51 protein-coding genes (2 of these 51 only partly in view) are annotated in these 57,671 nt (G+C 60.9%); 28 read left to right on the plus strand and 23 right to left on the minus strand.

All coding sequences use genetic code 11. The features are described 5' to 3' along the window. On the minus strand, nt 1-256 hold the start of the coding sequence (dapA, locus tag ASG47_RS02050) for a 4-hydroxy-tetrahydrodipicolinate synthase (protein ID WP_156463946.1). Its footprint begins 620 nt before the window's first position; only the first 256 of its 876 coding nucleotides appear in the window; its start codon is at nt 254-256; its stop codon lies off the left edge, out of view. 224 nt (nt 257-480) lie between these two features. On the opposite strand from dapA, the gene ASG47_RS02055 reads away from it, so the two are divergent. Beyond that, nucleotides 481-1,422 carry an alpha/beta fold hydrolase gene (locus ASG47_RS02055; protein WP_156463947.1) on the plus strand — a complete coding sequence of 314 codons (942 nt, stop codon included), beginning with the start codon at nt 481-483 and terminating at the stop codon, nt 1,420-1,422. Here ASG47_RS02055 and ASG47_RS02060 read toward each other — a convergent pair whose 3' ends face one another. Next, entirely contained in the window at nt 1,423-3,123 is a 1,701-nt protein-coding gene (locus ASG47_RS02060; protein ID WP_061907060.1) for an OmpA family protein, read from the minus strand. Between the two features lie 145 nt (nt 3,124-3,268). Continuing rightward, complete coding sequence (locus ASG47_RS02065) at nt 3,269-4,717, minus strand: hypothetical protein (protein ID WP_061907061.1); 1,449 nt, start codon at nt 4,715-4,717, stop codon at nt 3,269-3,271. 403 nt (nt 4,718-5,120) lie between these two features. Between ASG47_RS02065 and ASG47_RS02070 the strand changes: the two genes are divergently transcribed. Then, nucleotides 5,121-5,861: an SDR family oxidoreductase gene (locus tag ASG47_RS02070; protein ID WP_061907062.1), complete on the plus strand. Its 741-nt coding sequence runs from the start codon at nt 5,121-5,123 to the stop codon at nt 5,859-5,861. On the opposite strand, the gene nagA is transcribed toward ASG47_RS02070, so the two are convergent. Genes nagA through ASG47_RS02085 form a run of 3 tightly spaced genes read right to left on the minus strand, consistent with a single transcriptional unit; the run spans nt 5,862 to nt 8,832 of the window. After that, a complete protein-coding gene (gene nagA, locus ASG47_RS02075) occupies nt 5,862-7,022 on the minus strand; it encodes an N-acetylglucosamine-6-phosphate deacetylase (RefSeq protein WP_061907063.1) in 1,161 nt (386 codons plus the stop codon). Continuing rightward, entirely contained in the window at nt 7,019-8,047 is a 1,029-nt protein-coding gene (locus ASG47_RS02080; protein WP_061907064.1) for an SIS domain-containing protein, read from the minus strand. The genes nagA and ASG47_RS02080 overlap by 4 nt, the downstream gene beginning before the upstream one ends. Next, the gene (locus ASG47_RS02085) at nt 8,044-8,832 is read right to left on the minus strand and encodes a GntR family transcriptional regulator (RefSeq protein ID WP_061907065.1); all 789 of its coding nucleotides are present in this window, start codon (nt 8,830-8,832) and stop codon (nt 8,044-8,046) included. Before ASG47_RS02085 ends, ASG47_RS02080 begins: the two co-directional genes overlap by 4 nt. A gap of 191 nt (nt 8,833-9,023) precedes the next feature. Here ASG47_RS02085 and ASG47_RS02090 point away from each other — a divergent pair, with 191 nt between their 5' ends. After that, complete coding sequence (locus ASG47_RS02090) at nt 9,024-9,920, plus strand: N-acetylmuramic acid 6-phosphate etherase (protein ID WP_061907066.1); 897 nt, start codon at nt 9,024-9,026, stop codon at nt 9,918-9,920. Nucleotides 9,921-10,079: 159 nt separating this feature from the next. Here ASG47_RS02090 and ASG47_RS02095 read toward each other — a convergent pair whose 3' ends face one another. Further along, complete coding sequence (locus ASG47_RS02095; protein WP_061907067.1) at nt 10,080-12,500, minus strand: glycoside hydrolase family 2 protein; 2,421 nt, start codon at nt 12,498-12,500, stop codon at nt 10,080-10,082. A gap of 139 nt (nt 12,501-12,639) precedes the next feature. Between ASG47_RS02095 and ASG47_RS02100 the strand changes: the two genes are divergently transcribed. Next, a complete protein-coding gene (locus ASG47_RS02100; protein ID WP_061907068.1) occupies nt 12,640-13,113 on the plus strand; it encodes an SRPBCC family protein in 474 nt (157 codons plus the stop codon). Between the two features lie 126 nt (nt 13,114-13,239). On the opposite strand, the gene ASG47_RS02105 is transcribed toward ASG47_RS02100, so the two are convergent. The 3 genes from ASG47_RS02105 to ASG47_RS02115 form a co-directional block, all read right to left on the minus strand. After that, on the minus strand, nt 13,240-14,340 hold the full coding sequence (locus tag ASG47_RS02105) for a M24 family metallopeptidase (protein WP_061907278.1): 1,101 nt from the start codon (nt 14,338-14,340) through the stop codon (nt 13,240-13,242). A 134-nt stretch (nt 14,341-14,474) separates the two neighbouring features. Next, on the minus strand, nt 14,475-16,058 hold the full coding sequence (locus tag ASG47_RS02110) for an ABC transporter substrate-binding protein (protein WP_061907069.1): 1,584 nt from the start codon (nt 16,056-16,058) through the stop codon (nt 14,475-14,477). Then, nucleotides 16,055-16,726 carry a helix-turn-helix domain-containing protein gene (locus ASG47_RS02115; RefSeq protein WP_061907070.1) on the minus strand — a complete coding sequence of 224 codons (672 nt, stop codon included), beginning with the start codon at nt 16,724-16,726 and terminating at the stop codon, nt 16,055-16,057. The genes ASG47_RS02110 and ASG47_RS02115 overlap by 4 nt, the downstream gene beginning before the upstream one ends. Nucleotides 16,727-16,855: 129 nt before the next feature. Here ASG47_RS02115 and ASG47_RS02120 point away from each other — a divergent pair, with 129 nt between their 5' ends. Genes ASG47_RS02120 through ASG47_RS02140 form a run of 5 tightly spaced genes read left to right on the plus strand, consistent with a single transcriptional unit; the run spans nt 16,856 to nt 20,907 of the window. Further along, entirely contained in the window at nt 16,856-17,929 is a 1,074-nt protein-coding gene (locus ASG47_RS02120; protein ID WP_061907071.1) for an ABC transporter permease, read from the plus strand. Further along, entirely contained in the window at nt 17,929-18,831 is a 903-nt protein-coding gene (locus ASG47_RS02125; RefSeq protein WP_061907072.1) for an ABC transporter permease, read from the plus strand. The genes ASG47_RS02120 and ASG47_RS02125 overlap by 1 nt, the downstream gene beginning before the upstream one ends. Continuing rightward, a complete protein-coding gene (locus tag ASG47_RS02130) occupies nt 18,828-19,664 on the plus strand; it encodes an ABC transporter ATP-binding protein (protein WP_061907073.1) in 837 nt (278 codons plus the stop codon). Before ASG47_RS02125 ends, ASG47_RS02130 begins: the two co-directional genes overlap by 4 nt. Continuing rightward, entirely contained in the window at nt 19,661-20,392 is a 732-nt protein-coding gene (locus tag ASG47_RS02135) for an ABC transporter ATP-binding protein (protein WP_061907279.1), read from the plus strand. The genes ASG47_RS02130 and ASG47_RS02135 overlap by 4 nt, the downstream gene beginning before the upstream one ends. Before the next feature lie 23 nt (nt 20,393-20,415). Further along, a complete protein-coding gene (locus tag ASG47_RS02140; RefSeq protein WP_061907074.1) occupies nt 20,416-20,907 on the plus strand; it encodes a GAF domain-containing protein in 492 nt (163 codons plus the stop codon). 95 nt (nt 20,908-21,002) lie between these two features. Here the strand turns inward: ASG47_RS02140 and putA are convergent, their stop codons facing one another. Next, nucleotides 21,003-24,374, minus strand: coding sequence for a bifunctional proline dehydrogenase/L-glutamate gamma-semialdehyde dehydrogenase PutA (putA, locus tag ASG47_RS02145; RefSeq protein WP_061907075.1), 3,372 nt, complete (start codon nt 24,372-24,374; stop codon nt 21,003-21,005). Nucleotides 24,375-24,494: 120 nt separating this feature from the next. Between putA and ASG47_RS02150 the strand changes: the two genes are divergently transcribed. The 7 genes from ASG47_RS02150 to ASG47_RS02180 all read left to right on the plus strand — a co-directional run bounded on the left by ASG47_RS02150 (nt 24,495) and on the right by ASG47_RS02180 (nt 31,199). Next, entirely contained in the window at nt 24,495-24,962 is a 468-nt protein-coding gene (locus tag ASG47_RS02150) for an Lrp/AsnC family transcriptional regulator (protein ID WP_061907076.1), read from the plus strand. Nucleotides 24,963-25,079: 117 nt separating this feature from the next. After that, entirely contained in the window at nt 25,080-26,114 is a 1,035-nt protein-coding gene (locus ASG47_RS02155) for an ABC transporter substrate-binding protein (protein ID WP_061907077.1), read from the plus strand. Nucleotides 26,115-26,266: 152 nt separating this feature from the next. Then, entirely contained in the window at nt 26,267-27,091 is an 825-nt protein-coding gene (locus tag ASG47_RS02160; protein WP_061907078.1) for an ABC transporter permease, read from the plus strand. Next, nucleotides 27,088-27,879 (plus strand): ABC transporter permease, encoded by a 792-nt coding sequence (locus tag ASG47_RS02165; protein WP_061907079.1) that lies wholly within the window; start codon nt 27,088-27,090, stop codon nt 27,877-27,879. Before ASG47_RS02160 ends, ASG47_RS02165 begins: the two co-directional genes overlap by 4 nt. 9 nt (nt 27,880-27,888) lie before the next feature. Continuing rightward, the gene (locus tag ASG47_RS02170) at nt 27,889-28,950 is read left to right on the plus strand and encodes an ABC transporter ATP-binding protein (protein WP_061907080.1); all 1,062 of its coding nucleotides are present in this window, start codon (nt 27,889-27,891) and stop codon (nt 28,948-28,950) included. Continuing rightward, nucleotides 28,947-30,269, plus strand: coding sequence for an amidohydrolase family protein (locus tag ASG47_RS02175; protein ID WP_061907081.1), 1,323 nt, complete (start codon nt 28,947-28,949; stop codon nt 30,267-30,269). Before ASG47_RS02170 ends, ASG47_RS02175 begins: the two co-directional genes overlap by 4 nt. A gap of 36 nt (nt 30,270-30,305) precedes the next feature. After that, a complete protein-coding gene (locus ASG47_RS02180) occupies nt 30,306-31,199 on the plus strand; it encodes a nucleoside hydrolase (protein WP_061907082.1) in 894 nt (297 codons plus the stop codon). Here ASG47_RS02180 and ASG47_RS02185 read toward each other — a convergent pair whose 3' ends face one another. Further along, entirely contained in the window at nt 31,200-32,369 is a 1,170-nt protein-coding gene (locus ASG47_RS02185) for a M20 aminoacylase family protein (protein WP_061907083.1), read from the minus strand. Nucleotides 32,370-32,424: 55 nt separating this feature from the next. On the opposite strand from ASG47_RS02185, the gene ASG47_RS02190 reads away from it, so the two are divergent. Next, a complete protein-coding gene (locus ASG47_RS02190) occupies nt 32,425-33,129 on the plus strand; it encodes a phosphoribosyltransferase (RefSeq protein WP_061907084.1) in 705 nt (234 codons plus the stop codon). A gap of 2 nt (nt 33,130-33,131) precedes the next feature. Here the strand turns inward: ASG47_RS02190 and ASG47_RS02195 are convergent, their stop codons facing one another. Continuing rightward, nucleotides 33,132-33,923: a creatininase family protein gene (locus ASG47_RS02195; RefSeq protein WP_061907085.1), complete on the minus strand. Its 792-nt coding sequence runs from the start codon at nt 33,921-33,923 to the stop codon at nt 33,132-33,134. 8 nt (nt 33,924-33,931) lie between these two features. Then, nucleotides 33,932-34,321, minus strand: coding sequence for a RidA family protein (locus ASG47_RS02200; protein ID WP_061907086.1), 390 nt, complete (start codon nt 34,319-34,321; stop codon nt 33,932-33,934). Between the two features lie 212 nt (nt 34,322-34,533). Between ASG47_RS02200 and ASG47_RS02205 the strand changes: the two genes are divergently transcribed. The 11 genes from ASG47_RS02205 to ASG47_RS02260 all read left to right on the plus strand — a co-directional run bounded on the left by ASG47_RS02205 (nt 34,534) and on the right by ASG47_RS02260 (nt 47,216). Beyond that, nucleotides 34,534-35,535, plus strand: a complete 1,002-nt coding sequence (locus ASG47_RS02205; protein ID WP_061907280.1) for an ABC transporter substrate-binding protein — start codon at nt 34,534-34,536, stop codon at nt 35,533-35,535. Nucleotides 35,536-35,668: 133 nt separating this feature from the next. After that, complete coding sequence (locus ASG47_RS02210) at nt 35,669-36,433, plus strand: ABC transporter ATP-binding protein (RefSeq protein ID WP_061907087.1); 765 nt, start codon at nt 35,669-35,671, stop codon at nt 36,431-36,433. After that, nucleotides 36,430-37,299: an ABC transporter permease gene (locus tag ASG47_RS02215; RefSeq protein ID WP_082511511.1), complete on the plus strand. Its 870-nt coding sequence runs from the start codon at nt 36,430-36,432 to the stop codon at nt 37,297-37,299. Before ASG47_RS02210 ends, ASG47_RS02215 begins: the two co-directional genes overlap by 4 nt. Nucleotides 37,300-37,662: 363 nt before the next feature. Next, on the plus strand, nt 37,663-38,976 hold the full coding sequence (locus ASG47_RS02225; protein WP_061907089.1) for a cytosine deaminase: 1,314 nt from the start codon (nt 37,663-37,665) through the stop codon (nt 38,974-38,976). Beyond that, nucleotides 38,973-40,373 carry an FAD-binding oxidoreductase gene (locus ASG47_RS02230; RefSeq protein WP_061907090.1) on the plus strand — a complete coding sequence of 467 codons (1,401 nt, stop codon included), beginning with the start codon at nt 38,973-38,975 and terminating at the stop codon, nt 40,371-40,373. The genes ASG47_RS02225 and ASG47_RS02230 overlap by 4 nt, the downstream gene beginning before the upstream one ends. Continuing rightward, on the plus strand, nt 40,373-40,963 hold the full coding sequence (locus ASG47_RS02235; RefSeq protein ID WP_061907091.1) for an NAD(P)H-dependent oxidoreductase: 591 nt from the start codon (nt 40,373-40,375) through the stop codon (nt 40,961-40,963). Before ASG47_RS02230 ends, ASG47_RS02235 begins: the two co-directional genes overlap by 1 nt. Nucleotides 40,964-41,074: 111 nt before the next feature. Next, nucleotides 41,075-42,070, plus strand: a complete 996-nt coding sequence (locus ASG47_RS02240) for a BMP family protein (protein WP_061907092.1) — start codon at nt 41,075-41,077, stop codon at nt 42,068-42,070. Nucleotides 42,071-42,192: 122 nt separating this feature from the next. Next, nucleotides 42,193-43,734, plus strand: a complete 1,542-nt coding sequence (locus ASG47_RS02245) for an ABC transporter ATP-binding protein (protein ID WP_061907093.1) — start codon at nt 42,193-42,195, stop codon at nt 43,732-43,734. Further along, nucleotides 43,731-44,804, plus strand: a complete 1,074-nt coding sequence (locus ASG47_RS02250; RefSeq protein WP_061907094.1) for an ABC transporter permease — start codon at nt 43,731-43,733, stop codon at nt 44,802-44,804. The genes ASG47_RS02245 and ASG47_RS02250 overlap by 4 nt, the downstream gene beginning before the upstream one ends. Nucleotide 44,805: 1 nt before the next feature. Then, on the plus strand, nt 44,806-45,753 hold the full coding sequence (locus ASG47_RS02255) for an ABC transporter permease (RefSeq protein ID WP_061907095.1): 948 nt from the start codon (nt 44,806-44,808) through the stop codon (nt 45,751-45,753). Nucleotides 45,754-45,926: 173 nt separating this feature from the next. After that, nucleotides 45,927-47,216, plus strand: a complete 1,290-nt coding sequence (locus tag ASG47_RS02260; RefSeq protein WP_061907096.1) for an amidohydrolase family protein — start codon at nt 45,927-45,929, stop codon at nt 47,214-47,216. A gap of 167 nt (nt 47,217-47,383) precedes the next feature. On the opposite strand, the gene ASG47_RS02265 is transcribed toward ASG47_RS02260, so the two are convergent. From ASG47_RS02265 to ASG47_RS02305, 9 genes are all read right to left on the minus strand, one after another. Continuing rightward, entirely contained in the window at nt 47,384-47,602 is a 219-nt protein-coding gene (locus tag ASG47_RS02265) for a hypothetical protein (protein ID WP_061907097.1), read from the minus strand. Nucleotides 47,603-47,673: 71 nt separating this feature from the next. Further along, nucleotides 47,674-48,696 carry a sulfate ABC transporter substrate-binding protein gene (locus tag ASG47_RS02270; protein ID WP_061907098.1) on the minus strand — a complete coding sequence of 341 codons (1,023 nt, stop codon included), beginning with the start codon at nt 48,694-48,696 and terminating at the stop codon, nt 47,674-47,676. A gap of 148 nt (nt 48,697-48,844) precedes the next feature. Next, nucleotides 48,845-51,037: a putative bifunctional diguanylate cyclase/phosphodiesterase gene (locus ASG47_RS02275; protein ID WP_061907099.1), complete on the minus strand. Its 2,193-nt coding sequence runs from the start codon at nt 51,035-51,037 to the stop codon at nt 48,845-48,847. A 159-nt stretch (nt 51,038-51,196) separates the two neighbouring features. Further along, nucleotides 51,197-52,213, minus strand: a complete 1,017-nt coding sequence (locus ASG47_RS02280) for an ABC transporter ATP-binding protein (protein WP_061907100.1) — start codon at nt 52,211-52,213, stop codon at nt 51,197-51,199. Continuing rightward, entirely contained in the window at nt 52,195-53,166 is a 972-nt protein-coding gene (locus ASG47_RS02285) for an ABC transporter ATP-binding protein (RefSeq protein ID WP_061907101.1), read from the minus strand. Before ASG47_RS02285 ends, ASG47_RS02280 begins: the two co-directional genes overlap by 19 nt. Continuing rightward, on the minus strand, nt 53,156-54,193 hold the full coding sequence (locus tag ASG47_RS02290) for an ABC transporter permease (RefSeq protein WP_082511512.1): 1,038 nt from the start codon (nt 54,191-54,193) through the stop codon (nt 53,156-53,158). The genes ASG47_RS02285 and ASG47_RS02290 overlap by 11 nt, the downstream gene beginning before the upstream one ends. 3 nt (nt 54,194-54,196) lie before the next feature. Continuing rightward, complete coding sequence (locus ASG47_RS02295; RefSeq protein WP_061907102.1) at nt 54,197-55,171, minus strand: ABC transporter permease; 975 nt, start codon at nt 55,169-55,171, stop codon at nt 54,197-54,199. Nucleotides 55,172-55,312: 141 nt separating this feature from the next. Further along, a complete protein-coding gene (locus ASG47_RS02300; RefSeq protein ID WP_061907103.1) occupies nt 55,313-57,007 on the minus strand; it encodes an ABC transporter substrate-binding protein in 1,695 nt (564 codons plus the stop codon). 93 nt (nt 57,008-57,100) lie between these two features. Further along, nucleotides 57,101-57,671, minus strand: partial view of a LacI family DNA-binding transcriptional regulator gene (locus ASG47_RS02305; protein WP_061907104.1) — the 3' portion only. The gene runs 452 nt beyond the window's last position; only the last 571 of its 1,023 coding nucleotides appear in the window; the start codon falls outside the window, past its right edge; the stop codon is at nt 57,101-57,103.

The following is a 57,671-nucleotide window of genomic DNA, read 5'->3' on the forward strand; positions in this document are numbered from 1 at the left end:
CGACCGCTTCCGCGGTCGAATTGGAGCCGGCGCCGGCAACGACCGGCACGCGCTTGTTAGCGACTTCGACGCAGATTTCGACGACACGACGATGTTCTTCATGGCTTACGGTCGGGCTTTCGCCCGTCGTGCCGACGGGAACGAGGCCATGCGTGCCTTCGGCAATCTGCCACTCGACAAAGCTGGCGAAGGCTTTCTCATCCACAACCCCATCACGGAGTGGAGTGATGAGCGCCGTAATCGAACCTCGCAGCATTTTGTCGGTATTCCTCAAATTGCCCGGCCAATCCGGGTCTTTCGCAGAAAGAGGCGTGCAGTTACCTCTCAGGACGCGCACCATACTTTCTGTTTCGCTGTGTCACAAGGCGCATGGCGGCGGTGTTTTAGCCATCCTAAAAAGCTGCTGCGCAAATGCATCAGCGACTTGCACGAGCGGTGTGAGCGGGCGCAAATGCGCCAGGTGTCGAAGAGGAGGTTGCATTGGCAAGGAAACGAGTGATCCCGGCAGAACACAAGCCTTTTGCGGCATTTCCGGTTCGACTTATCGAAACTCGCGCGGCGGGCATCCATGCGGCTGTGCATGTCAGTGGTTCGCTTTCAAACACCGCCATGCCGCTTGTCTGTCTGCCTGGCCTCCAGCGCAACATGAGCGACTTCACAGACTTCACCAGCTACTTCAATCGCGCCGCTGACAACGCGCGTGCGCTCGTTTTGATCGACCTTCCAGGCCGCGGTCGGGCAGACGACAGGGCAAAAGCCGACGATTACAGCACTTTGGCCGATGCCAGAGACGTGGCCGATATTCTCGCCGCGCTTGGAATTCCGCGGGCGATTTTTCTGGGTCAGGGGCAAGGCGGGCATGTCGTTCTATCGCTGGCCGCTCAGCATCCCCTGCTGATCGGCGGCGTGGTGCTGCTCGATTCTGGGCCTATGGTCGATTCTCGCGGAATCGTGCGACTTCGAAACAATCTCGCGCATCTTTCTGCGCTGAAGGGTAGCGGGCGCGTGGCATCTGGATTTCGGCGGATGCTCGCGGGCGATTATCCCGAGCTTGCCGAGGATGCCCTCGACGCGCTCGCCCTGCGTAGCCATTTCATCGACAAGCGTGGGCGCGCTCGACCACTGTTCGACGAAAAGCTCATGTCGCCGCTTGATACCATCGGCGTCGACGACGTTCTGACGCCGCACTGGCCTCTGTTCGACGCACTGGCTTCAGTGCCGCTGATGCTTCTCCGGACGCAACTCACCGACCAGTTGCGGCGCGAAACCTATGACGAAATGGTTCGACGCCGCCCCGATGCGCTGGCATTGACGATCGCCGGCCAAGGGTCCCCTGCCCTGTTCGATCAGCACGAAGAAATCGAGGCAGTGCTGCGCTTCATCACTGATGTGACGGCCATCAAAAAGAAGCGCGCCGCCTGATCACTGCGGCTGGCGTACGGATACCACGATGCGCCGGTTTTGAGCTTTGCCGGCCTGAGTATCGTTATCGGCAACAGGCTGCGCGTCACCGTAGCCGATGGCGTAAAGCCGGCTCGCATCGACACCCAAAGCAATCAGGGCATTAATGACGGCTTCAGCGCGCGAGACGGACAGCGCCAAATTAGCGGACGCCACACCGTCGGAGTCCGTATGGCCGGCTACGTCGAGCGCTGCGCTGGGACACTGGTTGGCGGCAGTGGCCATCGCTTGAAGGATGACGTCAGTTCCTTCAGCGAGCACAGCCGCACCGGATTTGAACAGGATGCCGTTTTGCGCGGACAATTGGCTGAGCGACGCGCTGCAAGCCGCTATGTCGTCTGCATTCGAGACGGGCGGCGTCGTTGGAGCGACTGAGGTTGCGACCTCAACTTCCGGGATCGCGGGGATTGCTTCAGCAATTGCGGTTGGCGTACTCGCTTCGGCATCAGCGGGTACAGGCTGTTCTGCCGGGGCATCCAAAACTTGCGTTGCCACGCTGGATTCTGCTGGAGCACTCACTTCTATGGTCCAGCCATCAAAGGCGGCCAACGATTGTGTGATTTGCTGACCCGCTTCCGAGCTATCGCCGTCACCGACGATCGACCACTTGCCGATTTCGTAAGAAACCGTGCCCGCATTCAGCAATGTCAGTGCGTCAGCAGCCGCGAGCGCCTCGGTGATGAAACCCTGGGGTGCATTATTGGCGATGGAGGCTTCGTCCTGAAGTTGATTTCCAAGACGGAGCGCGACGACGCGCTTGAAGGCTTCTGTTGGGACCGCACCTGTCATTATGATCGCGCCGGTGTCGCTTTTCTTAAGCCGCCAGTTGAATGCAGCCGCTTCAGGCGCAGGGTCACTTAGGGCAAGGCTCCAGCCGCCTTCTGCCATTCGATCATCGGAGAAGCTGATTCGTATGGCGTTCGCATCGGCGGCGCTTTTGGGCGTGCCAGAAATAAGCCACGAGCCGCCTTCGAGCTTCACCTCACCCGTTTGAAGCCGATCAAGGAGGGAGAGCGCCTCATCGACAGCGCGTTCGAAATTGACAGGTTCACCCGAGGCGAAGCGGAGCGTTGAACTGGATCGCGGTCCGACGGCAGCAAGAACGCGCTGTTCGAAACTAGGCTGCGGCACGAATCCGGAGGCGACAAATGACCCATTTCCTTGCTTGCGCAAGCTGAAGGTATAGTTTTTTTCGAGAGGAGCGGTGACTTCGGACTTCGCAAGGATCAAGCCTGACGGCGGCTTTGGCGCCTGCGGTTCTGTCAGACCCCAAAAGTCCGCTTGAGTGGCAGCAGTGCCGCTGATGGTTATGACATCGCCGCGGAGGGCAAAACGCCCCTCGCTCATACGCTCGAGTGCCGAGAGACCAAAAGCAACTGCGGCGTCGTAGCTGGCTGGTGCACCGCTACCAAGTTTCAAGAATGATACATCGGCCGACGGAGTTTCAGCAAAATTGGTGCGGGCAGCGTCGCTTGGAGCATATCCATCGAAAACAAGTATTCCGTTTGGCTGTCGAGAAATGCTGACCCAATAGTCCTGAACGACCGGCGGAGGAACAGTCACCACCGAAGACTGCGCGACAACAGGCGCCGCAGCCACAGCAAGAGCAAAACCGAGCGTAAGGAAGCTAGGCGCCGCGAGGTGACGGATTTTGCTCTTCATGACGATTCCAATGAGTGACGCAACTGCCTGACGCTAAATCAATTACCCGCCCGGAAAAAGGCAGCGATCGGCAAAAACGCAGACTTTCAAAAGCAGAAAGGCCCGGCTTGCGCCGGGCCTTTCCAATTGGAAACCGAGACTTCGATTATTCGAAGGACTTGGCAGCCTTGAAGGTGACCTTGTAGGCCGATTCCGAGTTGAGTTCGCCCTTGACGGACGAGGTGAAACCGCCGCCTGGAGCCCAAGCGAGTTCAGCCGAACCGTAGAACACGTTGTCGTTCTGGAAAGCAGCGCTGTCTGCGATGGCGTTACCGAAGTAACCGCCAACTTCACCCGTGACCTTGATGGTCTGCGTGACAGCAGCAACGATCTGAGCAGCAACCTGCCAAGTCGAAGCGTCGTTCACTGCGCCACCAACGTCGTCGAAGAAGTAACGAGCGCCGAGGTTGATATCAACGCCTTCAGAAACGTTCACACCGATCGAGCCACCAACACCGTAGTCGGTGTAGTTGCCAGCAGCTGAGTTGTTGACGTTGGCGATTTCACCCGAGAGAGCGATCTTAAACAGGTCGAAGGTGCCTTCGGCGCTGACGAGTGCGTTCAGGACGTCAGCAGTCGAGAACTTGAAGTTATCCCAGTATGAAACCGCACCACGAACCTTGAAGGCGTCGAAGGTGCCGGTTGCGCCAGCGTGGATAGCCCACGATTCGACGTTGCCGTCGAGGATACCAAAAGCAGCGCCAGTAACGTGAGCGGTGAGGCCTTCACCAGCGTACGAAACAACACCAACCAGAGTACCAGCAGCGGACGACGAATTGGTACCGGCAACTGCATTGTCACCGACAGCACCCGGACGGCTGCCGAGGTTTTCGAGACCAACACCAACGTTCACGCCGTTGCCGAGATCGGAAACGACCTGGATTACGTGGCCGCCGAGACCATCGTAGTCACCGTCGATACCGACGCCGTCGCCGTCAATGGCGTCGGAGTTGAACAGCTTGAGGTAGTTGAATGGAGCGTCGTCGCCGAGGTTCGCGATCGAACCCTTCTTACCAGCCATGATTACAGTGGTGTCACCGACGGAAACATAAGCTTCGTCGATCGAGAACGGCTGGGTATCGCCGTTAACAACGCGACCTGGGGTGAAACCAGCAGGAACGGCATTTGCGCGGTTCGACTGACCTTCGTTCCAGTTCTGGTAACGCTCAACAGCCTTGAGCTTGATAACGGCCTTAGCAGGACCGAAATCGGAGTCGGCGGTACCAACGGCCTTGAGCCAGGTCTCAACCTTCGATTCCCAGTCGTTGTCATAGGTCACGCCACCAACGGTAACGCTACCAGCGTCGGCAATATTGCGAGCACCGTCAAAGGTACCGGCAACGCGGGATTCCGTATTCCAGTCGCCCCACATGAATTCATAGGTCACGCCGCCGGAGAGCTGCAGGCAGTTGGTGTCGGACGAGATGGTCAGGCCCGAAAGACCGAGAGCGTCGCAGACGTCCAGCGAGGTGAGGACGCCCAGATCGGCGGCAAAGCCAGCGGTCGAGAGACCAGCGGCGGCAACAGAACCGAGGATAAGGCTCTTGAGTTTCATTAGTTGACCTCCAAAGTCAGTCATTTTGGTGCCGGTTACCCAGCGGTTTGTCGTAACGCGACCACACTATTCGTGGTGCAGTGTGTTGCCGTCGCGTTGCGACCGACAAACGATCCCATGCATGGATTCGCAAGACCCACTCTACGCATGCCGGAATTGGACGCAATCGAACAAAACGCCATTTTAGCCGCCACAATATGGTTGCGTTTCGGATGTTGCAGATTCAGCACACAGATCGAAACCTTCTGTTAAGATTTGTGAACCTGTCGTTAAAAACCCCGGTCTCTCGGGGGTTTGCAGCAAGAAACCCGAAACTTCTCGTATCCCGGACCCATGATTTGACAGAGCGGCGTTCGTACATGAGACATGGCATAACCATGGCCGCTATGTGGAGAAGAGCGCGATGAGCACGACAGGAATTGCATTGGTTACCGGGGGCACATCGGGAATCGGGCGGGCGGTCGCCGCAGGCTTGGTCACTGCAGGATGGCAGGTCATCATCTGCGGGCGGCGCACCGAGCTCGTCGAAAAAGCGATGCCGGAAATGGGCGTTGACGGTTTTGTCTGCGACGTAACGGACCCGGACGCGGTCGCAGACATGTTGGTGGAAATTCGTCAGCGGCACGGGCGGCTTGATCTGGTCTTTAACAATGCCGGCCGCTTCGCTCCAGCCAAGATTTTCGGGGATCTCGACGTCGCAACCTGGCGCGAGATGATCGACACCAATCTCAACGGCGCCTTTTACGTTGCGCGCGAGGCGTTCCGACTGATGCGGGAGCAAACACCGCAAGGGGGGCGTATCATCAATAACGGATCAATCTCCGCACATGCGCCGCGCCCACAGGCCGCGTCATATACTGCATCCAAGCATGCCATCACGGGGCTCACCAAGGCGATATCGCTCGATGGTCGGACATTCGACATTGCCTGCGGGCAAATCGATATCGGTAACGCGGCAACCGACATGACGAGCCAGATGAATTCCGGCTCCTTGCAGCCAAACGGCGAAATGATGCCGGAGCCCACATTCGACCTCCAGCATGTGGTCGACGCCATTACCTATATGGCAAGCCTGCCGCTTTCCGCGAACGTTCAGTTCATGACGGTGATGGCGACCAAGATGCCCTATATCGGGCGCGGCTGATCAAGCTTGAAACGCTTTTACGCCATTGATCCAGGTCGAGCGGACTGAGCGCCCCTTAGAAAGGTGAACGAAACTGCCGACGGCGCCCTTTAGAAGAGTGCCGTGGGTATCTGCAATATTCATAGCTTCTGCGGGATAGAGCGAGGCCATTCGGAGCGCTTCGCTTGGATCCAGGCCGATTGTGTCGATCATGAAATTGACGGCATCGATCATGTCGAGGTCTGCGCCCGCCAGGGTGCCGTCGGCCAAGCGAAGCGCACCATCCGAGCGGGTGATGGTTCGTCCGTTGAGTGTCAGTGTTTGTATGTCGGTCCCGGTTTGCGACATGGCGTCGGTGACGAGAAAAATGCGCCCGTCTCCTCGCTTCCCGCGCAGGGCAATACCGATGCTGCCGGCGTGAACATGGATGCCGTCAGCGATCAATCCAGCGAAGATGTCGGGACGATCAAGCACGGCACCGACAAGACCCGGCTCGCGGTTGCCGATCTGGCTCATGGCATTGAAGAGATGCGTGGCCATGGTTGCGCCCGCGTCGAACGCGGCGATGGCCTCATTGTAGCTTGCGTCCGAATGGCCAAGACTAACGACGGCGCCGGCCTGGACCAGTTCATTGATTTGTTCGGCAGGAACGGTTTCAGCGGCAACAGTACACAGAAGGTTGGGCAAATCTGCTGCCGCAGACTTGAGCCGAGCGAGGTCGGCATCCGTCATTGCCCGGATAAGCGCGGGGTCATGGGTCCCTTTACGCGAAATCGCGAGGTGTGGCCCCTCTAGATGAAGCCCCAGAAATCCAGGCACATGTGCTTGAGCCGCCGCCTTGCCCGCCGCTATAGCGGCCTCGTTGACCTCGACGGTATCCGTAATCAAGGTCGGCAAAAGGCCAGTCGTGCCAAATTGCGCGTGCGCGGCACATATCGTGCGGATGCCGTCAAGTGATGGATCGTTGTTGAGCAGGACGCCGCCACCGCCATTGACCTGCAGGTCAATGAAGCCTGGGACGATCATGCCCCCATCAAGCCGAACACGCTCAGCATTGGCGGGAATATCGCTTTCACGCACGATGCCAGAGACGTAGCCAAACTCGATCAGCAGCGCAGCATCGTCATGCCAATCGCGGCTATCAAAGATGCGGGCGCCAGAAATGGCGAGAAGATCGCTCATACCGTTTCGGTCACCTTTTTCAGCGCCGGTGGCACGTCAGGGTTGAGACCGCGGTGTCGGGACAAGGCCTCGACGAAGCCATAGAACGATACGATCAGCGACAGCGGATCAGTGATCGGATGTCCTGTCGCTGCAAAGGGCAGACCCTTGGCCGCGCCGGGTCTATCACTGGTGAGGAAGGACAAGGCGCCCTGCCCGGCCAGTTTGTGAGCCATGTCAGCCACCGACACTTCGGCCGCATCACGGGCGGCAAGGCCAAGAACGGGATAGCCGGGGGTAACGATGGCAACCGGACCATGCATGACTTCGGCAGCGCTATAGGATTCTGCCTGAATGTTGCAGGTTTCCTTGAACTTGAGCGCAGCTTCATTGGCGATGGCAAAGCCTGGCCCGCGCCCGAGCACGTAGAGCGCATTGTGCCCGTCGAGGGCGCCGATGAGCTCGGACCAGTCGCAGGCGACGGCCTTGGCGAGACTTTCCGGCAATGCATCGATCGCCCGAGACAGTTCGGCATCGCCGCTCCAGCGCGACACGAGCGCAAGCCCGGCTACCACCGACGTCACGAAAGTCTTGGTGGCCGCCACGCTCTGCTCGAGCCCGGCATGGAGATCAACGGTAAAATCGCTCGCTTCGGCGAGAGGCGAACCGGCCGTGTTGGTGATGGCGATTGCCGTTGCACCGCTGCGACGCGCCGACTGCGCCATGCCGACAATATCGGGGCTCTTGCCGGATTGGGAAATTGCGATAGCGGCCGCGCTTGGAAGGTGCAGATCCTTGCCATAGATCGAGGCAATGGATGGACCGATGGAGGCGACCGGCAAGCCGAGGGTCAATTCGATGGCGTATTTCAAATAAGAGCACGCGTGATCGGAGGAGCCACGGGCGACGGTGACGACCACTGCCGGGTTCTCTTCGCGAAGGCGCTTTGCTGCGGCGTCGAGCGTGCCGGACGACTGGCTGAGGAAGTTCGAAACGACCTGTGGAATCTCGTTCACTTCACGGCGCATGTGGGTCTGGATGGTCATGGCTTGCTTGCTCCGTTCGGTGTGCCATCGCCGAGCCGAAGTTCGGCGACAAAGTCATAGGTGTCGCCCCGGTAAATGGAGCGGGTAAATTCGATAACGCGGCCCGATGGCAGATAGGACGTGCGCTCGATATTGAGCCCGGCCGATCCGACCGGCACCTGCAAGAGGTGTGCATCATCTTCGCCAAGATTGGCGGCGCGGATGCGTTGGATGGCGCGAGTGGGCCGATTTCCAGAGAGATCGAGGTGCTTATAAAGAGAGTCCCCGATTGCGACCGGCTCAGGAAGTATCGTTCCGGAGAGGCTGGCGCGTTCGATGGCGAGGGGCGTATCTCCGGTCAGGCGCAAACGCGCGATCCGCGCCACCTTTTCGCCGGAGGACAGGCCAAGAATTACCGTTTCTTCGGGGGACGGCACGTAGAGACCGCGATCGAGCCACTCGGCGTGCACTTCCATGCCCCGACGCGCCATATCCTCGGTGAATGAGGTGAGCTGAGACAGGGACTGTTCCACACGCTGCGTGGGCGGGGCGACAAACGTGCCGGAGCCGTGGCGCTGAACCAGAACGCCTTCTTGGACCAATTGCGTCACGGCCTTCCGGACTGTGACCCGGGACACATCGACTTTTAGCGCTAGGTCGCGTTCAGACGGTAGAGCGTCGCCGGGGTTGATGGCGCCATTGTTTATTGCATCCTCTATCCAACGCTTGAGCTGGAGATAGAGTGGACCGGTCTGCGAAAGCGCAATGGGGCGATCAGAGAAGAAGGCTTCATAGGCTTCAGTCATGCTCCCCCCGGAAAATAAATACCAATGAAATACCATTGGCAGAAGCTAGGCGCCGATCAGGTCGCCCCAAAGGTCGGACGCTCCATGATTTTGCTACACAAGTTAAGCTAACGAGCCTTTGGCGTTATGCCAAGTGGACCACAACTGGACAAGTGGTATTTTTTTGGCATTATCCGGGCATGGAGCAATCAATGTCATCACGCCGCACCGAAAATCGTCACGCCGCTGCAACGGGGCTCGACACTCGACCGCCCGAAGAGGTGCTGGATGTCTTGGCAGAAGGGCAAGCCGAGGCTGCGCTGAGCGTGCGTTCGGCTGTAGCAGATCTGGCGCGCGCCGCCACACTCGCAGCGGAAACGATCGAGGCAGGTGGGAGGCTCGTCTACGCGGCGGCAGGCAGTTCGGGCCTGATGGCTTTGGCCGATGCACTGGAACTGCCTGGCACGTATGGAATCAGGCGAGAGCAGATCGTTGTCTTATTGGCTGGTGGGGCCGATGCGCTTGTGAACATGACAGGCGGCCCGGAGGACGACGGCGACGCAGCGCGACAGGCCATTGAGACATTGCAGCTCGATAGCCGGGACTGCGTGATCGGCGTTACTGCTAGTGGCCAGACACCCTACCCAATCGAGGCGTTGCGTAGGGCGAAGGAACGTGGGGCGAAGACGATCGGCTTTGCCAATAATGCCGGGACGCGCATTCTCGAAATAGCCGATGTGGGTATCTGCCTGCCAACGCCGCCGGAGGTGATTGCCGGATCGACCCGCATGGGCGCGGGCACTGCGCAGAAGATCGCGCTCAATATGCTGTCGACGATGATGGCCATCCACCTCGGCCACGTGCATGACGGCTACATGGTCAATGTGGTGGCCGACAATATCAAGCTGCGGGAAAGAGCGAAGGGTATTGTTGCGGCTATTTCGGGGGCCAGTGCTGAACGCGCTGCGGCGGTGCTGGAGACGAGCGAGGGAGCGGTAAAACCGGCGGTGTTGCTGGCCGCTGGCGCGGCAGACCTCCGCACGGCCGAAGCGATATTAGCTGAGCACAAGGGACATTTGCGGCCGGCTCTGGCTGCACTGCAAGGCTGAGCCACTGCGTCTATTCAAATGGTCAAGTAGCCCTCATCTTGAGGTGCTCGCCACAGGCGAGCCTCGAAGGACGAGGGCGTGCACCGATATTTAAGTGCCACGCCCTCGTGGTTCGAGGCTTCGCTACGCTGCGCACCTCACCATGAGGACTGCTGAGGGCTACCTCAATTGATTGGCACACCGGAAGACGGGCGCGCTCGACAGCGTCTTTGCGTCCAGCTCTATGAGCGATCGAACCATAAAGACATGCCCCTGCCCCGGCAGTAGTGTGACCAGCATATCGTCGATTTCTGCGTCCGGATGAAGGCGATCCACAAAGAGGCAGATGTCCTTGACGAAGCTCTCGGCCGCCACTGTCACTTTCCAGCTTTCGTCCACGCGTTCGACCGTTAGGCTGAACTTCGGTTCGGGCAGCGCGAGGTCGATGTCCTCGGCAAAATAGTAGAAGGCCGTGCTGTCGTGCATTGTGGCGACGAGCAGTTCGTTGGATTTGTCGCTGGGCGTCGCAACGTCGGCGGGGATTGGGAGTTCGGCGGCCGAGAGACGATCTGCGCATAGGCGCCAGTGGGTCCATTCGGCGAGGACCGTACCGTCGAAGCGGAGGCGCTTGATGGTAACGGGACCGCGCCAGAAGAGCGTGCGTTCGTTGACGGCAATGACGCTGAAGCCCTCGCCGCGTGTTTGGATGGTCAGCAGGTGCGGATGATAGACCGCGCGGAGCGCATACCAGAGTGGTTTCAGGCGCCCATAGCCGTCAATCGCGGCCCAGGAGTTGACTGGCCAGCAATCGTTCAATTGCCAGACGATGGCGCCCATATTGCGGCCGCGATGGCTGCGCATGTGTTCGATGCCGAACGTGATGGCGCGAGCCTGATTGAGCTGCGTGGCGAAGTGCCAATCGTCCATATTTTGCGGATCGGGCAAGTGGCCCTTGAGACCACGCAAAAGCTTGTCGTTGCCGATGGTCGCCTTTTGGTGATGCCAAACGCCGGGCGAGGTCGGAGTCAGCGGATTGTCGTGGACCGATTGGGTCAGCGTTGCCCATGTCGGCGGCGCTTGCCAGCCAAATTCGGAGCAAAAGCGCGGGACAGAGTCGGCGTAATGCTCGTAGCCGATCTCGTTCCAGACATCCCAAAGGTGGGTGCAGCCGTGGGCGGGATCATTGGGGTGGATGTCCATCGAGCCCGAATAGGGGCTGCCAGCCCAATAGGGTCGCGTCGGGTCGAGTTCGGCGACGAGGCGCGGCAAGAGGTCGAGATAGTAGCCGAGGCCCCACGTTCGGCCATCAAGCGCTTCCTGCCAGCCCCAATCGAACCAGCCCCAGATATTCTCATTGTTGCCGTTCCAAAGCACCAGCGAGGGATGCGGCATGAGGCGGACTATGTTGTCGCGCGCTTCGGCTTCGACTTCGGCGGGGAGATCGCCTTCTTCCGGATAGGCGGCGCAGGCGAACAGAAAGTCTTGCCAGACAAGCATGCCCTGACGGTCGCATTCCTCGTAGAAGGCGTCAGTTTCATAGATGCCGCCACCCCAGACACGGAGCATGTTGATGTTGGCAGCCTTCGCCTGGGCGATCCGGGCGGCGTAGCGCTCAGGCGTGACGCGCGGCAAGAAGCAATCGTCGGGGATCCAGTTAGCGCCGCAGATATAGACGGGCACATCGTTGATGACGAAGGTGAATGGAGCGCCTTCGGCATCAGGCGTAGTGTCGAGGCGGAGGGAGCGGAAACCGATCTTTCGCTGCCAGGTGTCCAAGACGGTATCACCAGCGAGCAGCTCAATCGCCAGGTCATAGAGCGGTTGATTGCCGAGACCGGTGGGCCACCAAAGTTGAGGGCTGAGAACGGTCAGTTCCGCAAAGCCGGCCGGCAACGTAACCGTTTCGCCAGCGACTGAGACGCGCAGCATCAGGTCGGAAGTTTCGCCTTCGATCTCGGCGTCGATGCCAACGTGGCCGTCGGCGCCTTTGAGGGTGATTTCCGGACGGATCGCGCCGAGACGCGCTGTTGACCAGGACTGTAGCGTAACGCCCTGCCAAAGACCGGTCGTAACCAGAGTCGGGCCCCAGTCCCAACCGAAATTGCAGGCCATCTTTCGCATCAGGTTCGCTGGGCCGGGATAGTTGTTCGGCCGCGGCTCATAAATCTTATCGAGCGCTTCGCCGCGCTTCCAGGCGGATTCGAAGGTAACCGCGAGGTGGTTTTCGCCGGCACGCAGATGATCGCGAACAGCGAAACGGTAGGTCCGGTTCATGTTGGCGGTTTCGCCGAGTGTGACGCCGTTGAGCACGACGGTCGCGAAGGTGTCGAGGCCTGCGAAGACGAGGTCGACGATTTCGGAGCCGTCATCTGTCCAATTGAATGTCGTCTCGTAGCGCCAGTCGCATTTGCCGACCCAGTCGACGGCGATTTCGTTGAGATCGAGATAGGGATCAGGAATGAGGCGAGCGGCGAGCAGATCGGTGTGGACCGTGCCCGGCACGGTCGCGGGGATCGTGCTCGGGAGGCCCGGTCTGGCACCTAGACCGCCAAGGCAGGATAGGGTCCAGCCGCTGTCTAGCACCTGTTCGTTTCGTGCCATGTCCTACTCCTCACCCACTCGACGGCGCTTCCATACAACAGAAGTTTGGTGGTCCGGACGAAATTTTCAGTTGGAAATGTCGAAGCGCCTGTGGCCCTTTCGTCGCCAGGGCAGATCCAACCCAATAGAGGGCATTCAAATGAGCAATGACACTATCGATGCCGACCGCGACCTGCTTCTGACCCGCCTGATCGACGCGCCGCCGGAAGCTGTCTATCGCTGCTGGACGGAGCCAGCGCTGATGACACAGTGGTTTGCCCCAAAGCCCTGGTCGACCCCTCGCGCGACCGTCGACCTCCGCGTCGGCGGCGGCAATGTTGTGGTGATGGCCGATGAGGCGGGCAACGAGTTTCCCAATCCCGGCCAGTATTTCGAAATCGTGCCGAACAAGAAGCTGGTTTTCACTGACGCCTATGTCGGGGACTGGAAGCCTTCGGCCAAGCCGTTCTTTACTTGCACGCTGACCTTCGAGAACGAAGGTGGCAAGACGCGGTATACGGCAGTCGCGCGGCACTGGAATAAGGAAGACAAGGAGGCCCACGAGAAGATGGGATTCCACGAGGGCTGGGGCATGGTTGCCGCGCAGCTTGAGGAAGTCGCTAAGGGGCTTTGAGAAGCCCCCTTATCCGGCCCTGCGGGCCACCTTCTCCCCGAGAGGGAGAAGAACAACTGGTGCGCACCATTCCTCTCCCACTTGGGGAGAGGGTGGATCGCGCATAGCGCGAGACGGGTGAGGGTTTTACCCAGCCGCCACCGCTGTGCGCGGCATTTCCGAGAAAATCTCCGCCTTCCCGTCACGAATGATGACGATCTCTTCGAGCCGCAGGCCGAACTGGCCTTGTAGATAGATGCCGGGTTCGATGGAAAAGACCATGCCTTCGTCGAGCACGGTTTCGCTGGTGCCGGTGATGTAGGGCGCTTCATGCACGTCGATGCCGAGGCCGTGGCCGGTGCGGTGGAGGAAATTGGGGCCGTAGCCGGCATTGGTGATGACGTCGCGGGCCGCCTTATCGACTTCGCTGGCTTTGGCGCCGGGAACGGCGGCTGCGATGGCAGCTTCGACGGCGCGGTCTATGATCGAGTGGATCTGACCGTAGCCTTCCGGCGCCGATTGGAAATAGCCCATGCGGGTCATGTCCGAGGGGTAGCCATCGAGACGGCAGCCGGTATCGATCAGCACGGCATCGCCGGATTTAAGTTGGGTCGCGCCGGTGTGATGGTGCGGGAACGCGCCGTTGGGGCCGAAGCAGACAGAGCAGAATTCGGTTGTAGCGCCATTGGCCTTGTAGAAGTCGCCGATGAAGGCGGCGACGTCGAGTTCGGTCATGCCGGGCTTTAGGGCGGCAAAGGCGGCAGCGACGGCGCGATCGTTGAGGAGATGCGCGGCCTTGAGGCGCTTATATTCGTCCTCGTCCTTGCGCGAACGGAGATAGCCGACCGTATCCTGGGTGAAGCGGCGCTCTGAGTCCGGTAGGGCATCGAGCAGCAGCAGCGAAAAATCGGTGCGCATGGTTTCGTCGAGAACGATCGACGGGTTTTCGCGGGAAATGCCCGTGGCGTCGATCAGTTGTTCGAGTGCGGCGCTTGGGCCATCGGCATCGGCCCAAGGGAAGAAGGGCAGATCGGTGTACTGGCGGGAGCTATCGACGTTCAGCGCTGGCATCAGGAAGCCGGCATAGGTCTGGCTCACGAGCAGCATGACCGGACGCTCATCGCCATGGGGCGAGAGATCAGCAAGCCAACGCATGTGGCTCGAGGGGCCGATGGCAACGAGATCGGTCGAGGTCTCGGCCATGCGGCGGCGGAGATTGGCCATGCGGGTGGTGAGCGTGGGATTCATGACGGGCTCGCGAAGTTGGAAAAGATGGGCGGAGCCGAGCGGGAGGAGGATGCCCGGCTCCGCAGGCGGCGGCACGAGGGACTTGTCGCCGCCAAGGATGGTCGCGGAGTTTGGGCTCCGCGACGCCGTTCGGATTAGTTCTTGGTCACGAGGCGATAGTAGACGAAGTCCGAGGTCGCGCCGTTGACATAGCCTTCCACATTGTTCGCCATGGCAATCGTGAGGGCGGCCTGGAACATGATGACGATCGGGCTTTCGGCCTGAACCTTCTTCTGCAGATCGACATAGAGCTCGTTGCGCTTGGCCTGATCGGGCTCGGCGAGAGCAGCATTGACCTCGTCGTTCATTTCCTGGGGCACGGCCCAGGCGTTACGCCAGGTCGTGGTTGCAGTGTAGTTGTCGTCCGCATTGTTCGAATTATAGGCGAAAGCCTTGGCGTTCGAATGGGGGTCCATGAAGTCCGGGCCCCAATAGAGCAGCATGGCCTGGTGGGTACGCTCACGATACTTCGTGATCACCTGAGCGCCGGTGCCGGGCAGGATTTCGAAGTTGATGCCAGCCTCCGAGAAACCAGCCTGCAGCGACTGGGCAATGTCGGTGAACGGGGTCGAATTGATCACGTCGAGGGTGACGTTGATCGGAGTTTCGACACCAGCGTCAGCCAGGATCTGCTTGGCCTTTTCGACATCATAGGTGAACGGGGTCTCGTCATAGGAACCCGGGAAACCCTTGGGCCAGAAAGCCTGGTGCTTTTCCATCTGGCCCTTGAGGAAAGTCTCGGTCATCCCGTCATAGTCGACGAGGTAACGCGCGGCTTCCCAGATGGCCGGATTGGTCAGCGAGTCGGTCTTCTGGTTGAACGACAGGAAGTGGACGGCGGCCTGCGGATAGGTCTCGACCTTGACGTTCTCGCCGAGACCCGAGATCTGGTCCGGGGTCAGGTTCTTGGCGATATCGACGTCGCCCGAGGTCAGCAGAAGCTGCTGGGTGGCAGCTTCGGCGACGTGACGGATGAGGATCTGCTTCATGGCGGGGACGCCACGGAAGTAGTTCTCGTTGGCCGTGAGACGCACGAGTTCAGCCGGGCGGTAGTCGGTCATCACGAACGGACCAGAACCAGCCGAGTTGGTGTTGAGCCAGGCATTGCCCCAGTCTTCGCCTTCGACATGCTGGGAGACCAGAGCTTCGTCGACGATCGAGGCCGGGCGGGCAGCAAGGACGTTGAGCACGAAGGCGGAGGCGAAATCGCCGTCCCACTTCACGGTGACGGTGTTGCCGTCGACGGTGACCATGTCGTCGATATTGTCGACAGTCCAGCCAAGCTGGGTCAGGATGAAAGCAGGCGTCAGGTTGAGCGTGACGACGCGCTTGAAGGAATAGAGCACGTCTTCGGCGCGAACCGGATTGCCCGAGGCAAACTTGGCGTCGCGGATGGTGAAGGTGATCGACTTGTTAGCGTCGTCAGCTTCCCAGCTTTCGGCAATGCCGCCGACGAGGGTAGAGGTGTCTTCGGCTTCGTACTGAACGAGGCGATCGTAGACATTGGTGTTGATCTCGCCGGCCGAGAATTCATAGGCTTGGGCGGGGTCGAGCGCGACGATATCGTCGATGTTCTGGGCGATGACGAGAGCATCGGCGGGGGTGGCGGCATAGACGGCGCCCGCTGCCAGCGGCAGGCTGAGCGCAGTCGCCAACAGGGCGGCGCGGAAAATCTTCATGTGCGTTTCTCCTTTGGAATGACTTTTTTGCGGACCGGCTTGTTCGCGCCGGTTTTGGGTTTCGCTGCCTGGCGCGCGGGACGCGCGGTAGAGCGGAAAAGGGCGAGCGTGCCGGTCCATAAAAGCTTGGCCGGCTGATCGGTGTGGTTGGACCAGGAATGGGGCCGGTTGCCACGGAAATGAAGGCTATCGCCGGCGTTCATCACCATTTCCTCCCCATCGAGGCGCTGGGTGATCGCGCCTTCGAGCACGTAGAGGATTTCTTCCCCTTCATGCGCGACGGTTTCGGATCGGTAGCCGGGCGGCACGCTCATGACGAAGCTTGAAAGCTGATTGCCGGGAAATTCGGCGCCAAGGCGCTCATAGACGATGGAAGAGCCATCGATCGAAAAGCGATTGCGCTCCCCTGCCCGCGTCAGCGCATTGTGCGGCGCCGGAGTTGCGACAAAGTAGTCGATGGAAACACCGAGCGCCCTCGAAATCTGGGCGAGCGTGCCGAGCGAGGGCGTGGCATGGTCGCGCTCCACCTGGCTGAGATAGCCGACCGAAACTTCGGCGGCGGCGCCAAGATCCATCAGCGTCATTTGCTGCTGGCGGCGACGGGCACGAATGAGCGCGCCCACTTTGGGGTGCCCCTCATCCTCTTTTGCCAAAGCGTTTTGCGCCATGCGTCCCACCAAAATTTTTTTGATATAAGCAAAGTTTCTTGTATGGTGGAAGTGAAATGTGAAGGTTTTGCAATCTGCAGGAGAGTCAACCTGCGGCGATAAAACCTTGTTATTGCGAGAGGATTTCGCATGGCAACTGACCAGTCGGCGTTACCCTCGCCTACGCCTCGAAATTTTGCCAGCAAGCGTACAAAGCGACGCGCGCTGGCCATCGGCGGCTTCATCGTTACGCTTTTCCTCACCTTTTTGGGGCTGCTCGCCATCACCTTTTTCATCGGCCGGGTGATCCCGATCGATCCGGTGCTCGCAGTGGTGGGCGATCGGGCGACACAGGCGCAGTATGATGCCGCCAAGATCGCCATGGGGCTGGATCGGCCGCTTTACGAGCAGTTTTTCACCTATGTGGTGAACGTCTTTTCGGGTGATCTCGGGCGGTCAGTTTCGACGGGCCGGGCAGTTGCGGACGATCTAAGCCGGTTCTTTCCAGCCACCTTTGAAATGGCGACGCTCGGCATTCTGATCGGTGTTGCTCTCGGCGTGCCACTCGGTGTCACTGCCGCCTCGCGTCAGGGCTCCTGGCTCGATCAGGCCATTCGTGTCGTGGGTCTTCTCGGCTATTCGGTGCCCGCCTTCTGGCTCGGGCTCGTAGGCCTTGCCCTCTTCTATGCTCGCCTACGCTGGGTCGGCGGACCGGGCCGTCTCGACATTTTCTTCGATGGGCTGGTCACGCCAATCACCGGCATGATCCTGATCGACAGCCTCATCCAGGGCGAGTTCGAGATATTCATGAACGCGCTCTGGCACATCATCCTGCCGGCCTCCGTGCTGGGCTTTTTCAGCCTCGCCTATATCGCCCGCATGACGCGCAGTTTCATGCTCGATCAGTTGAGCCAGGAATTCGTCACCACGGCTCGGGTGAAGGGCGTGCCGGAACGGATTGTCATCTGGCGCCACGCTTTCAATCCCATTCGCGTGCCGTTGATCACGGTGATCGGCCTCTCCTATGCCGGCCTTTTGGAAGGCTCGGTGATGATCGAGACGGTCTTTTCCTGGCCCGGCATCGGCAATTATCTGACGACAGCCCTGCTCAATGCCGACATGAATGCCGTGCTCGGCTCGACGCTGGTTATCGGCGCCGTCTTCATCGTCATCAACAAAGTTTCGGACGTGCTCTATCGCGTCCTCGATCCGAGGGCTCGCTAATGACCACCCGCGCCTGGCTTCTCGCCGACTCCCCCACTTCGCGCTGGCAGGCCAATGCCGGCCGCGCCTATCGGGTGTTCACCGCCCTCCTCCGCAATCCACTTTCGGTGCTCGGCGGGGTCATTATTTTGGTCCTCCTGCTGACCGCCCTGTTCGCGCCTTGGATCGCGCCGTTTTCGCCCACGGGCCAGAACCTCAGCCAGCGCCTCCTGCCGCCGTCCGGCGTCAACTGGATGGGCACGGATGAACTGGGCCGCGACATTTTCTCGCGCGTGGTCTGGGGTTCGCAGATCACGCTGACCATCGTGCTGATGGTGGCGCTGATCTCGGCGCCCCTGGGCCTCCTCATCGGTGCCATCTCCGGCTATTTCGGTGGCTGGGTCGACAAGATCCTGATGGGCTTTACCGACATATTCCTGTCCCTGCCCAAGCTGATCCTGGCGCTAGCTTTCGTCGCGGCGCTCGGGCCGGGCATCAACAATGCCATCATCGCCATCGCCATCACCTCGTGGCCGGCCTATGCGCGTATCGCGCGCGCTGAAACGCTGACTATTCGCAATGCCGAATATATCTCGGCCGTGCAACTGGCCGGTGGCGGGCCGATCCGCGTGATCGTGCAGCACATCCTGCCGCTCTGTACCTCTTCGATGATCGTGCGCGTGACGCTCGACATGGCTGGGGTCATCCTGACCGCAGCAGGCCTTGGTTTTATCGGCCTTGGCGCACAACCGCCGCTGCCCGAATGGGGTGCGATGATTTCGCGTGGCCGTACCTTCATTCTCGATCAGTGGTGGGTCGCGACCATGCCCGGCTTTGCCATCATCATCGTCTCGCTCGGTTTTTGTTTTCTTGGCGATGGGTTGAGGGATGTGCTCGACCCAAAGAGCGAGGGCAAGTCATGAGTGCTCCCTTGCTAGAAGTCGAAAATCTCCGGGTTTCGTTTCCGACCCATTCGGGCCGCGTCGAAGTGGTGAAGGGGCTTTCCTTCACCCTCGGCCGCGAGCGGCTGGGTATTGTGGGCGAGAGCGGTTCGGGCAAGTCGATGACGGGTCGTTCGATCCTCAAACTCATCCGCAAGCCGGGTGAAGTGACTGCCGACAAGCTGCGTTTTGAGGGGATCGATATCCTCGACCAGAACGAAAAGCAGATGCGCGCCATTCGCGGCGCCCGCATTTCGATGGTCATGCAAGACCCAAAGTTCTCGCTCAATCCGGTGATGACCGTGGGCGAGCAGATCGCCGAGGCGCTGGTGACGCACCAGAAACTCGGGCGCAAGGAAGTGCAGCAGCGCATTCTCGACATGCTTGTTGCCGTGCGCATCAACGATCCCGAGCGCGTGGCAAAACTCTATCCGCATGAAGTTTCAGGCGGCATGGGCCAGCGCATCATGATCGCCATGATGTTGATCCCTGAGCCGGAACTGCTCATCGCCGACGAGCCGACTTCGGCGCTCGACGTTTCGGTGCAGGCGCAGGTGCTCGACATCATCGACGATCTCGTGACCCGCAAGGGCATGGGGCTGATCCTGATCAGCCACGATCTGGCGCTGGTGAGCCGCTATTGCGACCGGATTCTGGTGATGAATTCGGGCCAGGTGGTTGAGGAATGCGCGGCGGGGCAGTTGGACCAGGCGCAGCACCCTTATACGCGAGGCCTGCTGGCGGCCATGCCAGTGATTGACGAAACACGCGACGAATTGCCGGTGCTCGACCGGACACAATGGGCGGGCACATGAGCGCACTTACCCTCAAGAACCTCGACATTTCCTATGGCGACACCAAGGTCGTGCATGGGGTGAACCTCGAAGTGCCGGAAGGCGAAAGTTTTGCCTTCGTGGGCGAAAGCGGCTCGGGCAAGTCGACGATCCTCCGCGCCATTGCCGGGCTCGCCCCGGAATGGACCGGCGAGATCTCGGTGCTGGGCAAGCCTCGCACCCATGGCGTTGACCGCAATGTGTCGCGCCAGGTGCAGATGGTGTTCCAGGACCCCTATGGGTCGCTGCATCCACGAAAAACCATCGACTCCGCTCTCGCAGAGCCGCTCGCCATTCACGGCATTGGCAATCGCGGCGAGCGGGTGGAAGCCGTGCTCAAGCAGGTTGGCCTCGACCAGCGTTTCCGCTTCCGTTTCCCGCACCAGCTTTCCGGCGGCCAGCGCCAACGCGTGGCCATTGCCCGGGCGCTGATGCTTGAACCAAAAGTGCTGCTGCTCGACGAGCCGACTTCGGCGCTCGACGTTTCGGTGCAGGCTGAGATTCTCAATCTCCTCAAGCGCCTGCGCCGGGAACAGAACCTCACCTTCCTGATGGTGACGCACAACCTGCCCGTCGTGAGCTTCCTCTGCGACCGCCTCGCCGTGATGCGGCATGGCCGGATCGTCGAGATTGCCGACGTCGCCCAGCTCAAGCAGGGCGACCTCAAGGAGCCCTATTCGCGCGAATTGCTCGCCGCGACGGCCGCCTGATTTTTAGACCAAGGACTATTGAAATGACTGACCATTCCGCCGCCCTCGCCGCATTTGATGCAGCTATTGCCGAGGCCAAGGGTGTCGAGGCGGCGTTTGCCGCGCTGCAGACGCTGACCGAAGCGACCGTGGGCGTGAAGCTTTTCACCTATATGACCGTCGACATGGAAAACGAACTAGCTCGCCGCGCCTATACGAGCGATGCCGTCAGCTACCCGACTTCGGGCACCAAGCCGATCCACTACGATGCCTGGTTCGACATCGTGCACAAGCAGCACGCTTACTTCGTCGCCAACACCATCGAAGACATCGCCAAGGTGTTTCCGGACTATGAGCTGATCAATTCGCTCGGCTGCCAATCGGTGGTGAACATGCCCGTCATCCTTGGCGGCGAACTGGTCGGCACGGTCAACATGCTGCACGAGACAGATTTTTATACGCCGGAGCGTGTGGCGGAGATCAAGGCTGTGCTGTCGATCCCGGCGAAGTTGGCAGCGGCGGTTGCTGCGCGCTGAAGCTGAAGTTCAGCCAGAGAATCGAAAGGCCCGCGGTGATGACCGCGGGCCTCTTTGTTTTCGGTGGTGCAACGGTACCATCCCAGGGAAAACCCTTAGCTCGCCGTGGCGATCAGGGTGGCGTTGCCGCCGGCTGCCGTGGTGTCGATACACACATGCCGCTCATGTTGCAGACGGGCGACGTCTTCGGTTGAGGTCAGCAACGGCAGGATCGCCCCATCGCGGCCGGCGAGCGTCCGACGGATCCTGCTCAGCGTCGCGTCATCGCCAAACCAGGCGACGGCATCGAAGGTGGTCGCGTGGGCCAGTTGAAAGTTATCCAAGGCAGCGACCAGCGGCACGCAGCCGGCCTGGCCGGCCATGACCTTCTGGGCCGAGATATCGGCTTCGGTCGGGCCAAGGCACAACAGGGTACCGCGCGGCGAGACGTGCAGCACATTGCTTTCGCCCGTCGGGCCCGGCAGCGTTTCGGCGGCAGCCTGCGGACCGGAATGACCCTTCGTAAAACGCGGAAGATAGTGCGGGCCGCCGGCCTTGGGGCCGGTGCCTGAGAGACCTTCGCCGCCAAAGGGCTGGGAGCCGACGACGGCACCGATCTGGTTGCGGTTGACGTAGATATTGCCGGCGTGAACAGCGGCCGAAACCTTCTTCACGCGGCTCGAAATGCGGGTGTGCATGCCGAAGGTGAGACCATAGCCGGAGGCGTTGATTGCGTCGATGACGCTATCGAGTTCGTCGGCCTTGAAGGTTGCGACGTGGAGGACCGGCCCGAAGATTTCTTCCGGAATTTCCCCGATGCCACCGACCTTTACGACGGTGGGCGCAACGAAGGTGCCAGCGGCGGGCGCCTTCATCGCATGAATCACCTTCTTCGCGTTAACATCCACATAGGACTGGATTTTCTTGCGCGCCGGCTCGTCGATGATCGGGCCGATGTCGGTGGCGAGATCCCAGGGATTGCCGAGGGTCAGTTCGTCCATCGCACCCTTGAGCATTTCAATGGTCCGCTCGGCCGCATCTTCCTGCACATAGAGCACGCGCAGCGCCGAGCAGCGCTGACCGGCAGACTGGAAGGCCGAGGCGAGAATGTCGCGTACGGCCTGTTCGGGCAGTGCTGTCGAGTCGACGATCATGGCGTTGAGGCCGCCGGTTTCGGCGATCAACGGCGCCTTGGCGTCGACATGTTCGGCCATGGCGCGATCGATGCGATGGGCAGTTGGCAGCGAGCCGGTGAAGGCAACGCCGGCAATACGCGCATCCGAAGTCAACGCCGTGCCAACATCGGGGCCGCCCGGCATAAGCTGGATGGCGTCGGTCGGGATACCGGCTTCGTGCATCAGCTGCACGGCGCGGAAGGCAATGAGCGGGGTCTGCGGCGCCGGCTTTGCCACGACCGGATTGCCGGCGACGAGCGCCGCGGCGATCTGGCCGGAGAAGATGGCGAGCGGAAAATTCCACGGCGAGATGGCGACGAAGGGACCGCAGGCCGCGGCCAGCGGCTTGGTCTCGGCTTCGGCTGCGTAATAGCGCAGGAAGTCGACGGCCTCGCGGACTTCGGCAATGGCATCCGCCCACGACTTGCCGGCTTCACGGGCCAGCAGCGCAAAGAGTTCGGCGCGGTTGGCTTCGTAGAGGTCGGCCGTCTTGCGCAGCAATTCGGCGCGGGTGCCGACGGCGGTCTGCGACCACGTGCTGGCGACGGCGGCGGAGATGGCTGCGGTGACACCCTTGGCCGAAGCCGAGACAACCTGACCGACGATGTCGGTGGGGTCGGCCGGGTTGATGACCGGCGTGGTCTCGTTCGAAGCCTCGGCGACCGGCAGCGGCGTTGCCAGCCACTGGGTCTTGCAGAAGGTTTCGCGGGCGGCTTTTACCGCGCCAAAGGCAACTGGGTCGGTCAAGTCGAGACCGGCCGAATTGCGGCGCGCGCCGAAGACGGCGTCGGGCAGCGGGATGTTCGGGTTGGCAAAGCCATCGAGCGCCAGGAGCTTGGTGATCGGGTCTTCGGCGACCTTGGCGGCAGGGATGTCTTCGTCGGCAATCTGGTAGACGAAAGAGCCATTGGCGCCATTTTCGAGCAGGCGGCGCACGAGATAGGCCAAGAGGTCCTTGTGCGGACCGACCGGCGCGTAGATGCGCGTGGTGGTGCCATGATTGCTGCGCAGAACTTCGTGCAGGCGCTCGCCCATGCCGTGGAGGCGCTGGAACTCATAGGTGTCGTTGAGGCGACCGGCTTCAGCGGCGAGATGCAGCACGGCAGCGGCCGTGTGGGCATTGTGAGAGGCGAACTGGGGGTAGATGCGCTTCTTGGAAAAGAGCTTCCGCGCGGCAGCGATATAGCTGACGTCGGTGATGGCCTTGCGGGTGTAGACCGGGAAACCCGGCAAGCCAAGCACCTGGGCGCGCTTGATTTCGGCGTCCCAATAGGCGCCCTTGACGAGCCGCACCATGATCGTGCGGTTGAGTTTTTCGGCCGTGGCTTCGAGCCAGTCGATGAGCGGCAGCACGCGCTTGCCATAGGCCTGGACGACGACACCAAAGCCTTCCCAACCGGCGAGTTCCGGCGTTCCCAACACGGCTTCGATGATTTCGAGCGAGAGATCGAGCCGGTCGGCTTCTTCGGCGTCGATGTTGAAGCCCATATTGGCTTGCCGGGCTGCGAGAGCCAGCTTGCGGGTGGCATCAACCAGTTCGGTCAGCACGCGCTCGCGCTGGGCATATTCGTAGCGCGGGTGCAGGGCCGAGAGTTTTACCGAAATGCCGGGATTGTCGCGCACGGCGGGAGAGGTGCAATGCGGGGCGAGCGTCGCGATCGCATCGGCATAAGCCTTGAAATAGCGCTGGGCATCTTCCAAGGTGCGAGCGGCTTCGCCGAGCATGTCATAGGAGTAGCGATAGCCGAGGGCTTCGGGCTTTTTCGCATTGGTGACGGCTTCATCGATGGTGCGGCCGAAGACGAACTGACTACCGAGGAGGCGCATGGCCTGACCGACGGCGGTGCGGATGACCGGCTCGCCAAGACGGGCGATGGCACGATGGAGGGCGTTCTTGGGGCCGACTTCTGGATCACCGAGCACGTCTGCGGTGAGGTTGAGGGCCCAGGACGAGAAATTGACCAACGTGCTGGACGAGCCGCCGAAATGGCTGGCCCAATCGGAGCCGCCGACCTTATCGTGGATCAGCGCATCGACGGTTTCGGCGTCGGGCACGCGCAGCAGTGCTTCGGCGAGTGACATCAGCGCCACGCCTTCGTCGGACGCGAGGCCATATTCGGCGAGGAAACTTTCCATGAGGCCGAGCTTGTTGCCCGAGCGCACCGATGTCACCAGCTTTTCGGCATGCGCTGAGATCGTTTTGCGCGTGGCATCGTCGAGGCCGGTGGCTTCAATCAGTTGAGGGACGAGGGTGTTTTCATCCGCATAGATGCGGGCGCGCATGGCATCGCGAAAGGCAGTGGTATCGGTCATGGAGGTGCACTCAAAAGCGTTGCCTCAAAATGCCAGAACCGCGAAAGGCGTTTCGCCTATTTTTCTGGCCGCCTCGTGACTGCCATGATAATTCGTGAGCGTTGGACAGGCGAATGAACCATGAAGACGGTTAGTCTCGAAACTTTGGACCAGATTGACCGCCGAATACTCGATGAGCTGGCGCGCGATGGACGCCTGAGCGTTGCAGAGCTCAGTCGAAGGGTCAATCTGTCGAAGACGCCGTGCCAAGCTCGCATCAAGCGCCTGGAAGCCGAAGGGTATATTTTGGGGTATCGGGCTGTCATCGATCCTGAGCGCTTGGGTCTGCCGCATGTCGCCTTCGTGGAAGTCAAACTTTCGGACACGCGAAAGGCCGCATTGGCTGCATTCAACAAGGCTGTGCGTGCGCTGCCCGAGGTTGAGCAGGCGCATATGATCGCCTCTAGCTTCGATTACCTGCTCAAGGTGCGCACCAAGGATATCGCCGCTTATCGCGAGGTATTGGGCGAGAAGATTTCCGCCCTGCCGCATGTCGCCCATACGAGCACGCACGTGTCCATGGAAGCCGTGAAGGACGATGCCGACTAAAGTTGTGTACGAAGCGAACCCTAGCCTAAAAATTGGACTTGTGCGGACTGCGCCGCAAAAATAGGCTCGCATTGCAATCACTAGAAGCCAGGAGCCCCGCCTGGCAAGGAACAAGACATGTCACGCACGATCAAAGCCGCCCTGCTCCTGGGCCTCGCTTCAGCCAGCCTTGCTACGCCAGCCCTCGCTCAGGGCAAGACGCTCACTATTTCCTGGTGGGGTTTTAATGGCGAAAAGCTCGAAGAATTCGTTCTCGCGCCCTTCCGCGAGCAGTGCGGCTGCGAAATCCAGTTCGAAACCGGCAACAACGGCGAGCGCCTCAACAAGCTGCAGATCCGGAATGGTGCCGGCGTCGACGTCGCCTATTTCTCCGACAGCTTTTCGCAGCAGGGCATCGAGCTCGGCCTGTTCCAGCAGCTCGATCGCAGCAAGCTGACGAACCTCGATGGTCTTTACGACCTCGCCAAGGATCCGCAGGGCGGCTATGGCCCGGCCTATACGATCGGCCGCGTTGGCATCGTTTATGACTCGGCCAAGGTAACGACGCCGATCACCTCATGGAACGACCTGTGGCGCGAAGATCTCGCCTCGTCGCTGTCGCTGCCGGGCATCACGACCACGGCCGGTCCGATGGTTGTGGTCAAGGCCGGTGAGCACCAGGGCGTCGATGCCTTCGCCGATGCCGATGGCGCCTTTGCCGGCATTGAAGCACTGAAGCCGAACGTGGTGAAGAACTACAACACCGGCTCCGAGATGATCAACCTCTTCTCGACCGGCGAAGTGACCGCCGCCGTGGCGCAGGACTTCACACTCGGCCAGATCCAGGCTGCCGTGCCGTCCGTCGTCTGGGCCGATCTCTCGGAAGGCTCGATCGCGACGCTCAACACCGTCAATATTCCGAAGGGCGCTGCCGAGCCGGAACTGGCCTACCAGTTCATCAACTTCATCCTCTCCCCGGAAATCCAGCAGAAGCTGGCCGAGGAGGGCGTTGACGCGCCGGTGGTGAAGTCGGTCGAACTGACGCCAGAACAGGCTTCGCTGTGGACCTATGGCGCGGACGTGATCGCCGGCCTCCAGAGCATCGACTCCGCCAAGCTCAATGCTGCAAAGGGCGGCTGGGTGGATCGCTGGAACGAAATCTTCGGCATGTAAGATTTTGGGGTGTCAGGGTGTGCAAAACGCCCCGACGCCCACTCTTTCATTCCCGCCGCGTCGGGAATCCCATATGCACGCCCAAATAGAGATTCCCGTTCTTTGGGAATGAGCCAGTGGTTGAGGGACCACCGCAGCAAAGGCCAAGGCCAATGAAACGCTTAGCAGGTTGGACGCTCGCGTCGCCCGCCACTCTCCTCGTGCTGCTCGGGCTGGTCGCCCCGGTAGCGGCGACAATTTATACGACGTTCGGTACGCCCGGCGGTCCCCTCGCCACCTATCAGGCATTCTTTGCCAGTGGTTTCCGCCGCACTGTTTTACTGCGCACAATCAATGTGTCGCTGATTGTCACCGTCATCGCGCTGGTGATCGGGTTCATCACCGCCTATGTCGTGTCGCGCGCGCCAGGCTGGCTCAAATCCATCCTGATCGTCGCGGCGGTGTTTCCGCTGTTGACCGGTGTGGTCGTGCGCTCGTTCGCCTGGCTGATTATTTTGGGCAAGAACGGCATTCTCAATTCGTCGCTGATCAATCTCGGGATCATCAGCGAGCCGCTGCAGATGCTTTACACGCAGGGCTCCGTGATCGTCGCGATGGTCTATCTCTTCGTGCCGCTGATGGTTCTTACCCTCGTTGGCGTGCTCGAAGCCATTCCCGATGACCTGATCCAGGCGTCGGCTTCGCTTGGCGCCAATTCCTGGGCGACATTCACCCAGGTCATCCTGCCGCTCGCCGTGCCGGGCCTGATCGTCGGCGCCGTGCTTGTCTTTACCGGTAGCTTTACCTCTTACGCCACACCGCAATTGCTGGGCGGTGAGCAGGTGATGATGATGGGCACGCTGATGTATCAGCAGGCCATGGTGACCTTTGATTGGGTCAGCGCCTCGACCATCGCCGCCATCATGGTGGTGATCACCATCGCCATCGTGGCCGCCATGAATGCCGCAGCGCGGCGCCTCAACCCGATGACTGTATGATGCCGACAAAACTCCACCCTGCCCTGATCGGCTTCACCGTCCTCGTCTTCATTTTCCTTGTGGGGCCGCTGGTCATCGTCGTTGGCTCGGCGCTGAGCGACACGACCTATCTCACCTTCCCGCCGCAGGGCCTGAGCCTGCGCTGGTTTCAGAATATCTTTGAAATCGACGCGTTTCGGCGCACCATCCTGACGAGTCTGCAAGTTGCAGTGATTTCGACCTTCGTCGCTCTAATCATCGGCATTCCGGCATCCTATGCGATGAGCCGCTATCGCATCCAACTGCCGCGCTGGCTGTCGACGCTGTTCATTTTGCCGGTGCTGGTGCCCGAACTGGTTCTGGGCTTCTCGCTGCTCAAAAACCTGGCCTTCCAGTTCAATGCGCCGATCTACCTATCGCTGATCATTGGGCACACGATCCTGATCCTGCCCTATGTGATCCGGGTGATTTCGGCCTCGCTGGCCTCGTTCGATTTCTCCATCGAGGAAGCTGCGATCAGCCTAGGTTCGCCGCCGCTGAAGACTTTCTTCACGGTGCTCTTGCCCAATGTGCGGTCTGGGGTCATCGCGGCGTTCATTCTGGCCTTCATCACTTCGGTCAACGATGTGTCGATCTCGATCTTCCTGACCGGACCGGGCATTTCCACCCTGCCTATCCAGCTCCTTGCGCATATGGAGCAGTTTTTCGATCCTACCGTCGCTTCGGTTTCGGTCATGCTCATGGTGCTCACCGTGGCCGTGATGGCCATTGTCGAGCGCACGCTGGGCCTCACCTTCCTTGCCAAATAGAGGTCTGCCGTGACCAAGCCACTGTCCATTCGCAATATCACCGCCCACTACGGCCAGACCAAGGTGCTTGAGGACCTATCGCTCGATATCGGCGAGGGTGAGCTCGTTTCGCTTCTCGGTGCTTCCGGTTGCGGCAAGACGACGACGCTGCGTCTTGTTGCAGGCTTTCTGCAACCGACCTCGGGCACGATTACGCTTGGCGGCAAGGACCTGACGCGACTTCCCGCGCATCAGCGCGATATCGGCCTCGTGTTCCAGAACTACGCCTTATTCCCGCATCTCAGTGTCGCCGACAATGTCGGCTTTGGCCTCAAGCAGCGCGGCGTTTCCGGTGCGGACAAGACCAAGCGGGTCAACGCCATGCTCGAGCGCGTCGGTCTTGCCCATCTCGCCGAGCGCCTGCCCGGTGCATTGTCCGGTGGGCAGAAGCAGCGCGTAGCGCTGGCGCGTGCCCTCGTCATCGAACCGCAATTGCTGATGTTCGACGAGCCGCTTTCAAACCTCGACGCCAAGCTGCGCGTCGACATGCGCGTCGAAATTCGCCAGCTGCAGCGCGCCAATGGCACGACGTCGGTCTATGTGACCCACGACCAGGAAGAGGCGTTTTCGATCTCGGACCGCGTGGCGATCATGCATGCGGGCAAGATTATGCAGCTCGATACGCCTGAAAACCTCTACCAGCGCCCGGCCAATGCTTTCGTGGCGCGGTTTGTCGGCTTTGAAAACCTTGTCTCGATGAAGGTCGTGGCGCGCGATGGGGCGCAGGTGACAGCCGAAGCGGCGGGTGGGGTGAAACTGACGCTGGGGCTCGAGCATTTTGGCGAGATCCCCGATGCGTTCGTGCTCGCCTGCCGTGCCGATGGGCTTTCAGTCACCGACAACATGGCCGTCGAAGGCATTCCAACGACGCTGGGGCTGCGGACTTATCTCGGCCGCGCCTATCAGTATCAGAGCGAAACGGCGGCTGGCACCTTGGTCGCAAATGGTCCGCTGTCGCGGCCGCTGGAACCGGGCTCGGCGGCTAAACTTGTGCCGGTGCCGGATCAGTGCACAATTCTGGCCATGGAATGACTATCCTTCTGACCAATGCCTTGGTCGTCACCATGGACGATGACCTGACCGTTCACGAGAACGGCTGGGTCGAGATCGAAGGAACAACGATCAAGGCGCTGGGCTCAGGAACGCCACGGGATTTTCCGGGCGCTGAGATCGTCGATTGCGGCGGCGATATCGTCATGCCGGGCATGGTAAATGCGCACTGCCATATGGCAATGTCGGTGTTTCGCGGCTTGGGCGAGGATGTTGACGACCGGCTCTATCGCTACATCCTGCCGCTTGAGCGCAAATTCGTTTCGCCGGAAATGGTGCGCGCCGGATCGGCGCTGTCGGCTCTGGAAATGATCCAAGGCGGCGTGACGACGGTCGCAGATATGTATTACTTCGAAACCGAAGTGGGCGATGTTTGCGCCGAGGCGGGATTGCGCGCCATTGTCGGGCAGACGCTCGCGGACTTCGATCCGCCGGATCATAAGAATTTCGATGAGGGTTTTGCGCGCGTCGAAGAACTGGTTGATCGGTACAAGGATCATCCACTTGTGACGCCGTCGATCGCGCCGCATGCGCCCTATTCGACCGGGCTCAAGACTATGGCGCGGGTGGCCGAATGGTCGGCGGCCCATCCCGAGGTGCCGGTGCAGATGCACCTCGCCGAAAGTACGCTCGAGGTGAAATGGGCGCTCGACAATCATGGCAAGTCTAGTGTTGCGGTGACCGCGGAATCTGGCCTTCTCAAGCCAAACCTGATTTGCGCGCACTGTCTGCAACTCGATGATGCGGATATCCTGCAGATGTCGATCGAACAGGTCTGCGTCGTCACCAATCCGCGTTCGAATGGCAAGGCGGGACGCGGGATCGCGCCAGTCGAGATGATGCGCAATGCGGGCCTGCCTGCCGGGATCGGCAGCGATGGCGCGATGAGCGGCAATACGCTCGATCTCTTCAGCCAGTTTGCGCCGGTCTCGATGTTTGCCAAGCTCCTGGCCGGATCGCGCAAGCCGCTTCCGGCTGTCGAAGTCATTCGGATGGCAACGATCGACGGGGCGCGGGCGCTGAGCCTCAACCTCAAGACCGGATCCCTCGAAGTCGGCAAGCAGGCGGACCTGATCCGCATTAGCCTTGCGGCGCCGCGTCTGCATCCGATGTACGATCCCTATTCGGCGCTGGTCTTTGCGGCCATGCCATCGGACGTGACCGACACGATGGTCGCGGGCCGTTGGTTGATGCGTGACCGGCAGATCCAAACTATGGATAAGAATAAGGTCGTTGCCGATGCAAATCAGATTGCGCGGCAATTCAAAGCCGAAATGGAAAGGATCGATCGCCTGAACTAGCGTTCAATCGCGGTGCGGTGGTCAAATGGTGCGATCATGAAGAAGCGCGTTGTCATCGACACCGATCCAGGCCTTGACGATGCCCTGGCAATTCTTTTTGCGCTCGGGTGCGGACGCTTCGAGGTGCTTGGGCTAACCACGGTCGGCGGCAATATCGGACTTGATCGGACGACGCTCAATGCCGGCGGGCTGCTGGCCGTAATGGAGCGTGGTGATATCCCTGTTATACGCGGTTCCGACGTGCCGCTTACGCGCGAGCAGCAGGACATCATCGCCATTGTTCATGGGGCGGATGGGCTCAAGGGTATCACCCTGCCCGAGCCTCTGGCTCCCGCGTCTGATGGTGCTTCGGCCTGGATCGCTGCGACCTTGGCGGCCGCAGAGCCCGGCAGCATCGACATTCTGGCGCTGGGACCGCTGACCAATATTGCGCATTTCGTCACCGAACATCCCGAGGCCGTTGGCCTGATTGGCGAGATCATCGTCATGGGCGGGACGCTCAATGAGCCAGGCAATTCGGGACCAAATTCCGAGTTTAATTTTGCGACCGATCCGGAGGCGGTTTCGGTGGTGCTCGGCAGCGGCGCTAAGGTGACGGTCGTGCCGCTCGACGTGACCCGAAAGGTTCGGGCGCAATTGGACTATGTCGAGGCGCTGCCGGACACGCCGCATGGTCGATTGGCACGCGAAGTTCTAGGGCAATATATGCAGGACGGCCGGCAAAGCCGCGCCCTGCACGACCCTTGCGTGATGCTCCTGGCGCTTGAGCCCGACATTTTCAGGCTGGAAAAGCTGGCGCTCGATGTCGATCTCGGCGAGCCACCGGATGCCGGCCGACTGCTTGTGGACAAGCGCGGATCGCTGGTCAACGTCGCGCTGGGCGTGGATGCAGAGCGTGCCCTGGCGCTGTTGCGGACCGGTTTCGCCTGATCAAGCCGGCAGTTCCTGCTCGACGAGCGTCGTCCAGAAGCGCGCTCCTGTTGGGATCGCTTCATCGTTGAAATCATAGCGTGAATTATGATGCAGCGCGCCATCGACGGCGGGGCCATTGCCGAGCCAGACATAGGCGCCGGGGACTTCGGCGCTGAAAAAAGCAAAATCATCGCCAGCCGTGGACGGTGGAAAGTCGGTGACGACGGAGCGGCCTGTTGCGGCGGCGGCGGCGTGTAGAGCGCGCTGTGTCGCGTCGGGGTGATTGACCACAGGCGGGATGCGGCGGAGAAAGTTGTAGTCGGCTTCAACGCCGAAGGTCGCTGCAATGCCCTGGGCTACAATGCCAATTTCCTTCTCGAGCTGGTCGCGCACCTCTGGCGTATAGGCGCGCGCGGTGCCGCCGATGCGCACGGTGTCGGGGATGACGTTGAGCGCCTTGAAGTCGCCGGCGTCGAGCGCGCAGGCGCTGATCACCGCAGGCTGGAGCGGATCCACGACACGAGCGACGATGGTGTGGATGGCGGCGAGAAAATGGCCGGCGGCGGTTATGGCATCGCGGCCGAGATGGGGTTTGGCGCCGTGGGTTCCGATACCTTTGAAGGTCACGGTCCAACTGTCCGATGACGCCAATTGCGGGCCCACTACCACGGCCATTTCATTGGTCGCGAGGCCGGGCATATTGTGGAGGCCGTAGACAGCGTCAACGGGGAACAGTTGCAAAAAGCCTTGCTCCAGCATGGCCTTGGCGCCGCCCCTGCCCTCTTCGGCGGGCTGGAAGATGAATTGAACGGTGCCAGAAAAGTTGCGCGTGCGGGCGAGATGGCGGGCGGCGGCGAGGAGCATGACGGTGTGACCATCATGACCGCAGGCGTGCATGGTGTTGGGCGTTTCCGACTTATAGAGACGGTCGGCAAGCTCGGGCATGGCAAGCGCATCCATGTCCGCGCGCAGGGCAATGCGGCGGGTGCCGGTGCCAATCTTGAGCGTGCCGACAATACCGGTTTTGCCGAGGCCGCGATGGACTTCGATGCCCGCTTCACTGAGCTTTTCCGCGACGATGGCGCTGGTGCGGACCTCTTCGAAGCCGAGTTCGGGGTGAGCGTGGAGATCGCGGCGGAGTGCGGTCATAGCTTCGAGTTCGAAGGGATCGTTGCTGCCCGATTGCATTGGCCTTACCGTCTTGCGATAGAATTCTGGGACATAGCTTGCGGGTTACACACCGATGAATCAAGGACTTGGCGCGAGTTTTGAGCCGCATGAATTCTGGCAGGCCTTTTCGGCGCCAGGCAGTTTCGAACCGGAGCCGGTGGATGGTCATCTCGGCTTTTATCCCGCGGAGCTGGCGGACGGGCGGCAGCTCTGCTTGCCGCTACGGGTGCTGCCGGGTGATGGCAAATCGGCCGTCTCTTCGCTGATCTTGAACCAGGCGAGTTTTACCGTTGAGGACGGTTTGGCAGCGGCCCTTGTCATGCTGCTGCGGGCGATGGCGCCGGAAATTATCATTGGTGTGCCGACACTTGGCTTGCCACTGGCGTCCAATGTGGCGCGGCGGCTGGGGCATACGCGGATGGTGCCGCTCGGGACGTCGCGGAAATTTTGGTACCGCGATGACCTCTCGGAGCCAATGAAATCGATCACCAGCCCGACCGCGGCAAAGACGCTCTATATCGATCCCCGTATGCTGCCGCTTTTGCGGGGTAAACGGGTGGCGGTGGTGGATGATGTGATCAGCTCGGGCCAGTCGATGGGCGCGGTTTTGCGGCTTTTGGCGAAGGCGGAGATCGAGCCGGTGGCGATCGGCTGCGCGATGTTGCAGGGGCGGCATTGGGAGGAGCCGCTGGCGGCGTGGCGCGACAGGATTGTTGCGCCGTTGCGGTCGCCGCGGTTTGTGCTCAATGAAAAAGAGCGTTGGTTGCCAGAGGTTTAGCTCTATCGCGTGCCGGGGAGAGGCATGGCTTCGATCTCTCTGAGGACTTCGATCATGCCGGCGACATTTGCTTCGGCGATAATTTTCCCCTTCTCGGCGGTGGCGAGGGAAGCGTCGCCGACGGCGCCGGATGGGTTGATGTCGGAGGCGATCCAGGCATAGGTGTGGCCGAAGGCGCCTGTTGGCCTAAGATATTGAAATTGCTGCTCGTCTCGCGCTGCGATGGAGACGAAATTCTCCGCTTTGGGCATATCCACAAGGTGCGGTTTGAAGTGGAGGATGAGCGAGGTTTCGGCGTCGCCGCCGTGAATGCCGTGGCGTCGCTCAAGGTCGCTCAAAACGCCCGGTGGGGTGAAACGCCAGCCGCTTTTGACGGCGAGCATGCCGGCGCGGACGCGGAGTTCGCGGGCGACGATGCCCATGATTTCTTCGTTGCCGCCGTGAGAGTTGATGAAAATCAACTTCTTAACCCCGGCGCGGGCGACTTCGAGACCGATCTGGGTCCAGGCGTCGATGAGGTTGGTGGCCGTGTGGGTGATGGTGCCCTTGGCCCAAATGTGCTCGTTGGATTTGCCGATCTGCTGCACTGGCAGGATGCGGATATCGAGGTCGTTCGGGCAACATTCCGTTAACATCGAAAGCATGGAAGCGTTGATTATGCTGTCCGTGCCGACCGGCAGGTGCGGACCATGCTGCTCGACCGCCGCGATGGGCAGGATGGCGATGGTCTTCATAGGGTCGAGCCCTTCGAATTCGCTCGCCGAGAAATCGGTCCACCAGATTTTGCGCATCATAGAATTCCTCAGGCTGGGCCGGCGGCGATGACTTCGATCTCGACGACGAATTCTGGCCGGGCGAAGCCGGAGACGATCATCAGCGTCGAAGCGGGATAGGGCGCAGCAAAGAGCGCATTGCGGACGCCCATATAGTCGGGGAGATGCTCGCGCCCGGTGACATAGGCATTGATGCGGATGATGTGTTCGAGACCGAGGCCGGCTTCGCGGAGGATGGCCGCGATATTGTCGAAGCAGAGCTTGGTCTGGCCTGCACAATCGGGCGGGACGGCCTTATCAGCGGCGATGCCCAATTGGCCGGAGCAGAAGACGAGACGCTGGCTGGGTGGGACGACGATGCCATGGCTATAGGGCGCGAAAGGCGGATGGATATCGGTCGGGTCTAGGACGGTGGTCATGGTTATCCAAAGCTTGCGAGGCGAATGCTAAGCCAAAGGTAAAGCGCTTGACCAGCCCTTTCAGACATAAATTGCACGCATAGCAGGCATTCACTTAAGCTGCCTATTTTTTGGGTTTTCATCTGCAGCCAAGTGCGGAAGGGTGGGCGCAGGGTGAAGGAGATCGCCCAATCAATCAGCTCCGCAACGATCGGAGCAAGGGAACGCAGCAGATGCACGCAACACTCAAGACGACCATTCTGGCCGCCATGGCCTTTGCCGCCACGCAGGTTTCGGCCCAGGAATTGGACAAGGTCACCTTCGCGACTAATTGGCTGGCCCAAGCGGAACATGGTGGCTACTACCAAGCGATCGCCGACGGCACTTATGAGAAATACGGTCTCGACGTGACCATCATGCAGGGCGGGCCGCAATCGCCGGGCCGGCCGATGCTGGTATCGGGCCAGGTGCAATTCTACATGGGCGGCGCGACAGGCGCGATCAACGCGGTCAAGGAAGGCATTCCGACGATTACGCTCGCGGCGATCTTCCAGAAAGATCCGCAGATCCTGATGTCGCATCCGGGCAAGTTCGGGAGCTTTCCGGAACTGGCTGGTGCCTCAAAATACATCCTCAGCGCCGATGGCTTTAGCGGCTACTTCACCTGGATGAAGTCGCAATGGCCCGAATTCGTCGACGAAAAATATGAGCCCTACCAGTTCAATCCGGCTTCGTTTCTGGCCGATGATATGGCGATCCAGCAGGGTTACCTGACCTCGGAGCCGCTCGCCATCGAGCGCGAAGCCGGTTTTGCGCCCGATGTGTGGCTGCTCGCCGACAGTGGCTATGCGCCTTATTCGACCACGATCGAAGCGATGAAGCCATGGGTCGACGAGCATCCCGATATTGCCAAGCGCTTTGTGGAAGCGACGATCATCGGCTGGTCCAACTATCTTTATGGCGACAACAAAGCCGCCAACGACCTGATCAAGTCCGACAATCCGGAAATGACGGATGACCAGATCGCCTATGGCATCGAGAAGATGAAGGAATATGGGATTGCCGTCTCCGGCGATGCAGAAACCAAGGGGATCGGCTGCATGACCGATGCCGGCTGGAAGACCTTCTACGACTCGATGGTCACCGCAGGCGTCTTCGAAGCCGGGATCGACATTACCCAGGCCTATACGACCGAATATGTCTGCCAGGGCCTTGGCGTCGACCTCTTCAAGTAATTGTTCCGACACCGGCGCGGACACGACGTCCGCGCCGCTCCGACCCTAGAGTGGGCGATTTACTTTGACTGATTTGACGATTTCCGCGCCGGCGACAGCGGCGCCACCGAGTACTTCCAAACTTGTCGTGTCGATGCGGCATGTCAGCAAGCTCTTTTCCAACGGCACTTTGGCGCTCAAGGACATGTCGCTCGATGTGCAGCGCGGCGAGTTTTTGAGCCTGCTCGGGCCTTCGGGTTGCGGCAAATCCACCGCCTTGCGCATTATTGCCGGGCTGGGTGCGCCAAGCTCGGGCACGATCGACTGGCCCTCCTCGCAGATCAGCAAGAAGGGATTGCCCGAAGGCGATGTCGGCTTCGTCTTCCAGGAGCCGACGCTGATGCCCTGGCAGACGGTTTGGGGCAATGTCTATTTGCCGCTGCGGCTGCGCGGCGTCTCCAAGGCCGATGCCAATCCGGCTATCATGGAGGTTTTGGCCTCGGTTGGCCTTGCCGATTTCACCAAGTCCTATCCGCGCGAGCTTTCGGGCGGGATGAAGATGCGCGTCTCGATCGCGCGGGCCCTGGTGACCAAGCCAAAGCTTTTGTTGATGGATGAGCCCTTTGCGGCGCTCGACGAGATCACGCGGCAAAAACTCAATGATGATGTGCTCCGCCTCTGGCGCGAGACGGGGATCACCGTGATCTTCGTCACCCACTCGGTGTTCGAGAGCGCCTTTTTGAGCAATCGCATCGTCGTCATGCGCGCCCGGCCGGGACAGGTCTATGCCGATCTGCCGCTCGAGACCTCGGCGGTGCGCGACGAGAATTATCGCACTTCGGAAGAATATCGCGTGACGACCGACACGGTTTCGCGCGCGCTTCAGGAAGCCATCATGCGTGGAGCCCAGACGAAATGAGCGACGCCGTTTCTTTTGACAAGGCTTCGACCGAAGCCGGCACCGACAGCCAGGTCGTCATACCGATCAGCCGGTCGAGCACTGCCGAGCGCGTGCTTTCGATCGTCGTACCGGTGTTCATGGTGCTGTTGGCGATTGCCGCCTGGCAGGCGCATATCATGATCAACCAAGTGCCGCGCTATATCATGCCGGCGCCGCTCGATGTGGTGAATGCGCTTTTCACCGATTGGGGGACGCTGGCGCCATCGCTGCTGGTAACCCTGCGCATTACCGTCATGGCACTCGGGATTGCGCTGGTCGGTGGGGTTGGGCTTGCGATCATTCTGGTGCAGAGCCGCTGGATCGAGCTGGCGCTGTTTCCGTTTGCGGTGATCCTGCAGGTGACGCCGATGATCGCCATCGCGCCGCTGCTCATCATCTACATGCCCGACACGCAATCGGCGCTTTTGACCTGCGCCTTTGTCGTGGCGTTCTTTCCGATCCTTTCCAACATGGTCGCGGGGCTGAAAAGCGTCGACCATAACCTCCTCAATCTCTTCGAGCTTTATGGCGCGAGCCGCTGGCAGACGCTGATCCATCTCAAGCTGCCCTCGTCCCTGCCCTATTTTGCGGCGGGGCTGCGGATTGGCGGGGGCCTGTCGCTGATCGCGGCGGTGGTGGCGGAATTTGCGGCGGGGTCGGCGGGCAAGGGTTCGGGGCTGGCGTTCCGACTGCTCGAATCCGGCTATCGGCTGAATTATCCGCGGCTTTATGCGGCGCTGGTGCTGCTGATGATGACCGGTGTCGCGATCTTTGCGCTGACCTCGCTGATCTCCTGGGCGATGCTGCATCGCTGGCACGAAAGTGCACTGAAGCGGGAGAATTGAGATGGGGGTGCAGGCGATTTTCATGGGCTGGGGTGCGGCACTGCCGATCCCGCCGGGCATGGATTTGCCATTTGGCATGGCGGGCGCGGCACCTCTCCCTGGGGGGAGAGGTCGACGCGAAGCGGCGGGTGAGGGGGCCTTTGGCAAAAACCTCGCCCGAGAAAGGCCCCCTCACCCGGCCCTGCGGGCCGACCTCTCCCCCAGAGGGAGAGGTGAAGCGTGGCTCACTATCGCCGGAGCGCTCAAGGCTATCGCGATGTCATTCCCGCGAAAGGGTGGGAACGGACACTGCGGGTTCGATGAAGGCTTTGAGCAGACAAGGCGGTTGAGGGAATACTGCCTGCTGCGTGGGAGGGTTGGGTTGTGAGTGTTTCGGTTCCGGCAGATGGCCATTATGCCGTGGTCAATGCCAATGTGCCGGCTTCGGTGCTGGGTGAGCCTGCCTCGGGTGCATTGAAGACCGTCGATATCACGATTGCCGATGGGGCGATTGCGTCGATCGGGCCGGCGGGGTCGGCGACTTTGCCGCAGAAGATCGATATGCGCGGCGATATCGTGTTGCCGGCTTTTGTCGATCTGCACACGCATCTCGACAAGGGGCATATCTGGGCGCGAAAGCAGAATCCGGACGGCACTTGGATGGGGGCGCTGAAGGCAGTGCTGACCGATCGCGAGGCCAATTGGGCCGCAAGCGATGTCGAGCGGCGCATGGATTTTTCGCTGCGCTGTGCCTTTGCGCATGGCACGGCGGCAATCCGCACCCATCTCGACATGGCGCCACCGCAGCATGAAATCACCTGGGACGTTTTCTCGGCCATGCGCGAGCGCTGGGCCGGGCGGATCGAACTGCAAGGCGCCGGGCTGATGGGGCCGGACACGATCCTTGACGGGGAAAAGCTTCGGGGAGTTGCGACCTCGACCAAGGCGGCCGGTGGGATTTTGGGTGGATCCACCGCGGTGCATCCGGACAATCCGCTGATCATGCGGAAACTGGTGGAGATTGCGGGCGAGCTTGGGCTCGATATCGATCTTCATACCGATGAAAGCCCGGATCCTGCAGCCAATGCGCTGGAGTGTCTGGCGGATGCGGTGATCGAAAGTGGATTTAACGGGTCGGTGACGGCGGGGCATTGCTGCTCGCTGGCGGTGCAGGACAGTGAAACCGCCAAGCGCGTGATCGATAAGGTGGCGCAGGCGGGGATTGCCGTCGTGTCGCTGCCGATGTGCAATATGTATCTGCAGGACCGGGACAATAGCGACGGCGTGCGGACACCGCGCTGGCGTGGGGTGACGCTGCTCAATGAATTGAAGGCGGCGGGCGTAAAAGTCGCCATTGCCTCGGACAATACGCGCGACCCCTTTTATGCCTATGGCGATCTCGACGGGTTCGAGGTGTTTCGCGAAGGCGCGCGGATTTTGCACTTCGATCATCCGCAGGCCGAGGCTTTTGCCTGGGCGCGAGTAGTTTCGGCGGATCCCGCTGCGATTGCCGGATTTGGTTACACCGGTGAGCTGGCGGCAGGGGCGCCGGCTGATCTCGTGCTCTTCAAGGGGCGCAGCTGGACCGAACTGATGTCGCGGCCGCAGGCCGACCGGACCGTGATCCGCGCCGGACAGGCGATCGACACCACCCTCCCCGATTACCGTGAACTCGACGACTTGATGGGCCAAGCATGAGCATTGCAGCATTCCGCGCCGAACTGGGCGACATTCCGCAAGAAGACAATCCGCGCATCGTGCAGCAGCGCAGCCGTGACCATTATTGGTATTCGCCGGTGCTCAAGGCCAAGCTCGACCATGTGACGGCCGAGGTGGTGGTTTCGCCACGGAGCAATGACGAGGTCAAAACCGTGTTGCGCGCTGCGTTCAAGCATGGCGTGGCGATCACGCCACGCGGGGCGGGTACGGGGAATTATGGGCAGGCCATGCCGCTATCGGGCGGGGCGATGCTCAACCTGATGAACATGGACAAAGTGCTCGAGATCAAGAAGGACCGGGTGCGGGCGCAAGCGGGTGCGGTACTCGAAAAGCTCGATCATGAGACCAAGGCCGCTGTGGGTAGCGAATTGCGGTTTCATCCATCGACCTATCGCATGGCCTCGCTCGGCGGGTTTATCGCTGGTGGCTCGGGCGGGGTCGGCTCGATTCGCTGGGGCGGGTTGCGGGCGCTGGGGTCTATTCTTGGGCTAAAAATCATCACCTGCGAGGCGGAGCCGCGGGAGCTCGATCTTGTGGGCGAGGATATCCTCAAGGTCGCGCATGCCTATGGGACCAATGGCATTATCGTCGAAGCCGAAATGCCGCTTACGGAGGCGCATGACTGGATCGATGTCATGGTCGGGTTCGACGATTTCATCGAAGCGGCGGCGTTTTCGGAAAAGCTAGCGAAGCAAGATGGGATATTGCTCAAGGAGCTTTCGCCCTGCGCGGCGCCTATTCCGCAGGCCTATTTCAACCGGCACAAGCCCTATATCAAGGACGGGCAATCGGTCGTGTTGATCATGGTGGCGCCGGTTTCGGTCGAGGCGCTGGCGCTGTTCGTATCGCACCATGGGGGCGAGATGCTTTATCGCTCGGACAAGGCGAGCGAGGAGGAACTGAAGCGCCTGCCGCCGATCTATGAACTGGCCTGGAACCACACGACGCTGCGGGCGCTCAAGGTCGATCCGACGATCACCTATTTGCAGACGCGGTATCCGACGATCGAGCATGTGAAGAAGATCGTCGGGCTGCTCGGCGATGAATTGCCGATGCATATCGAGATAACGCGGCAGGATGGGCTGGTGACGTATGCCGGGCTGCCGATGGTGCGGTATACGAGTGAGGAGCGGCTTGAGGAGATCATCCGCATTCACGAGGAGAATGGCTGCGACGTGTTCAATCCGCACCGGTTTACGCTTGAAGAGGGCGGGATGAAGCGGACGGACCAGAAGCAATTGGCGTTCAAGCGCGAGGCTGATCCCAAGGGCATTCTCAACCCGGGCAAGATGATCGCCTGGGAGAACCCGGATTTCGACTTTTCCTCGGGCAAGGCCTGGCTCTTTGATGGGCTCAACCCGGTGCATGCGGCCTGATGCGCGTTCATGTCATTCACGCGCATCCGGTCGAGACGAGTTTCAACCGGGCGCTCTATGGGGCGGCGATCGAGGGGCTGAAGAGCGCGGGGCATGAGGTCGATGCGCTCAATCTCTATGATGAGGGTTTTTCGCCGGTTCTGACGCGGGAAGAACGGCTGAACTATCATGATGTGCCGGGGAATCTGACGCCGGCGATAAAGCCTTATGCGGAGCGGTTGCAGGCGGCGGAGGCGCTGGTCGTCGTGCATCCGGTTTGGAATTATGGGTATCCGGCGATCCTGAAAGGGTATTTCGACCGGGTGTTCGTGCCGGGCGTGTCCTTCATCATGGAGGGTGGCGGGGATCGCGGGCGGCTCGTGCCGTGCCTCACCAATATCAAGAAGGTTGCTTTCGTCACCACTTATGGTGGCAACCGGTGGCGGACGTTCGTGATGGGCGATCCGCCGCGGCGAATTGCTATGCGCTGGGGCTGGGCGACGTTCCGGACGCGGCCGAAATATCTGGCGCTTTATGACATGAACAATGTTTCGCCAGCCGGGCTCGAAGGGTTTCTGGGCACGGTGCGGAGCGAGCTTGCGCGGTTTTGAGCCACTAAAGTTGAGTGCACAACGAATGCTGTGCGCTTGCATTGAAACCGGTTCTTGCTCAGAGAATGAGCAGCAGGGAAGCCGGATGAAGTTTTCGACACGAGGGATGATATGACAGAGAAATTCGTTGCCGGACGGCGCGTGTTCGTTTCGGTGCTAGCAGCCAGCATGGCGCTGGCGATGAGCGGCGTGAGCTTTGCGCAGGACCTGACCAAGGTTGCCGCGATCTGGACGGTGCCGGTGGAGCAGCAGTGGGCGAGCCGCCTGCACAATGCGCTGACGGCGGCCGACGAGCGCGGCGAGATCGAATATGTCTATTCGGAAAATATCTCCAACACCGACTATGAGCGCGTGATGCGCGAATATGCCGAGCAGGGCGTGAGCCTGATCGTCGGCGAGGCCTTCGGTGTCGAGCAGCCGGCGCGCGCCGTGGCTTCGGAATATCCCGAGATTTCGTTCCTCATGGGGTCGAGCCTGCCACCGGCAGAGCCGAACTTTGCGACCTTCGACAACTTCATCCACGAGCCGAGCTACCTGACCGGTATCGTTGCGGGCATGAAGACCGAGAGCAACAAGATCGGCATGGTCGGTGGCTATGCCATTCCCGAAGTGAACCGGTTGATGAACGCCTTCAAGGCGGGCGCGCTGTCGGTCAATCCGGACGTGACCTTCTCGGTGAGCTTCATCAACTCCTGGTATGATCCGCCGAAGGCCAAGGAAGCTGCTTTCGCCATGGTCGATGCGGGTGCGGACATTCTTTATGCCGAACGTTTTGGCGTGTCGGATGCAGCCAAGGAACGTGGCATTCTGGCGATCGGCAATGTGATCGATACATCGGCGGATTATCCGGGCACGATCCTTGCGAGCGCGCTTTGGCATGGTGAACCGATGATCGATAAGGCCATCGCCGATGTGAAGGCCGGTTCGTTCACCGCGTCGGATTACGGCATCTATGCCTTCATGGAATATGGCGGTTCGAGCGTCGTGATCGACGAGGCGCTGGCTGGGCCGGAAGCTGTTGCGGCGACCAAGGCCAAGGAAGAAGAGATTTTGGCCAAGACGTTTACGGTCGAGATCGACGATAGCGAGCCGACGTCGTCGCAGTGAGGTTTTGGGGTTTTACCCCCCACCTAGCCTCCCCCAGGCAGGGGGAGGAATAGCATCGAGTTTTGGGGCGGGCTTGGGCTCGCCTCAGGCTTATCAGGACGCCAATGCGGAGCACCCCGACTATGACTGATGCCCCTGTGCTCCTGTCGCTGCAAAATATCACCAAGCGCTTTGGCGCCTTGACGGCGAATGATGGGATCTCGCTCGATCTGCATCGCGGAAAAATCCTGGCGCTGCTCGGGGAGAATGGGGCGGGCAAGACGACGCTGATGAATATTCTCTTCGGGCACTATGTGCAGGACGAGGGGGATGTGCAGGTTTTGAGCAAGGGTGGGCTGACCGCCCTGCCCCCGGGTTCGCCCGGCGCGGCGCTGAAGGCCGGGATCGGCATGGTGCACCAGCATTTTACCCTGGCGGAAAACCTCTCGGGGCTGGCCAATATTCGGCTTGGCACCGAGCCGCTTTTGTCTTTCGGGCGCGAGGGTGCGGCACGGGCAAAAGTGCAAAAAATCATTGCCGAGAGTGGGCTGGACGTCGATCTCGATCGGCGCGTGGCCGATCTGACGGTGGGCGAGAAGCAGCGGATCGAGATTTTGAAGGCGCTTTATCGCGATGCGAAAGTGCTCATTCTCGATGAACCGACTGCCGTGTTGACGCCGCAGGAGGCCGATGGGCTGTTTGTGGTCTTGCGGCGGTTGGCGGCGAATGGGCTTGGGGTCATCTTCATTTCGCACAAGCTCGGTGAGGTCCTGGCCGTGTCACATCGCATTCTGGTGCTGCGCGGCGGCAAGAAGGCGGGTGAGCTGGTGACGGCCAATGCCGATCGGCGGGCGATTGCCGATCTGATGGTGGGCAAGGCCGTGGCGGCGGTGGTGCGGACGCCGGCGAGCCCAGGCGAGGTTTTGTTTGCGCTCGAAAATGTCTCGCTGCATGGGGCCGGTGGCCGATCGCTGAGCGGGGTCGATCTCAAATTACGCGCGGGTGAGGTCGTTGGACTTGCGGGCGTTTCGGGCAATGGGCAATCGGGGATTGCGGCGCTGATTTCGGGGCTGGCGGTGCCGACGGGTGGGACGATGCGCCTCTATGGTGAGACGGTGACGCGGGCCGATCCGCGGGCGCTGGTGGCCAATGGTGTGGCGCGCATGCCGGAGGATCGTCAGCATGATGGCGTGGTGGGCACGATGAGCGTGGCCGACAATATCGCCATCGAAGAGGTGCGCAGCGCTGCTTTTTCCAAAATGGGTTTTCTTGATCGCAAGGCGATGCGCGATCGGGCGACGGCGGCGATTGCGGGCTATGACGTGCGCTGCCAGGGGCCGGATGCGGAAGCGCGGTTGCTATCGGGCGGCAATGTGCAGAAGCTGATCCTGGCGCGTGTGCTTGAACGTGGGCCGCGGGTGATCCTTGCCAATCAGCCGACACGCGGGCTCGATGTCGGCGCGCAGGCGGAGGTGCATCGGCGCATTCTCGCGGCGCGGGATCGTGGTGCGGCGGTGCTGGTGATTTCGGAAGATCTGGACGAGCTTTTTGCGCTCGCCGACCGGTTCGTCGTGGTGCGTGCGGGCGAGCTGCACGATGCGGGGCCGAGCGAAGGGCTCGATCGCGGCACGATCGGGTTGATGATGGCGGGGCAGAGCCACGCGCGTGCGGAGATGGCGTCATGACTATTCGGCTTGAACCGCGCGAGGATGCTGGGCTGGGTCTCAAGATTGGGGTGTCGCTGGCGGCAGGCCTCGCAGCACTGCTGCTGGTCGCCATTCCGGTGCTGTTTGCCGGCGGATCGCCGCTCATGGCCTATGGCCTGATGATCCAGGGGGCGTTCGGCTCGATGTTCGCGTTCAGCGAGACGCTGAACCGGGCAACGCCGCTGATCCTGACGGGGCTTGCCTGTGCCGTCGCGTTCCGCGCCAAGCTTTGGAATATCGGGGCAGAGGGGCAGCTTTATATCGGGGCGCTGGCAGCGGTGTGCGTCGGTAGTGGGCTCCTGCAATTGCCCCCTGCCCTGATGATCCCGACGGTGATGATTGCCGGATTTTTGGCCGGCGGGCTGATGATGGTCATTCCGACCGTGATCAAGCAGCGATTTGGGGCTGATGAAGTGGTCATCACGCTGCTGCTCAACTTCGTCGTCATTCTCTTCATCCAGATGCTGGTCGAGGGGCCGCTCAAGGACCCGCTCTCGATGGGCTGGCCGCAATCGGTGCCGCTGATTGCCGAGGCTAAGCTGCCCAAGCTTCTGCCGCGGCTGCGCATGCATTGGGGGCTGATTGTCGGGCTCGTAGCGGCGCTGGTGCTCTGGCTGATGGTGCGCAAGACCGTGCTTGGCTTTGAAATCCGCGCGGTCGGCGAGAACAAGGCGGCGGCGCGGTTTGCCGGCATTCCGGTCGACGCGACCATGCTGAAGGTGGCGCTGATTTCGGGCGGGCTGGCGGGGCTGGCGGGCGTCGGTGAAGTGGCCGGGGTGAAGGGCTATCTCTCGTCGGACCTGTCGCCGGGCTTTGGCTATTCGGGGATTGTGGTCGCCATGCTCGCGGGGCTTTCACCCATCGGGACGGTGATTGCGGCGCTGTTTGTGGCGGCCGTTTTCGTGGGGGCGGATTCGATGAGCCGGGCGACGGGGATTTCGAGCTATATCGCCGATCTCGTCGTGGCGCTGTCGCTGCTCTGCGTGCTGGTTGGCAGCTTTTTCCTGCGGTTCCGCGTCAAGTGGGAACGCCAGAGCGTGGTGGCCTGAGATGGACGTTTTGTTCGACATTCTGGGCTCGGCCAATTTCTGGGCTGCGGCCATCCGCATCGCGACGCCGCTGATCTTCGGCGTGTTGGGCGCACTGATCTGCGAGCGCGCCGGGGTGCTCAATCTCGGGATCGAGGGGATTTTCGTAGCAGGGGCCATGGCGGGCTGGCTCGCGGTTTATCTCGGCGCAGGGCTATGGGGCGGCGTGCTGATTGCTGCGCTTGCCGGAGCGCTGTTTGGGCTGCTGCATGCGCTTCTTACTGTCATTTTGGGGCTGTCGCAGCATGTGTCGGGGATCGGGATTACGCTCTTGGCGACAAGCGTGAGCTATTTCACCTATCGCACCGCCCTGCCCGATGTGAGTTCGCCGCCGCGGATCGCTGCGTTTCAGCCGGTGTCGATACCGGGGCTTTCGGACCTTCCGTTTATCGGGCCGGCGCTGTTTCAGCAGACGCCACTGACTTTCTTGGCGCTGGTGTTTGTCGCGCTGGTAGCACTGGTGCTTTATCGGACGCCGCTGGGCCTCGCTATTCGGGCGGTTGGAGACAATCCGGCTTCGGTTGAGGCGCAAGGGCTATCGGTGATGGGGCTGCGCGTTGGTGCCGTGGTTGTCGGATCGGCGCTGATGGCACTGGGTGGGGCTTTTCTCACCATGTCGGCGTTCGATGCCTTCTTCTTTGGCATGGTCAATGGGCGCGGATGGATCTGCATTGCGCTCGTGGTGTTTGCGTCATGGCAGCCAGGCAAGGCGCTGTTGGGGGCTCTGCTGTTTGGCGCGTTCGATGCGTTCCAGATCAGGTTGCAGGCGCAGATTGGGCAAGTGGTGCCGGGTCAGGTGTTCCTGATGATGCCGTATTTGCTCTCGATCGTGGCGCTGATCCTGGTGGCTCGGCGGGCGGACTATCCGCGAGCGCTATTGCAGCCTTGGACCAAGGGGCAGCGCCACTAGGTCCAGTTGGCCATATCCGCCTGCAAATGGCAGTTTTCTGCGCTTCCGGTGCTCACGTACTGATGTACGCTCCGCTCCGGTTCTCGAAAACCACCATTTTCGACTCGCTTTGGCTCAACTGGCAACACAACCTAAAGCTCCGTGCGGGCGCCTGAGAAATTTAAGGACCAAAAATGTTTGATCTGAAAATCACCAATGCGACGCTGACGGATGGGCGGAAGGGTGTCGATATCGGCGTTAGGAATGGGCGGATCGCGGCGATCGAGGCCAATTTGGGCGGTGAGGCTGGCGAGGTGATCGATGCGGATGGGCAATTGGTGTCGCCGCCGTTTGTCGATTGCCATTTTCATATGGATGCGACGCTGTCGCTGGGGCAGCCGCGATTCAATGAGAGCGGGCGGCTGCTTGAGGGCATTCAAATCTGGGGCGAGTTGAAGCCTCTGCTGGCCCATGAAGCCGTGGTGGAGCGGGCGCTGGCCTATTGCGATCTGGCGGCGGCGCAGGGGCTGCTGGCGATCCGCACGCATGTCGATATTTGCGATGATCGGCTGCTGGGCGTCGAGGCGCTGCTCGAGGTCAGGAAGCGCGTGGCGCCCTATATCGATCTGCAGCTGGTGGCGTTTCCGCAGGATGGGTATTATCGCTCGCCGGGCGCGGTGGCACTGCTCGACCGGGCGCTCGATATGGGCGTCGATGTGGTTGGTGGCATTCCGCATTTCGAGCGGACGATGGCCGACGGCGCGGCGAGCGTGAAGGCCCTCTGCGAGATTGCCGAGAAGCGCGGGCTTTTGGTCGATCTTCACTGCGACGAGACGGACGATCCGCTGAGCCGTCATATCGAGACGCTGACCTATGAGACGCAGCGGCTGGGACTGCAGGGGCGGGTCAATGGCTCGCATCTGACCTCGATGCATTCGATGGACAATTATTATGTCTCAAAGCTCTTGCCCCTGATGGCGGAGGCGGATGTTTCGGCCACGGCGAACCCCAATATCAATATCGGCATCCAGGGGCGGCACGACACTTATCCCAAGCGCCGCGGGATGACGCGGATTCCGGAAATGCTGACCTATGGGATCACCTGCGCCTTTGGGCAGGATTGCATGATGGACCCCTGGTATTCGCTCGGGCAGGCCGACATGCTCGATGTTGCCTCGATGGGGCTGCATGTGGCGCAGATGACGAGCCGCGATGCGATGCGGCAGTGTTTCGACGCAGTGACGACCGGGCCGGCCAAGGTCATGCATCTCGAAGGCTATGGCGTCGAAGTGGGCAAGAAGGCCGATATGGTACTACTGCAGGCAACGGACACGATCGAAGCCATTCGGCTGCGGGCGACACGGATTGCGGTGATCAAGGGCGGGCGGGTGATCGCGCGGACGGCGCCGCGGCAGACGGCGTTGGCGCTGCCCGATCGGCCAACTCGGCTTGATCCCGCGCGGGTTGGGCCTAGCGCGAATTAAGCGGATTTAACCCCGGCAGAAAAAAGTTTGGGGCAGGCAAACTTTTTTCGGAACCATGCTGCGGGATCTGCGTTTTGGTGATGCACAGACCTGTCCCCGGCTCGTGTATAAAGGCCTCGATCGTTCGCCCGATCGGGGCCTTTCCTTTACGCATGATGCCAGCGGCTTTAGTAGACCGGCTCCGGATCGTTTCTCGACGCGATTTCGTCGGGCTCTGGGGCTTTGCCGGCGAGGTAGCAGGCTTCGACTTCGGCGCGGCTGAGGGGAACGAGGCCCCAAGCGAGCTCGGGACCGGCGCCGCCGAAGAAGTTGGCCTTGCCCGGAGCCTCATCGGCTGCGCGGCGCTTGAAGCGGCCGGGATCGAAAATTCCAAAGAAGTTCACCATGTCGTCCCCCCATAGGGTTCTAGGGCTGAAAACAGGTGCGGCCGGCTTTGGAGCCGGCCGCTGGAGCGATGTTACTGAGTTGGGCCAGTGTAGATCTGATCGAACACGCCGCCGTCACCGAAGTACTTTGGCTGGGCTTCGCGCCAGCCGCCAAAATCGGCGATCGTCACGAGGTTGACGTCGCCGAAGCGGGCGATGTCTTCGGCGGCTGCCGCTTCCGGGCGGAAGGGGCGGTAATAGTGCTTGGCAGCGATCGCCTGGCCTTCATCGGAATAGAGATAGTCAAGATAGGCCTGGGCGAGGTCGGTATTGCCCTTTTTCTCGGCATTGCCCGGAACAAGCGCGACCGGGGGTTCAGCGAGGATCGAGACCGAGGGGGTCACGATGTCAAAAGCGTCGGGGCCCAGTTCTTCTAGGGCGAGGTAGGCTTCGTTTTCCCAGGCGAGGAGAACGTCGCCGATGCCGCGCTGGACGAAGGTGGTCGTCGCGCCGCGGGCGCCCGTATCGAGCACGGGGACGTGCTTGAAGAGGTTGGTCACATATTCCTGCGCCTTGGCGTCATCGCCGCCATTGGCCTGACGGGCCCAGGCCCAAGCCGCGAGGAAATTCCAGCGGGCGCCGCCCGAGGTCTTGGGGTTTGGAGTGATGACTTCGACGCCATCACCGACGAGATCGCCCCAATCCTTGATGTTCTTCGGATTGCCCTTGCGGACGAGGAAGACGATGGTCGAGGTATAGGGCGCGTTGTTGTTTTCGAGCGTGCCGCGCCAATCTTCAGGGATCAGGCCGGCATCGGCGATGGCGTTGATGTCGCTTTCAAGCGCCAGCGTGACGACGTCGGCTTCGAGCCCATCGATAACGGTGCGGGCCTGGGAGCCGGAGCCGCCATGGGTGACCTGCACGGCGACGGTCTCGCCCTTGGTTTCCTGCCAGTGCTTGATGAAAGCTCCGTTGTAATCGCGATAGAGTTCGCGGGTGGGGTCATAGGACACGTTGATCAACGTGCGGTCCTGCGCCTGGACGGTCGCGGCAAAGCCGAGGACCAAAGAGGCCGCTAGGGCGGTATAGGCAAAAAGCCTGGCAGTTCGGTTCATCGAAGGCTCCCTCATGAGACTGAACAAACCCTATCAACTCGGTAGTGATTGGGAAGGCGCGGGCTTGCTGGGGAGCTTAACGAATTAGAAAATATTTCTGAGGGCGGATGCCATCGCGCAAGGAAGCGCAAATCTATGCTGGCGACGGTCAGGCGATGAGGTGCGTGGGACGCTGGCTCTTACCACCTTCGGCCGTCAGGAGATCGGTCATCGCTTCGGGCGTCAGCGGGCGGGAATAGAGATAGCCCTGAAGATAGGTGCAGCCCATTTCAGTCATGGCGTCGCTCTGGAGCGTGTCCTCGACGCCTTCCGCCGTGACCTTCATGCCGAGCGCTGACGCCGTGCCGACAATGAGACGGACGATGTGGCCAATGGCGGGTTCCGCATCGATGCGCTGGACATAGGACTTGTCGATCTTGAGCTTATCGACGGCATAGCTGCGCAAATAGCTGATCGACGCATAGCCCGTGCCGAAATCGTCGAGGGCGACGCTGATCCCGGCGCTGCGGAGTTCGCCCAGCGCAGCCTGCACTTCCTCGGAGTTTTGAAGCAAGGTGCCTTCGGTGATCTCGACTTCGAGGCGTTCCGGCGGGAGGCCTTCCTCGGCGAGGACCGCGAGGATGGTGGCGGGGAGCTTGGGATTGCGGAACTGGATGGGCGAGAAGTTGACCGCGACCTGCGGCAGGCCAGCTTCGAGCGCAAAGCGGCAGGCGTGGCGGAGGACCCATTCGCCCAACTGATCGATGATGCCAGTCTCTTCAGCGAGAGCGATGAACGCATCGGGAGAAAGACGACCGTGGCGGGGATTATCCCAACGCACCAAGGCCTCGGCGCCTGCGATGGTCTTTTGCTTCGCGTCGTAGACGGGCTGATAGGCGAGGTGCAGGCCTTCATTGGTGATGAGCGCATTGCGCAACTCCACTTCGAGGGCGCGGCGTTCGCGGCGGGTCCGGTCCATTTCCTCGTTATAGAGAGAGAAGCCGTCGCGGCCATCTTGCTTGGTGACGTAGAGAGCCACGTCGGCGCGGCGGAGCATTTCCTCGCCGCTCATTTCCTCGGCCTTTTCGAGCGCAGCACCGATGCTGAGCGTGATGGTGATGCGTTCGTTGCCGAGGACGATCGGGCTCTTGGTGCACTGGACGAGGCGCTGACAGATCCAGCGGGCCTGGCCTTCGCTGATGATGCCGGGATGGATGACGGCGAATTCGTCGCCACCAAGACGCGCGACGGTCGCGTCTTCGGGCATCTCCAGGGTCAGGCGGCGAGAGACCTCTTTTAGAATGATGTCGCCGGCAGCATGACCGAGCGTATCGTTGATCGACTTGAAATGATCGACATCGACCGAGATGAGCAGCACCTTGGTCTCGGCAAGGAACTGATATTCCTTGGCCTCGCGCAGGCGGCGCTCGAACAGAGCGCGATTGGCGGTACCGGTCAGGGTATCGTGGAGCGAGAGATAGGTGGCTTGGGCGCGACTGGCTTCGAGAACCAGGGTCGTTTTGTAGAGCCACAGCAGAATGGCAATGAACATGCCGGCGCAGAAAGCAGCAAGCGTGATGAGCGCGGGGGCGGTTTCGCGCAGAAGGGCCTGGGCTGGCCGCGACGGCGTCCAGGTTAGGTTGGCGACTGTCTTGCCGCTCGAATCCCGCAGGACGATCAGCGGGCTCGATGTCGGATCGGTGGTGCGATGGAGGTTGGCGACCTTGAGATCGGTGCCGAGCTTTTTGATGACAGCCTGATCGATCAGCTTGATCGAGACGAGAAGCAGTGAACTGCCCGGCTCGCTGCTCGGCCGATCGATGGGGCGAATACTGATGAAACCCTGGTCGCCGTTGGAGAAGCCAACTGTTTCAAGGGCGGCCAGGCCAGTAGCATTGCCGCGCATCAGGCTCGGATCGTCGAACTGCATACGGGCCAATTTGAGCCGCAGCTCATCGATGATGGGCTTAAGGACGAAGGCGTCCGACATGAGAAGGGTGCGGCCTGCGAAGTGACCATCGACAGAGGCGCGCAGAATGCGGCCGCGGGGACCGATGATGTAAGCGCGATTGTGGCCGGCGACCGTCGTCAGACGGCGGTCGATATAGCCATTGCCGTCAAAGCCGATATCGCCATCAACGATGATTGCGGTGTTCTGATCTGTCGCAAGCTGGGACCGGATCTGAAAGATGCCGGTTTCAATCGCCGTGCGTTCTTCGTTGAGCCAGCGGCCATCGATGCTCTGGACGGCCCACCAGCCTGCGACCATGGCGACGGCGGCCATGCACAAGGCGAGAATGGCCGATGTCCACACGATCTGTGCGGACGCGCCCCGATCAACGAAGGAAGATGAAACCGCCATGTTGCTGCCTCTGATCAGAGAGGTTGTAGGGCCATGCAAATGAGGAATTGGTTTAATTCGGAGAGAAAGAATGCAAAGCGCAGAGTTATTTGATCAAGAAAGTTGTCTCGGCGCTTTGCATCTGTTGCGCAAGTTAAGGCTGAACCTTAACCCACATCACTAGAGATGATGGCACCGTGCGATGTGGCCCGGGCCGACCGCGACGGGCGCCGGCATGTTCTCCTTGCAAATCGCAGTGGCGCGCGGACAGCGCGACACGAAGGGACAGCCGCGGCTATCGCGGGTCCACAAAGGGATATCAGCAGCGCGGCGCTTGTTGCCTGTCGTGACCTTTCGCATCGGGTTGGGCACGGATTCGATGAGGAGCTGTGTGTAAGGATGCGAGGGGTTGTCGGTGATCGATGTGCTGGGCCCCTGCTCCACCACATGCCCGGCATACATGACCGCGGCGTCTTCGGCGAAGTAACGCGCCGTGGCAATGTCGTGCGTGATGTAGAGCGCGGCGAGATTGCGCTCTCGTTTCAAGTCTTCGAGCAGATTGAGAATGCCGAGACGCACCGAGACGTCGAGCATGGAGGTGGGTTCGTCGGCGAGGAGGACTTGCGGGCGAACGGAAAGCGCGCGGGCGATGGCGACGCGCTGACGCTGCCCGCCGGAGAGTTCGTGGGGACGGCGGGTCAGATAATCAGCAGCGGGACGGAGACCGACGCCTTCGAGGAGGTGGAGCATTTCAGCCTTGATCGCCGCCTTGCCCCTGAGATCGGGACGATGGAGGCGCAGGGGACGTTCGAGGTGGTAGCCGATGCTTTGGGTGGGGTTGAGCGAGCCGAAGGGGTCCTGGAAAACCATCTGCACCTGCGAGCGATATTGCTGCATGCGGTCGCCGTGGAAGCTGGTGATGTCCTCGCCGTGGAAGCGAATGGAGCCGTTGGTGGGTTCATAGACGCGGGCAAGCATGCGGGCGCAGGTGGATTTGCCGGAGCCGGATTCGCCGACCAACGCCAAGGCGCGGCCGCGGGTGAGACGGAGCGAGACGCCGGAGAGCGCTTTCAAAAATGTCTGGTTGAGGAAGGCGCCACCGAGGACGAATTCCTTATCGACATTGTCCATCTCGATGATGGCGGGCTCGGCGAGAGCGGATGTCGGGCTAGCCGTTTCTAGTTCAGCAAGTGACATGCAGCCTGGCTCCTGTGCTCGGGGTAGAGACGCAGTTCGGGATTTTCGACACGGCAAATGTCCATGGCGCGCGGGCAGCGCGGCGCGAAACGGCAGCCTTGCGGCAAGGAGCGCAAATCCGGTGGAGAGCCTGGAATGCCTTCCATACGGAGACGCGGGCCAGTCAAAGGCGGGAAGCTATTGCCCAAGGCGCGGGTATAGGGATGAAGCGCATTGGTGAGAATGGCTTCGGATGGCGCAACTTCGACCAGCTCGCCAGAATACATGATGCCGATGCGATCGCAGAATTCGATCATCAAGCCGAGATCATGGGTGATGAAGAGCACCGAAAAGCCGAGCTTGGCTTTGAGGTCGACGATCTGCTCGATGATGTCGCGCTGGACGACGACATCGAGCGCCGTGGTCGGCTCATCCATGATGATAAGGCGCGGATTGAGCGCCAAGGCAATGGCGATGCAGATACGCTGGCGCATGCCTCCGGAGAACTGATGGGAGAAATCGTCGAGGCGCGCCGGCGGAATACCGACGAGCTCGAAGAGTTCTTCGGCGCGGGCCCGGGCGCCGTCGGCGCCGAGGCCGGGATTGTGGGTTTCGATGACGTCGGTAATCTGCTCGGCGACGGGAATGACCGGATTGAGCGCGTTCATGGCCGACTGGAAAACGAAGCTGACCTCATTCCAGCGATAGGCTTTGAGCCGCGCCTTATCGAATTTGAGGACGTTTTCGCCGTTTAAGCGCACTTCGCCGCCGGAAACGAGACCGGGGAGACGGGTCAGACGCGCGAGGGCAAAGGCGACGGTGGATTTGCCGCAGCCGCTTTCGCCGGCGAGACCAAAGGCCTCGCCCTCGCGGATATCGAAGTCGATGCCATTGACGGCGCGGGCGATGGAATGTTCGCCGACATAGTCGACGGTGAGGTTTCGCACCTCAAGCAAAGCACGATCAGAAGACATCGGCGCTTCTCCCCCGGCTGCGCAGGAACCGCTTGATGCCGCCGATGCCGCGCGAGGCCTTGAGCTGCGGATTGGTGATTTCGTCCACTGCAAAATTGATCATCACAAGCGCAGCGCCTGTGAGCATGATGGCGACGGCCGGTGGCCAGATTTCCCACCAGGCGCCGGTCTGGAGCGCCATGTTGTTTTGGGCCCAATAGAGCATGGTGCCCCAGGTGACGGCATTGGGATCGCCGAGGCCGATGAAGCTCAGGGCGGCTTCGGCAAGGATGGCCGAGATGGTGCCGAGCACGAGTCCGCCCATGAAGAAGCTCAGCATATTGGGGAAGATTTCCTTGAAGATGATCCGCCACTTTTTCTCACCCATGAGCTCGGCGGAGAGCACGAATTCGCGAGTGCGGAGGGAGAGGGTCTGCGTACGAATGGTGCGGGCGGGCCAGCCCCAGCCGGTGAGGGCGAGGACAATGCCGATGACAAGGGGGCCTGCACTATCCACCAGACTGGCTATGACGATGATGAGGGGGAGGCCCGGCAGGACAAGCACGACATTGACGAAGAAGGTGAGGATGTCGTCAACGCGGCCGCCGAAATAGCCGGCGGAAATGCCGATGGCGAGACCGATGACGGCGGCGGCGATGCCGGCGCCGAAGCCGACGGCGAGGCTGATGCGGCCGCCATAGGCGACCTGGGTATAGACGTCCTTGCCCATACGGGTGGTGCCGAGGACGTGCTCATAGCCCGGCGCGACATGGGGTTTCCCGGCGCGGCGGTGCGGATTGTACTCGCTGAACATGGGCGCGAGGATCGAGAACAGGATCATGGCGAGGAGAATGATGACGCCGATCATGCCCTTCTTATTGGTGACGAAGGCGGCGACCGACGGCGAGAGGCGGCTGGTCCAGCCGGGTTTTTGCTTGATGCGGAGTTCGCGTATCAATTCGATCTGGCTGGGGGCAGCGCTGGCGAGCGCGGCGTCGTCGAGGCGATCGAGCAAGGAACTGGAGGCGGTTTGGGTGATGTCGGCCATGGGTCAGCCCTTTCTCAAGCGCGGATCGAGAACGACGTTGGCAATGTCGGAGAGGAAATTGGCGACCAGCACCGACATGGTGAGTAGCAGGAGCTGGGCCTGGATGAAGGAATAGTCGCGGCTCTCGATGGCGGTGACGGTGAACTTGCCGAGGCCGGGATAATTGAACACCTGTTCGGTGACGAGGGCGCCGCCGAGGAGGAAGCCGACCGAAAGGGCGAGCGAGGTGATCTGCGGCAGGATGGCGTTGCGGGCGACGTAGCGATAGCGGACGCGGCGATCGCTCAGGCCCTTGGCGCGGGCCAGGATGACGAAATCCTCGTTGAGGAGATTGATCATCACATTGCGCATGCCGAGGTGCCAGCCGCCAAAGCTAACGATGAGGATCGAAAGCACCGGCAAGGTCGCGTGATAGAGAACGTTGCCGATGAATTCGAAACTCCAATTGGGCGAGAGGCCGGTCGAGTGGGCGCGGCCGAGCGGGAACCACTGGAGCTGAAGCGAGAAGGCGTAAAACAGCAGCAGCGCGACGACGGCGGGCGTGAAGGCATTGAGCATCACGTTGATTGGCGTGAAGACGCTGTCGAAGAAGCCACCGCGATTCCAGGCGGCGTGAATGCCCATCATGGTGCCGATGAGAAAGGCAAAGGTGATCGCGATGCCGACAAGGACGAGGGTCCAGGTGGCGCCATAAAAGAGGAGCGACGAGGTCGGCTCGGGGAACTGGACGGTCGAGATGCCGAAATCCATCCGCATGACCTGGCCGACATAGCTCAGATATTGCTCCCACATGGAGCCGGTGGTGCCATAGGAGGCGCGGATGGCTTCGATCTGCGCTTCGTTGAGGCGCCCCTGGAAGGACGCGATGATGCGCGCCGAAGGATCGCCCGGCATGATGCGCGGGATGAAGAAATTGAGCGTCACCGCCACAAAGAACGCGGCCAGGTAAAAGGCGACGCGCCGCAAGATGTAAAGCATCTGTCCAATCCTCAAAGGAACCGGGCGGGGCCGGGAGTGAACCTCGCCTCGGCCTGGGCAGCGTTCGCACGGGACTTTTGGGGGCTCGCGAGAACGCGCCTGTCGGGTCTGGTTCCTGCGGCGTGGCCGCAGGAGCGCAGGCTACTTGGCGATCGGCTTTAGTGAGAGAGCGTGGATGACGCGCTCACGGGTGCCTTCGAAGACGACGGGACGGACATAGGGATTTTCCTCGGTCACCCAGCCCTCGAAATTGCGGGTCGAATACTCGTACCAGGTCGGATTGGCGAAGAGCCCGATGACGGGCAGATTTTCAGCCACGGCGACGTGGATGTTCTTCATCTGCGTCATCTGCTCGGCGGGATCCGCGGTGCCACGGAAGGCGTCGAGCGCGGCTTCGACTTCGGGCAAGCGCATCTGGTGCATGGCCTGATAATCGACGCGGCCCTTTTCCATGTTCCGCGGATTGAACATCGGATTATAGGTGTTGTAGGGCGTCGGGCCGCCATTGGTCCACATGATGTAACTGTCGAAATCGCCGGTGCGGGCCTTATCGTTCCAGGCACCCTGATCCATGGTGCGGACGACGGCATTGACGCCCACATCTTGCAGGTTTTCCGAGATGGTCTGCCCGGTATTGATCCAGTCGGTCCAGCCATTGGGGATGTTGATCTCGAAGGAGATCGGCGTGCCATCGGGATTGTCGCGGAAACCGTCACCATCGGCATCGACGAAGCCGGCGGCATCGAGCAGTTCGATCGCCTTGTCGGGATCGTATTGCATCAGCCAGGTATAGGGCTCGAGGGCGGCTTCATCGAACCAATTGGCATAGGTCTCGCCAGTGCCGACGGGGAAGCGTGTATGGGTCGTGAGGCCAAAGGTCGAGATATCGACGATGGTGTCGCGGTCGATGGCGACGGAAATGGCTTTGCGGAATTCGAGATCGTTGAAAGGCGCCTTGGTGGTGTTGATCTGTAGGTTCACATCGCCGCCGGGCGGGAGCCAATAATTGTTGAACTCGCTCTGGGGCGTGAAGGTGATCTCGGGATCGGTGAGGCCCGTGCCGAGCCAATCGACTTCGCCGGCCGACATGGCGGCGATGATCTGCTCATTGCCATTGAGCTGCAGGAAGCGCAGGCAATCGATGGCGTTTTCTGCGTTGTAGCGGCTGGTCTCGTTGCGGCAGAGCTCGACCGAGGAGCGCGAGAAATTGGTGACTTCGGTCCAGGGACCGGTGCCGACCGGCTTGGTATTGGCGTAGTTCTTCGGATCTTCGATATCGGCCCAGATGTGCTGGGGGAGTGTATAGATGGCGCCTAGCGCGAACTTGGCGAGGGAGTCCGGTTCCTTGAGGTTGAACTTGACGGTGTAGTCGTCGATTTTTTCGGCACTGACCACGGAGCCGGTATCGGTATCCTCGACATAGACGTCGATGCCCATCGGGTAATCCTGATGAGCCTTGGCATAGTCGAAGGTAAAGACCACGTCGTCGGCGTTGAAATCCTCGCCGTCGCTCCACTTCACGCCTTCGCGCAGCTTGTAGGTGATCGACATGAGATCGTCGGCGATCTCGTAGGAGGTCGCGAGCGCGGGGTAATCCTTGTCCGGGTTCCAGATATTGTCGATCCAGAGCGGCTCGTAAGCAAAGTCGCGGACCATCTGCTGCGGTCCGGTGGGATTGTTCGGATTGAAATTCTCGACCAGAGCGTCGCTATCGATGGGGTGCAGGGTGAGCACGACCCTATCCTGGGCGAGCGCCGGTATTGAAAGGGCCAAAGTGGCCGCACCTGCGCCTAGTAGTGCCAGGGCCTTGATGGACTTCAGATTTTTAACCGCCAATTGATTCTCCTCCTCGTTGGCAGAAATTCTGGGATCGATCCCATATTTGTCAGACTATGCCGGCTTCCTCCAAGTTGCCGGGCAGTCACACGGTTACGCGACCTCCTTGATCGATTGGACAGGCGCCACGCTTGTTCGGATGACGAGGCTGGTCTCGACGCTGGCACTGAGGGGGCCAGAGGTCGGATCATCCATAAGGCGCAGCAAAAGATTGGCCGCTTGCTGACCCAGTGCATCCACCTGTTGGCGGACGGTGCTGAGCGGCGGCGTCAGGTATTTGGCGAAGAACGCGTCGTCGAACCCCATGACGGAGACGTCGCCTGGAACGGAGCGGCCGAATTCTCGGAGCGCCTCATAGACGCCTGCGGCGATATCGTCGTCGCCCGCGAATATGGCGGTGAAGGCCCTGCCCTCTTCGATCAGCGTCCTGGTGGCGCCATAGCCGAACCGCTCGAGGAACATGCCGTAGACGACATGAATGTCGTCCAGTGTCAGGCCGAAGGCGGCGAGCGCATCGGTGACGCCGCGCAGACGCTCCTGGCTATCGCCGAGTGTAAGATTAGCAGAGAGATATACGATGTCGCGGTGACCCTGCTCCAGCAGATGCGTCATCGCATTGCGGGCGCCCTGATAGTTTTCGAGCACGACGTTGCCGCGCGAGAGC

Source organism: Devosia sp. Leaf420 (assembly GCF_001425445.1).
GTDB lineage: Bacteria > Pseudomonadota > Alphaproteobacteria > Rhizobiales > Devosiaceae > Devosia.

Bases quoted from the DNA above. Each gene is read 5' to 3' on its own strand.
- ASG47_RS02245 (WP_061907093.1), top strand. From the start codon at position 42,193: ATGACTGATGCCCCTGTGCTCCTGTCGCTGCAAAATATCACCAAGCGC.
- ASG47_RS02155 (WP_061907077.1), top strand. From the start codon at position 25,080: ATGTCACGCACGATCAAAGCCGCCCTGCTCCTGGGCCTCGCTTCAGCC.
- ASG47_RS02270 (WP_061907098.1), bottom strand. From the start codon at position 48,696: ATGAACCGAACTGCCAGGCTTTTTGCCTATACCGCCCTAGCGGCCTCT.
- ASG47_RS02100 (WP_061907068.1), top strand. From the start codon at position 12,640: ATGAGCAATGACACTATCGATGCCGACCGCGACCTGCTTCTGACCCGC.
- ASG47_RS02210 (WP_061907087.1), top strand. From the start codon at position 35,669: ATGCGGCATGTCAGCAAGCTCTTTTCCAACGGCACTTTGGCGCTCAAG.
- ASG47_RS02235 (WP_061907091.1), top strand. From the start codon at position 40,373: ATGCGCGTTCATGTCATTCACGCGCATCCGGTCGAGACGAGTTTCAAC.
- ASG47_RS02160 (WP_061907078.1), top strand. From the start codon at position 26,267: ATGAAACGCTTAGCAGGTTGGACGCTCGCGTCGCCCGCCACTCTCCTC.
- ASG47_RS02130 (WP_061907073.1), top strand. From the start codon at position 18,828: ATGAGTGCTCCCTTGCTAGAAGTCGAAAATCTCCGGGTTTCGTTTCCG.
- ASG47_RS02275 (WP_061907099.1), bottom strand. From the start codon at position 51,037: ATGGCGGTTTCATCTTCCTTCGTTGATCGGGGCGCGTCCGCACAGATC.
- ASG47_RS02240 (WP_061907092.1), top strand. From the start codon at position 41,075: ATGACAGAGAAATTCGTTGCCGGACGGCGCGTGTTCGTTTCGGTGCTA.
- ASG47_RS02260 (WP_061907096.1), top strand. From the start codon at position 45,927: ATGTTTGATCTGAAAATCACCAATGCGACGCTGACGGATGGGCGGAAG.
- ASG47_RS02060 (WP_061907060.1), bottom strand. From the start codon at position 3,123: ATGAAGAGCAAAATCCGTCACCTCGCGGCGCCTAGCTTCCTTACGCTC.
- ASG47_RS02285 (WP_061907101.1), bottom strand. From the start codon at position 53,166: ATGTCTTCTGATCGTGCTTTGCTTGAGGTGCGAAACCTCACCGTCGAC.
- ASG47_RS02140 (WP_061907074.1), top strand. From the start codon at position 20,416: ATGACTGACCATTCCGCCGCCCTCGCCGCATTTGATGCAGCTATTGCC.
- ASG47_RS02230 (WP_061907090.1), top strand. From the start codon at position 38,973: ATGAGCATTGCAGCATTCCGCGCCGAACTGGGCGACATTCCGCAAGAA.
- ASG47_RS02095 (WP_061907067.1), bottom strand. From the start codon at position 12,500: ATGGCACGAAACGAACAGGTGCTAGACAGCGGCTGGACCCTATCCTGC.
- ASG47_RS02150 (WP_061907076.1), top strand. From the start codon at position 24,495: ATGAAGACGGTTAGTCTCGAAACTTTGGACCAGATTGACCGCCGAATA.
- ASG47_RS02200 (WP_061907086.1), bottom strand. From the start codon at position 34,321: ATGACCACCGTCCTAGACCCGACCGATATCCATCCGCCTTTCGCGCCC.
- putA (WP_061907075.1), bottom strand. From the start codon at position 24,374: ATGACCGATACCACTGCCTTTCGCGATGCCATGCGCGCCCGCATCTAT.
- ASG47_RS02215 (WP_082511511.1), top strand. From the start codon at position 36,430: ATGAGCGACGCCGTTTCTTTTGACAAGGCTTCGACCGAAGCCGGCACC.
- ASG47_RS02290 (WP_082511512.1), bottom strand. From the start codon at position 54,193: ATGGCCGACATCACCCAAACCGCCTCCAGTTCCTTGCTCGATCGCCTC.
- ASG47_RS02110 (WP_061907069.1), bottom strand. From the start codon at position 16,058: ATGAAGATTTTCCGCGCCGCCCTGTTGGCGACTGCGCTCAGCCTGCCG.
- ASG47_RS02190 (WP_061907084.1), top strand. From the start codon at position 32,425: ATGAATCAAGGACTTGGCGCGAGTTTTGAGCCGCATGAATTCTGGCAG.
- ASG47_RS02105 (WP_061907278.1), bottom strand. From the start codon at position 14,340: ATGAATCCCACGCTCACCACCCGCATGGCCAATCTCCGCCGCCGCATG.
- ASG47_RS02185 (WP_061907083.1), bottom strand. From the start codon at position 32,369: ATGCAATCGGGCAGCAACGATCCCTTCGAACTCGAAGCTATGACCGCA.
- ASG47_RS02080 (WP_061907064.1), bottom strand. From the start codon at position 8,047: ATGACCATCCAGACCCACATGCGCCGTGAAGTGAACGAGATTCCACAG.
- ASG47_RS02135 (WP_061907279.1), top strand. From the start codon at position 19,661: ATGAGCGCACTTACCCTCAAGAACCTCGACATTTCCTATGGCGACACC.
- nagA (WP_061907063.1), bottom strand. From the start codon at position 7,022: ATGAGCGATCTTCTCGCCATTTCTGGCGCCCGCATCTTTGATAGCCGC.
- ASG47_RS02205 (WP_061907280.1), top strand. From the start codon at position 34,534: ATGCACGCAACACTCAAGACGACCATTCTGGCCGCCATGGCCTTTGCC.
- ASG47_RS02065 (WP_061907061.1), bottom strand. From the start codon at position 4,717: ATGAAACTCAAGAGCCTTATCCTCGGTTCTGTTGCCGCCGCTGGTCTC.
- ASG47_RS02255 (WP_061907095.1), top strand. From the start codon at position 44,806: ATGGACGTTTTGTTCGACATTCTGGGCTCGGCCAATTTCTGGGCTGCG.
- ASG47_RS02280 (WP_061907100.1), bottom strand. From the start codon at position 52,213: ATGTCACTTGCTGAACTAGAAACGGCTAGCCCGACATCCGCTCTCGCC.
- ASG47_RS02265 (WP_061907097.1), bottom strand. From the start codon at position 47,602: ATGGTGAACTTCTTTGGAATTTTCGATCCCGGCCGCTTCAAGCGCCGC.
- ASG47_RS02085 (WP_061907065.1), bottom strand. From the start codon at position 8,832: ATGACTGAAGCCTATGAAGCCTTCTTCTCTGATCGCCCCATTGCGCTT.
- ASG47_RS02120 (WP_061907071.1), top strand. From the start codon at position 16,856: ATGGCAACTGACCAGTCGGCGTTACCCTCGCCTACGCCTCGAAATTTT.
- ASG47_RS02070 (WP_061907062.1), top strand. From the start codon at position 5,121: ATGAGCACGACAGGAATTGCATTGGTTACCGGGGGCACATCGGGAATC.
- ASG47_RS02295 (WP_061907102.1), bottom strand. From the start codon at position 55,171: ATGCTTTACATCTTGCGGCGCGTCGCCTTTTACCTGGCCGCGTTCTTT.
- ASG47_RS02125 (WP_061907072.1), top strand. From the start codon at position 17,929: ATGACCACCCGCGCCTGGCTTCTCGCCGACTCCCCCACTTCGCGCTGG.
- ASG47_RS02250 (WP_061907094.1), top strand. From the start codon at position 43,731: ATGACTATTCGGCTTGAACCGCGCGAGGATGCTGGGCTGGGTCTCAAG.
- ASG47_RS02090 (WP_061907066.1), top strand. From the start codon at position 9,024: ATGTCATCACGCCGCACCGAAAATCGTCACGCCGCTGCAACGGGGCTC.
- ASG47_RS02175 (WP_061907081.1), top strand. From the start codon at position 28,947: ATGACTATCCTTCTGACCAATGCCTTGGTCGTCACCATGGACGATGAC.
- ASG47_RS02165 (WP_061907079.1), top strand. From the start codon at position 27,088: ATGATGCCGACAAAACTCCACCCTGCCCTGATCGGCTTCACCGTCCTC.
- ASG47_RS02180 (WP_061907082.1), top strand. From the start codon at position 30,306: ATGAAGAAGCGCGTTGTCATCGACACCGATCCAGGCCTTGACGATGCC.
- ASG47_RS02195 (WP_061907085.1), bottom strand. From the start codon at position 33,923: ATGATGCGCAAAATCTGGTGGACCGATTTCTCGGCGAGCGAATTCGAA.
- ASG47_RS02115 (WP_061907070.1), bottom strand. From the start codon at position 16,726: ATGGCGCAAAACGCTTTGGCAAAAGAGGATGAGGGGCACCCCAAAGTG.